40 protein-coding genes and 2 tRNA genes are annotated in these 44,371 nt (G+C 35.1%); 21 read left to right on the top strand and 21 right to left on the bottom strand.

Going from position 1 to position 44,371, the window contains the following annotated elements; translation table 11 throughout:
* Positions 1-405: 405 nt before the first annotated feature.
* The 10 genes from HNS38_RS12680 to HNS38_RS12635 all read right to left on the bottom strand — a co-directional run bounded on the left by HNS38_RS12680 (position 406) and on the right by HNS38_RS12635 (position 11,148).
* On the bottom strand, positions 406-735 hold the full coding sequence (locus tag HNS38_RS12680) for an SUF system Fe-S cluster assembly protein (protein WP_216663713.1): 330 nt from the start codon (positions 733-735) through the stop codon (positions 406-408).
* A 131-nt stretch (positions 736-866) separates the two neighbouring features.
* The gene (locus tag HNS38_RS12675) at positions 867-1,292 is read right to left on the bottom strand and encodes a SufE family protein (protein WP_172346565.1); all 426 of its coding nucleotides are present in this window, start codon (positions 1,290-1,292) and stop codon (positions 867-869) included.
* A 12-nt stretch (positions 1,293-1,304) separates the two neighbouring features.
* A complete protein-coding gene (locus HNS38_RS12670; protein WP_172346564.1) occupies positions 1,305-2,519 on the bottom strand; it encodes a cysteine desulfurase in 1,215 nt (404 codons plus the stop codon).
* Positions 2,520-2,521: 2 nt separating this feature from the next.
* Positions 2,522-3,919 carry a Fe-S cluster assembly protein SufD gene (gene sufD / locus HNS38_RS12665; RefSeq protein WP_172282136.1) on the bottom strand — a complete coding sequence of 466 codons (1,398 nt, stop codon included), beginning with the start codon at positions 3,917-3,919 and terminating at the stop codon, positions 2,522-2,524.
* A gap of 9 nt (positions 3,920-3,928) precedes the next feature.
* Positions 3,929-4,684 carry a Fe-S cluster assembly ATPase SufC gene (gene sufC / locus HNS38_RS12660; RefSeq protein ID WP_172346563.1) on the bottom strand — a complete coding sequence of 252 codons (756 nt, stop codon included), beginning with the start codon at positions 4,682-4,684 and terminating at the stop codon, positions 3,929-3,931.
* A gap of 41 nt (positions 4,685-4,725) precedes the next feature.
* Complete coding sequence (gene sufB, locus HNS38_RS12655) at positions 4,726-6,174, bottom strand: Fe-S cluster assembly protein SufB (protein ID WP_172282132.1); 1,449 nt, start codon at positions 6,172-6,174, stop codon at positions 4,726-4,728.
* A gap of 282 nt (positions 6,175-6,456) precedes the next feature.
* Positions 6,457-7,284, bottom strand: coding sequence for an orotidine-5'-phosphate decarboxylase (pyrF, locus tag HNS38_RS12650; protein WP_172282130.1), 828 nt, complete (start codon positions 7,282-7,284; stop codon positions 6,457-6,459).
* A 9-nt stretch (positions 7,285-7,293) separates the two neighbouring features.
* Positions 7,294-8,370 carry a peptide chain release factor 1 gene (gene prfA, locus HNS38_RS12645; RefSeq protein WP_172282128.1) on the bottom strand — a complete coding sequence of 359 codons (1,077 nt, stop codon included), beginning with the start codon at positions 8,368-8,370 and terminating at the stop codon, positions 7,294-7,296.
* A gap of 280 nt (positions 8,371-8,650) precedes the next feature.
* Complete coding sequence (locus tag HNS38_RS12640; protein WP_172346562.1) at positions 8,651-10,129, bottom strand: hypothetical protein; 1,479 nt, start codon at positions 10,127-10,129, stop codon at positions 8,651-8,653.
* Positions 10,130-10,257: 128 nt separating this feature from the next.
* Positions 10,258-11,148 (bottom strand): aldo/keto reductase family oxidoreductase, encoded by an 891-nt coding sequence (locus tag HNS38_RS12635; RefSeq protein ID WP_172282124.1) that lies wholly within the window; start codon positions 11,146-11,148, stop codon positions 10,258-10,260.
* An 81-nt stretch (positions 11,149-11,229) separates the two neighbouring features.
* Between HNS38_RS12635 and HNS38_RS12630 the strand changes: the two genes are divergently transcribed.
* From HNS38_RS12630 to HNS38_RS12600, 7 genes are all read left to right on the top strand, one after another.
* Positions 11,230-12,306, top strand: a complete 1,077-nt coding sequence (locus HNS38_RS12630) for an o-succinylbenzoate synthase (protein ID WP_172346561.1) — start codon at positions 11,230-11,232, stop codon at positions 12,304-12,306.
* 833 nt (positions 12,307-13,139) lie between these two features.
* Positions 13,140-13,760 (top strand): DUF2975 domain-containing protein, encoded by a 621-nt coding sequence (locus HNS38_RS12625; protein ID WP_172282120.1) that lies wholly within the window; start codon positions 13,140-13,142, stop codon positions 13,758-13,760.
* A gap of 5 nt (positions 13,761-13,765) precedes the next feature.
* The gene (locus HNS38_RS12620; RefSeq protein ID WP_172282118.1) at positions 13,766-13,978 is read left to right on the top strand and encodes a helix-turn-helix transcriptional regulator; all 213 of its coding nucleotides are present in this window, start codon (positions 13,766-13,768) and stop codon (positions 13,976-13,978) included.
* Positions 13,979-14,185: 207 nt separating this feature from the next.
* The gene (locus HNS38_RS12615; protein WP_172282039.1) at positions 14,186-14,395 is read left to right on the top strand and encodes a hypothetical protein; all 210 of its coding nucleotides are present in this window, start codon (positions 14,186-14,188) and stop codon (positions 14,393-14,395) included.
* A 34-nt stretch (positions 14,396-14,429) separates the two neighbouring features.
* Positions 14,430-14,876, top strand: coding sequence for a nuclear transport factor 2 family protein (locus tag HNS38_RS12610; protein WP_172282116.1), 447 nt, complete (start codon positions 14,430-14,432; stop codon positions 14,874-14,876).
* Positions 14,877-15,134: 258 nt separating this feature from the next.
* On the top strand, positions 15,135-15,716 hold the full coding sequence (locus tag HNS38_RS12605) for an START domain-containing protein (protein WP_172282114.1): 582 nt from the start codon (positions 15,135-15,137) through the stop codon (positions 15,714-15,716).
* Between the two features lie 88 nt (positions 15,717-15,804).
* A complete protein-coding gene (locus HNS38_RS12600; RefSeq protein ID WP_172346560.1) occupies positions 15,805-16,812 on the top strand; it encodes an AMP-binding protein in 1,008 nt (335 codons plus the stop codon).
* A 154-nt stretch (positions 16,813-16,966) separates the two neighbouring features.
* Here HNS38_RS12600 and HNS38_RS12595 read toward each other — a convergent pair whose 3' ends face one another.
* Entirely contained in the window at positions 16,967-19,564 is a 2,598-nt protein-coding gene (locus HNS38_RS12595) for a DUF5916 domain-containing protein (RefSeq protein WP_172282108.1), read from the bottom strand.
* Between the two features lie 304 nt (positions 19,565-19,868).
* Here HNS38_RS12595 and HNS38_RS12590 point away from each other — a divergent pair, with 304 nt between their 5' ends.
* A complete protein-coding gene (locus tag HNS38_RS12590; protein ID WP_172282106.1) occupies positions 19,869-21,299 on the top strand; it encodes a Do family serine endopeptidase in 1,431 nt (476 codons plus the stop codon).
* A 75-nt stretch (positions 21,300-21,374) separates the two neighbouring features.
* On the opposite strand, the gene pruA is transcribed toward HNS38_RS12590, so the two are convergent.
* The 4 genes from pruA to HNS38_RS12570 all read right to left on the bottom strand — a co-directional run bounded on the left by pruA (position 21,375) and on the right by HNS38_RS12570 (position 26,368).
* Positions 21,375-23,003 carry an L-glutamate gamma-semialdehyde dehydrogenase gene (gene pruA, locus HNS38_RS12585; protein ID WP_172282104.1) on the bottom strand — a complete coding sequence of 543 codons (1,629 nt, stop codon included), beginning with the start codon at positions 23,001-23,003 and terminating at the stop codon, positions 21,375-21,377.
* Between the two features lie 226 nt (positions 23,004-23,229).
* Positions 23,230-23,601, bottom strand: a complete 372-nt coding sequence (locus HNS38_RS12580; protein ID WP_172282102.1) for a winged helix-turn-helix domain-containing protein — start codon at positions 23,599-23,601, stop codon at positions 23,230-23,232.
* A 112-nt stretch (positions 23,602-23,713) separates the two neighbouring features.
* On the bottom strand, positions 23,714-23,995 hold the full coding sequence (locus HNS38_RS12575) for a pyrimidine/purine nucleoside phosphorylase (protein ID WP_172282100.1): 282 nt from the start codon (positions 23,993-23,995) through the stop codon (positions 23,714-23,716).
* Between the two features lie 216 nt (positions 23,996-24,211).
* Entirely contained in the window at positions 24,212-26,368 is a 2,157-nt protein-coding gene (locus HNS38_RS12570; RefSeq protein ID WP_172282098.1) for an aldehyde ferredoxin oxidoreductase family protein, read from the bottom strand.
* A gap of 417 nt (positions 26,369-26,785) precedes the next feature.
* Between HNS38_RS12570 and thiF the strand changes: the two genes are divergently transcribed.
* The 3 genes from thiF (at position 26,786) to HNS38_RS12555 (ending at position 28,110) form a co-directional block, all read left to right on the top strand.
* Positions 26,786-27,370: a sulfur carrier protein ThiS adenylyltransferase ThiF gene (thiF, locus tag HNS38_RS12565; protein ID WP_172282096.1), complete on the top strand. Its 585-nt coding sequence runs from the start codon at positions 26,786-26,788 to the stop codon at positions 27,368-27,370.
* Positions 27,371-27,574 carry a sulfur carrier protein ThiS gene (thiS, locus tag HNS38_RS12560; protein WP_172282093.1) on the top strand — a complete coding sequence of 68 codons (204 nt, stop codon included), beginning with the start codon at positions 27,371-27,373 and terminating at the stop codon, positions 27,572-27,574.
* A gap of 119 nt (positions 27,575-27,693) precedes the next feature.
* Positions 27,694-28,110 (top strand): OsmC family protein, encoded by a 417-nt coding sequence (locus HNS38_RS12555; protein ID WP_172346559.1) that lies wholly within the window; start codon positions 27,694-27,696, stop codon positions 28,108-28,110.
* A gap of 60 nt (positions 28,111-28,170) precedes the next feature.
* Here the strand turns inward: HNS38_RS12555 and HNS38_RS12550 are convergent, their stop codons facing one another.
* The gene (locus HNS38_RS12550; RefSeq protein WP_172282089.1) at positions 28,171-28,842 is read right to left on the bottom strand and encodes a CoA pyrophosphatase; all 672 of its coding nucleotides are present in this window, start codon (positions 28,840-28,842) and stop codon (positions 28,171-28,173) included.
* A gap of 129 nt (positions 28,843-28,971) precedes the next feature.
* On the opposite strand from HNS38_RS12550, the gene HNS38_RS12545 reads away from it, so the two are divergent.
* The 10 genes from HNS38_RS12545 to HNS38_RS12500 all read left to right on the top strand — a co-directional run bounded on the left by HNS38_RS12545 (position 28,972) and on the right by HNS38_RS12500 (position 41,074).
* Positions 28,972-29,244 (top strand): ATP-dependent Clp protease adaptor ClpS, encoded by a 273-nt coding sequence (locus tag HNS38_RS12545; protein ID WP_172282086.1) that lies wholly within the window; start codon positions 28,972-28,974, stop codon positions 29,242-29,244.
* Between the two features lie 241 nt (positions 29,245-29,485).
* Complete coding sequence (locus HNS38_RS12540) at positions 29,486-33,367, top strand: trifunctional MMPL family transporter/lysophospholipid acyltransferase/class I SAM-dependent methyltransferase (RefSeq protein WP_172346558.1); 3,882 nt, start codon at positions 29,486-29,488, stop codon at positions 33,365-33,367.
* Positions 33,368-33,619: 252 nt separating this feature from the next.
* Complete coding sequence (locus HNS38_RS12535; protein ID WP_172346557.1) at positions 33,620-34,234, top strand: TetR/AcrR family transcriptional regulator; 615 nt, start codon at positions 33,620-33,622, stop codon at positions 34,232-34,234.
* 2 nt (positions 34,235-34,236) lie between these two features.
* Positions 34,237-35,496, top strand: coding sequence for a TolC family protein (locus tag HNS38_RS12530; RefSeq protein ID WP_172282053.1), 1,260 nt, complete (start codon positions 34,237-34,239; stop codon positions 35,494-35,496).
* A gap of 3 nt (positions 35,497-35,499) precedes the next feature.
* Positions 35,500-36,405: an HlyD family secretion protein gene (locus HNS38_RS12525; RefSeq protein ID WP_172282051.1), complete on the top strand. Its 906-nt coding sequence runs from the start codon at positions 35,500-35,502 to the stop codon at positions 36,403-36,405.
* A gap of 103 nt (positions 36,406-36,508) precedes the next feature.
* Positions 36,509-37,438: an ABC transporter ATP-binding protein gene (locus HNS38_RS12520; protein WP_172282049.1), complete on the top strand. Its 930-nt coding sequence runs from the start codon at positions 36,509-36,511 to the stop codon at positions 37,436-37,438.
* On the top strand, positions 37,435-38,166 hold the full coding sequence (locus HNS38_RS12515) for an ABC transporter ATP-binding protein (protein ID WP_172282047.1): 732 nt from the start codon (positions 37,435-37,437) through the stop codon (positions 38,164-38,166). Before HNS38_RS12520 ends, HNS38_RS12515 begins: the two co-directional genes overlap by 4 nt.
* Positions 38,167-38,168: 2 nt before the next feature.
* Positions 38,169-39,266 (top strand): ABC transporter permease, encoded by a 1,098-nt coding sequence (locus HNS38_RS12510; protein ID WP_172282045.1) that lies wholly within the window; start codon positions 38,169-38,171, stop codon positions 39,264-39,266.
* A gap of 245 nt (positions 39,267-39,511) precedes the next feature.
* Positions 39,512-40,624: an ABC transporter permease gene (locus HNS38_RS12505; protein ID WP_172282043.1), complete on the top strand. Its 1,113-nt coding sequence runs from the start codon at positions 39,512-39,514 to the stop codon at positions 40,622-40,624.
* A 219-nt stretch (positions 40,625-40,843) separates the two neighbouring features.
* Positions 40,844-41,074: a hypothetical protein gene (locus HNS38_RS12500; RefSeq protein WP_172346554.1), complete on the top strand. Its 231-nt coding sequence runs from the start codon at positions 40,844-40,846 to the stop codon at positions 41,072-41,074.
* 188 nt (positions 41,075-41,262) lie between these two features.
* Here the strand turns inward: HNS38_RS12500 and HNS38_RS12495 are convergent, their stop codons facing one another.
* The 5 genes from HNS38_RS12495 to HNS38_RS12475 form a co-directional block, all read right to left on the bottom strand.
* The gene (locus tag HNS38_RS12495) at positions 41,263-42,564 is read right to left on the bottom strand and encodes a deoxyribodipyrimidine photo-lyase (RefSeq protein WP_172346556.1); all 1,302 of its coding nucleotides are present in this window, start codon (positions 42,562-42,564) and stop codon (positions 41,263-41,265) included.
* A gap of 144 nt (positions 42,565-42,708) precedes the next feature.
* Complete coding sequence (locus HNS38_RS12490; RefSeq protein WP_172284836.1) at positions 42,709-42,948, bottom strand: putative signal transducing protein; 240 nt, start codon at positions 42,946-42,948, stop codon at positions 42,709-42,711.
* A gap of 74 nt (positions 42,949-43,022) precedes the next feature.
* Positions 43,023-43,982: a biotin/lipoate A/B protein ligase family protein gene (locus HNS38_RS12485; RefSeq protein ID WP_172346555.1), complete on the bottom strand. Its 960-nt coding sequence runs from the start codon at positions 43,980-43,982 to the stop codon at positions 43,023-43,025.
* A 150-nt stretch (positions 43,983-44,132) separates the two neighbouring features.
* Positions 44,133-44,203 (bottom strand) — tRNA-Cys (locus HNS38_RS12480).
* A gap of 10 nt (positions 44,204-44,213) precedes the next feature.
* A tRNA-Glu gene (locus HNS38_RS12475) sits at positions 44,214-44,285 on the bottom strand.
* Positions 44,286-44,371: the final 86 nt, after the last annotated feature.

The following is a 44,371-nucleotide window of genomic DNA, read 5'->3' as shown; positions in this document are numbered from 1 at the left end:
CTATTCTAATTCAGCTTGATAAGGCAGTCTGATTTGGTGCGAAACTTCAGTTATTAAAATAAGAATATTGCAATTATAAGGAATAGGCCAGAAATTAGAAAATACATAATTATTATCATTGCAATAGTGAGAGCGCCTTTAGGTGTTAAAGAAGGATGTTTCGTATTTACATCCTCATTAATTATCATTTTTTGCGAAAAATACTTCGACTTCCAAATGATAAACAAACAAATAGACACATGACTATACTCATTGATGAGCCTGTATATTTCACGAATGCTAAGTCTTATCCCGACAATTAAGCTATTGGTCCTTTAATTCCTTTAGGACTTAAAGTCATATTGAATATCTATCGGCATTGACCTTAGAAAGGTTAAGTCAGAGAATTTTGATTTGTTTTTGGTCTTACAAGAAACCCAAATCTAATTTGGCTTCATCACTCATTAGGTCTTTATCCCATGGTGGTTCAAAGGTGAGTTCTATGGAAGCGTCTTTAACGCCTTCGGTGGCTGCTACCTTCTCTTTAATCTCGTTTGGTAGCGATTCAGCTACTGGGCAATTGGGTGCCGTTAGCGTCATTACAATGTTTACGTGCATGTCTTCTTGTACATCTACCTCGTAGATTAATCCCAAGTCAAATACATTAACAGGGATTTCCGGATCGAAAATCTCTTTTAAGGCGGAAATGACATTCTTTTCCACTTTCATTTTATCTGTGATTTCTGGTGTTGCCATTTCTTGCTTTTCTTGTTTCTTGTCGTTTTTATCTTTTTTCTTGCCAAATCCAAACATAGTAGAAGGTTTAAAGTTTAATGTTCGAAGTTTAAAGTTTAATGTTCAAAATTCGATTTCAAAGTTTCAAAGTCTTATGATTCGTGTTTAGCTTTAAAGGCGAAAGCATAAAGCTTCATCTGTTTCACCATACTGGTTAATCCATTTGCTCTAGTAGGAGAGAGGTGTTCTTTTAATCCTATCTCTGCTAGGAAGTCTAGAGGATCGTTAATGATTTCTTCTGGACTTTGACCCGACATGGCTCTAATTAATAAATTTACAATACCTTTGGTAATCACAGCGTCACTATCGGCTTTAAAATAGATCAAACCATCTTTATAATCGGCAGAAAGCCATACTCTGCTTTGGCAACCAGAAATCAAATGCTGTGGATCGCGATGCGAATCCTCAATGATTTCCAAATCACGACCCAGTTCTATTAGATAATTATATTTATCCATCCAGTCGTCGAACATGGCAAACTCCTCAATAATCTCTATTCCTCTTTCTTTAATAGTCATTGTTCCGTATTTTTATGCAAACATTTCTTGTGTTTTTTCAATAGCCTCCACCAGGCGATTGATGTCTTCTTTAGTATTATAAATAGAGATAGATGCTCGAATGGTTCCAGGAATTCCAATTTTGTCCATAATAGGTTGGGCACAATGGTTTCCAGTTCTAACAGCTACACCCATATGGTCGATAATGGTTCCAGCATCAAAAGGATGTATATTATCCAAAAGAAATGAAATCACAGAAGCTTTTTTATCTGCAGTTCCAATTATCTTTAAACCCTTTATAGCGGATAATTTCTCAGTACCATAAGCCAATAATTCATCCTCTGCCTTTTTAATATTCTCAATGCCCAAAGTTTGCAAAAAATGGATGGAGGATTCTAAGCCTATCATTCCATCTACATTGGGAGTACCGGGTTCAAATTTATATGGCAATTCGTTGAAGGTAGTTTTTTCAAAAGTGACCTTGTCAATCATCTCTCCACCACTTTGCCAGGGTGGCATTTGATCGAGAAGCTCCTCCTTCCCAAAAAAGATGCCGATTCCCATGGGGCCGTACATCTTATGAGCTGAGAAACTATAAAAGTCCACATCCAATTCTTTAAGATTAAGAGGAGTGTGGGCCACTGCTTGCGCCCCATCAATATGAACTTTAGCACCTGCTTGATGGGCTTTCTCAATAATAGTTGCTATTGGATTAATCGTACCTAATGCATTTGAAACATGAGCCACCGAAACCAATTTGGTTTTCTCAGAGAGGAGGCTTTCAAAAACATCCATCTCCAAGTCCCCTTTCTCGTTAACAGGTATTACTTTTAATACGGCCTTTTTTCTTTGGCACAAAAGCTGCCAAGGGACAATATTTGCATGATGCTCTAACTCACTAACAATAATTTCGTCGCCTTCATGAATAAAAGCATCCCCAAAAGAATAAGCCAAAAGATTAATGCTTTCGGTAGTTCCTTTGGTAATAATGACTTCTTTTATGCTATTGGCTCCAATAAATTCCTGTACGGTAATCCTTGATTTTTCAAAAGCATCCGTTGCCAATTGCGATAAATGATGAACTCCACGATGCACATTACTATTGATGGTTTCATAATAATTTGAAATGGCATCAATAACCATCTGCGGCTTTTGTGTGGTGGCTCCATTATCTAAATAAACCAAAGGCTTTTTATGAACCTCACGGCTTAGAATCGGAAATTGTGAACGAATACTATTTATATCCATGATTAGTTGATTTTATCCAAGTCTATTTCGAAACTATATTCTGGACTACTACATTGTAGTACACATTGATCGCAAATGGATAATTCGCCTCTGAGGCGTTTTTTTACCATATCGTCAATACGATTGAGTAAGGTTTCAATTTTAATTGCATTGATGACTTCAGCAGCAAAAGCATACATCAATAAAAGTCTGGCATTATCAATTCCAATACCTCTTTGTCTGATATAGAATAATGAAGTTTCGTCAAGCTGTCCCATAGTGGAACCATGACTGCATTTCACATCATCAGCATAAATTTCGAGGAAGGGTTTCGAGTTGATCTTAGCCTTATCAGAAAGGATAATGTTGTTATTATTCTGGTAAGCATTGGTTTGCTGTGCATCGGGTCTAACGAGTATGTGACCGTTAAATACCGCATGTGCATAATCATCTACTATTCCTTTGAATAATTCTGTACTTACACAATTTGGAAAGGCATGGTCTACAAATACTTGATTGTCCACATGCTGACTTTTATCAGATAAATATAAACCTAATATATTTGATTCGCATCCTTCACCATTCAACTTATTATAAACTTCATTTCTGATGATTCCACCATTCAGCATCATCTTATTGGTAGAAACAAAAGCGTATCTTTCTTGATGAAAATAATCGGAGTTCACGATATAAGAATTATCGTTCAGGTTTTGAATTTTATAATGGTCTAAACGAGCATTCTCACCTACATAATACTCACTTACTGTATTCGTAAAGCTTCTTTTATAGTCATAAGAATCGTCACAGTGGATTAGTGTTAATTCAGCACCATCCTCCAAAATGATTAAATTTCTATTTTGAACAAAAGCATTTTCCTCTCTACCTACTGCATTAATCAATTGTATGGCTTGTTCTATTTTTACATTCTTAGGAACATAAACAAACAATCCATCCAAGAAAAGGGCAGTGTTTAATAGGTCGAAAGCTTTCACTTCGCCTTCTTTATGATATTTCCCGAAATGCTTAGCTACCAATTCTGGATATTTCTCAAAAGCTGCAGCAATGGAACCAACAATGGCACCATTGGACATCTCAAAAATGGGCTCGTCCTTATAAACATATCTTCCTCTATACAAATTTACAGTGAAAGCATCGAGTTCGTGAACATCACATTTAAATATTTCTTCTTCTTTAATAGAAGTATTGAATTCTTTGGTCCATAGAGCATAATCAAAGCTTAAGGCTTCGGTTAAATTAGTATCTCTCCATTTCTCCATTTTATGGTGTGGAAATCCAATCTCCTTAAAGCTCTCTAGAGCTTCTTGTCTGACTTTCTGCATCTCAGGACTAAAAGTCTGGTTCGCTTCTGCCAACCAAGTATCTAGTTTATCTAAAATCACAGGCTTTTTTTGCTGTCTCATAAAATTAGATTATCCGTTAACTTTTTGCTTAATCCACTCGTAGCCTTTTTCTTCCAATTCCATGGCTAGTTCTTTTCCACCACTCATCACGATTTTACCATCGAAAAGAATGTGAACCACATCAGGAACAATATAGTCTAAAAGCCTCTGGTAGTGAGTAATAACTACTGTTGCATTGTCAGGAGTTTTTAGTTTATTCACGCCATTAGCCACAATTCTTAAAGCATCAATATCCAATCCAGAATCTGTTTCATCTAGAATTGCCAATTGAGGCTCTAGCATAGCCATTTGGAAGATTTCGTTTTTCTTTTTTTCTCCACCAGAGAATCCTTCGTTTACCGAACGATTTTTAAGTTTTGAATGAATCTCCACAAGTTTTTGCTTCTCAGCCATCTTCTTTAAAAACTCACCTGCTGCCATGGGTTCTTGACCGTGGTATTTGCGAATTTCATTTAAAGAAGTACGCATAAAGTTGGTGATACTTACTCCAGGGATTTCCACAGGATATTGAAAACCCAAGAAAATACCTTCTTGTGCTCTCACCTCTGGTGCCATATCTGAAATGTCTTTGCCATTAAAAAGAATTTCGCCTTGAGTAACTTCATATCCGTCTTTCCCAGCTACTACATCTGCTAAAGTACTTTTACCAGTTCCGTTCGGACCCATAATGGCATGAACTTCGCCTTTGTTTATTTCGAGGTTAACTCCCTTTAAAATCTCTTTTCCATTTATCTCGACATGGAGGTCTTTTATATTTAGTAACATGATGTTTATGTTTTTAAATTCTATATTTTTTTGAGGAGGGTTTAACCTACACTACCTTCTAAACTAATACTTAATAATTTCTGTGCTTCCACTGCAAATTCCATAGGAAGCTGATTCAATACTTCTTTAGCATAACCATTAACGATAAGTCCAACAGCGCTATCCTGACTAATACCTCTTTGTTGGCAGTAGAACAGCTGGTCTTCCGAAATTTTAGAAGTCGTGGCTTCATGTTCCACCACACTGCTCGAATTCTGTCCTTCGATATATGGAAAGGTATGAGCTCCACATTTATCGCCAAGTAGGAGAGAGTCACATTGAGAGAAGTTTCTGCTGTTTGTAGCGTTTTTAGCCACTTTTACCAATCCTCTATAACTATTATGACTTCTTCCAGCAGAAATACCTTTGGATATAATGGTGCTCTTGGTATTTTTACCCAAGTGAATCATCTTACTCCCAGTATCGGCTTGTTGGTAATTATTAGTCACTGCCACAGAATAAAACTCACCAATAGAGTTGTCACCCTGAAGTACACAACTTGGATATTTCCATGTGATGGCTGAACCAGTTTCTACTTGAGTCCATGAAATCTTAGAATGGTCGCCTTTACAAATTCCTCTTTTGGTAACGAAATTATAAATACCACCTTTACCTTCTTTATTGCCTGGATACCAGTTTTGTACGGTAGAGTACTTTACTTCTGCATCTTTCATGGCGATAATCTCTACCACAGCAGCATGCAATTGGTTTTCGTCTCTTTGTGGAGCAGTACAACCTTCCAAATAACTCACATAAGAACCTTCGTCAGCCACAATAAGGGTACGTTCAAACTGCCCAGTATTCTGAGCATTGATACGGAAATAGGTAGACAATTCCACGGGGCATCTTACACCTTTCGGAATATAGCAGAAGCTACCATCACTAAAAACAGCATCGTTTAAGGTAGAGAAATAATTATCTCCTTGCGGAACTGCTTTTCCAACGTATTTTCTGACCAATTCAGGATGTTTGTGAACCGCCTCACTAAAGGACATAAATACAATTCCCAATTCCCCTAAGGTTTCGGAGAAAGTAGTTTTTACGGAAACACTATCAATAACTGCATCTACAGCTACACCAGAAAGACGTTTTTGTTCTTCTAATGAAATTCCCAATTTATTGAAGGTATCCACCAATTCAGGATCCACTTCATCCATGCTTGCTAATTCCTTTTTCTCCTTAGGAGCAGCATAGAAATAAATTTTTTGCAAATCGATTTCTGGAATTTTGAGGTGAGCCCAGTCTGGGTTTTCCATCGTTAACCATTTCTTATAAGCCTTCAAACGGTATGCTAAAAGCCATTCTGGTTCATCTTTTTTTGCTGAAATATAACGGACAGTATCTTCGCTCAATCCTATGGGAGCAAACTCTGTTTCTATCTCTGTTACAAATCCATATTTATAGTCACTCGACGTTACATCATCAAGTATTTTTTGTTCATCTTTTGCCATAATTATTCTTATTTAGAATAAATTAAAATAGAGCCGCAAAGATACGAAAAATAAGGGATATAAATAGGTGGGGGAAATACTTAAATTCATGTTAAGTTAAATTTTTCTGATGTCAATTTGTTAGAATGATAATCTCTTAATACGAGACTGAATTGCTTTTGAAATTTGAGGCTAAAAGTAAGGGGTATCAATTGTTTCAAAATAAGCAAAATATTGTTGTTAAAAAGAAGAAAGACCATCAATTATTTGATGGTCTTTCTGTAATATCTTAATTGAATTTTCTTATAATTTACGAGCTAAAATCTCTTCCATTTCACGTTGTAATTTCTTGGCTTCTGTTCTAGCTTTATTAGCAAAATCTTTTCCATGGCCAGCATAAATAATTCCTCGAGAGGAGTTAACCAATAAGCCTACATGACTATTAAATCCATGCTCAGCAACTTCATGCAAACTTCCGCCTTGTGCGCCAACCCCAGGCACTAATAGAAAGTGATGCGGAACAATATCCCTAATTTGCTTCAGCATTTCAGCTTTAGTAGCGCCAACCACAAACATCAAATTATCTTCTGTTCCCCATTTTCTCACTGCTTTTAATACACCTTCGAAAAGTCTGTTCTTTTCATAAACGGATTCTGTGAATTGAAAGTCAAAAGCACCCTGATTAGAAGTTAAGGCCAAGACAATGGCCCACTTGTCAGGATAGTTCAAGAAGGGGGAGATGCTGTCTTCGCCCATATAGGGAGCTACAGTTATAGAATCGAAACCCAATTCTACAAAAAAGGCCTCTGCATATTTTTTGCTGGTATTTCCAATGTCGCCTCTTTTTGCATCAGCAATAGTGAATAATTGATCACCAAAAGTATTTAAGTATTTAATGGTCTTTTCTAAGCTGATCCAACCTTTAGATCCCATGGCTTCGTAGAAAGCAATATTGGGCTTGTAGGCCACTGCTAAATCATGAGTAGCATCAATGATTTGTTTATTGAATTCGAAAATAGGATCTGCTGTTTTGAGCAGATGCTCTGGAATTCGGCTCATATCGGTATCCAAACCAATACATAAAAATGATTTCTTCTTGAGTATGAGTTGATATAATTCTTTTCGATTCATGATTAGGGCTTATAAAGAGTTTTCTTGTTCTTTTAGTCTTTCAGCATTTTCAGCCATTTGTAATTTGTCAATGATTTCTTGAATGTCACCATCAACAATATTACTCAAGTTATATAAAGTAAGGCCAATTCTATGGTCCGTTACTCTACCTTGCGGATAATTATATGTTCTAATTTTAGCAGAACGGTCACCAGTACTTACCATGGTTTTTCGTTGAGCAGAAATCTCATCCATATATTTTTGGTGTTCACGCTCATAAATTCTAGAACGAAGCACGGCCATGGCTTTGTCAAGGTTTTTCAGTTTTGATTTCTGATCCTGACAAGTCACCACGATTCCGGTAGGGATGTGAGTTAATCGGATAGCAGAGTATGTGGTATTTACCGATTGGCCACCAGGACCAGAAGAACAATACTCGTCTCTCTTAATATCTTCTTTTTTCAAATCAATATCAAACTCTTCAGCCTCTGGTAAAATAGCAACAGTAGCAGCAGAAGTATGAACGCGACCTTGAGTTTCGGTTTGAGGTATTCGTTGAACTCGATGTACTCCTGATTCATATTTTAAGGTACCATAAACATCTTTCCCACTCACATTGATGATGATTTCCTTGAATCCTCCAACAGTACCTTCCGTAACATCTACAGTCTCGAATTTCCATCCTTTGGTATCACAGTATTTCTGATACATACGGAATAAATCGCCTGCAAATATACTAGCTTCATCTCCACCAGCTCCAGCACGAATTTCAAGAATGGCATTCTTTTCATCGGTTGGATCTTTAGGGATGAGAAGAACTCTAATTTCTTCTTCTAATTCTTCTTTTCTGCTATTGAGTTCAGATAATTCTTCTTTGGCCATGGCCAAAAAATCCTCATCAGACTCCGTTTTTATTATCTCTTTTGAAGACTCTATATTCTCGACTATATTTTTATATTCTTCGTAAGCCACAACAATGGGCTGTAATTCTTTATAATCTTTATTGAGCTGAACAAAACGCTTCATGTCTGATATCACATCAGGGTCGGTCATTTGTTCACCTATTTCATCGTATCTGGTCCTTAAGGCACCTAATTTATCTAACATCTTGGAAAATTTGTGCAAAAGTACAAAAATATCTGCTATCTAATTATATCAGTAGCTTTTGTGTAATTTATTGTGCTGCAGTTTGTTAGTGCGTGTAAGGTCTTGGTGTTGAATATTTAACAGCCATATTCTTGGTCTTTTTGATTTTTGAATAGAATGTTAGATGATAGAAATGCCACAGAACTTTTTGTTTTTAAGTCTCAAGTTTAATGAGATCTCTTAATATATGGATGCTGAACAAGAGTAGTATAGAATCTCCCGAACTGTGAACAAAGAACCGCTAGCCATCTTCCAATAATAATTCTTCATGGTCAATACCCAATTTTTTCATTAAACCTATAATGCCTTCCTTTACTCGTTCGGCAGTTTTGAAATTTCCAGTTTTTAAAAGATGTTGATATCGGTCTAGAGCACTTTTGATCAGTTTTTGAAGTTCATTTTCGACTTGTAAATCATTGATGATTTCTATGGGATATTGTTTTTGAATGTCGCTGGCTTTATTGAGGTAACCTATGGCCATATCAATTCTTTGATGTTCTATGGCCTGCTTAGAGACTTGTATATACGAAAGGTAGATGTCATAAACAGCCTTGGCTTTAAAATGATTAAAAGTGCTGGAAGAACCAAGGTAGTCCGCATTTTTATAAAAATAATTAAAGCGGTCAATTTGAAACAAAGCTTCATTGGCTCTTTTATCGGCCATTAATTCTTTGATGAGTGCTAAGCTGTTTTTTTGAATGCCATATTCAAAATTTTCCCATTCATTTTGAATATTTAATTGAAAAAGCAATTCCTTCATCTCCTTTTTACAAAAATGACTTGTGTTTTTGATTTCAAACTCAAAATATAAATCGCCATATAAATTGGTAGATTCAGATGAAAATCTCAATAAATCTCTTTCCACTTGAATATATGCCTGACTAAGTGATTCCAAATCGGAGTCCGAAAATTCTTGAGGAAGTTTTAATTTCAAATCTTCAAGTTCCCTTTCGAGAATAAACTGTCGGATACTTATTTTCTCTTGTAAATTTTGTGGATCGCTATGGTGAGTGATAATGAGCTCTTGATAGAACTCTAATTGCTTCATCTCTTTTAATACTTGTAGCCAACGGGTTTTTTCAATATACTGCAGTGTTTCATCATTAGCCTCCTCTAGATTTTCTATTTTTGAAACCCACTCACAAGCCATTTGATAATCGTTGACTAAACTCCACCGATGTACAAACTCTTTTTCATTATAAAGGAACTTCCAATGAACTTGTTCTAAGCTCAGTTCCCAATCGTCAGAATACCGCTGATGTTTGAAATGAAAATAGAGGGAAGAACTAATGGTGTCGATATCTGAAATTGGTTTTACATAAATTAATTCGGAACCATTGGAGTAGAAAATTTTAAGACTTGAAAGCAGTGGTAATATTTCCTTTCTAAAATCAAAGTCATATAGTTTAGTATGACCTTGAATAATGGGAGGCCTAAAGCTAATAATGGTCTCAAAGCCTTTGCCTTGGTTTTTTAATACTTTATAGTTGACCTGATAGGTTATACTAGATTTAATATCGGAAATATCTTTAGAATAAGCATAAGAGAGGGCATGGGTAAGTCTGGTCTTTTCTTTATTATGCTCAGGTGCATTAAATTGATAGCTTATTTCTGCTAGTCTTCCATTCTTTAATAACTCTTGGTTATACGAATTCTCACTTATCATCAGAAATATGATGAGAAGGCAAGTGTGGCAGTTTTTATTTAAAGAAAAATTCAAGGTTTTGTATCAGTCAGTTGGCTGCAAAGATATCATTGTGTAGGGTTTGTATTTGATTGTATTTTCTTTTTTATCCACAGGTTATTCTTGATAGACTAAAAGCACAGGTGCCCAAAAAAAAATGGTTGTTATGGTAATTCCTCGCCATAAGCAGCAATATAAATACGATACCATTGTTCCATATTCATTTCTATGCTTTGAGCTTCAACAGCGGTTTTTATTCTTCTCAGCTTTCCTGAACCTACTATAGGAATCACCTGAGCAGGATGCTTCATTAACCACGCATAGGCTATCACATCAATGGAGGCAATTTGCAATTCCATGGCCACTTGTATTAAAGCCTGTCTTACATTAACGCTTTTGGGATTACTAGGGTTGAATAGCATTCCTCCAGCTAGGGGTGACCATGCCATAGGCTGAATTTTTTCTTTCACAAAGAAGTCCATATTCCCATTCTCAAAATGCTCTAAACAATAGGGAGAGATTTCAACTTGATTGCTTACTAAATCCATATCACAATACTTTTGCAACATTTCGAATTGGAGGATGCTAAAATTACTTACTCCAAATTGTCTCACTTTTCCTTGTGCTTTAAGTTCAGAAAAGGCTTTCGCAGCTTCTTCAGGTTGGAAAAAGGGAGCCGGACGATGTAAAAGGAGTAAATCGAGATGTTTAGTATTTAAGTTCTTTAGTGATTGATGAACTGAATCCATGATATAGTCATAGGAATAATCATAGACTTTCAGTTTTCTTTCGGGGAATTTATCAGAATTCAGTTTAATACCGCATTTACTGATGATTTGTATATTCTCTCTTAATTCTGGTTTTAATTTAAGCGCATCACCAAAAAGGGCTTCACAACTATAATTACCATAGATATCAGCATGGTCAAAGCTGGTGATGCCTAATTCTATGCATTGCTCGGTGAGTGTTAAGAGTTCTTGCGGACTGAGTTTCCAGTCGGCTAATCTCCAATGTCCATGAACAATAGGAGAGAGTTTGAGTTGTTCTTTAGTCATACTAATATTTTAGATGGTCAAAATTAAATATTTTGAACGATTTATAAGCAGCAATTTTTGATATTAAATTATCTTTACCACATGAAAGTGAAAATTGAGAAATATCCATTGATATTTAAAAATCCTGCGGGGACATCCAGAGGAGTTTTAAGAACTAAAAATACCTGGTTTGTGAAAGTTTTTGAGGAGGCTAATCCAAATCATTATGGTTTGGGTGAAATCAATATGTTCGAAGGCTTGAGCTCCGATGACTATTCTGGGTTTCATGATATAATCACTGATACTCAGGGTGATACTTCATGTTATTTAAATGATATTCATGGCTCTTTATTGGATTTTCCTTCTATTAGATTTGGATTAGAGATGGCTTTGAAGGATTTTTCTCAATCTCAAGACCGAATTCTTTTTCCTTCAGATTTCACACAAGGAAAAATGGGAATCCCTATTAATGGATTAATATGGATGGGGACTGAGGAGGCCATGAAAAGCCAAATCAGAACCAAATTAGATAGTGGATTCCGGTGTTTGAAGTTGAAAATTGGAGCCATCGATTTTCAGCAGGAGTTGGAGATTTTAAAGTCTATTAGAAAAGAGTTTAACGAGAAAGATTTAGAATTACGAGTTGATGCCAATGGAGCTTTCTCAGCAGACAATGCGCTCAAAAAACTCCATTTGCTATCTCAACTCAAGCTTCACAGTATAGAGCAGCCTATAAAGCAAGGTCAGTTAAAAGAAATGAAGAGTTTATGTGAAAAGACTCCTCTAGCCATTGCCCTCGATGAAGAACTGATTGGTGTAAATCATCTGGCTCAGAAAAAAGAATTAATTGAGTTTATTCAACCTCAATATATTATTCTAAAGCCAGCCTTAATTGGAGGTTTTAAATCCTCGAAAGAATGGATTAATGAAGCAGAACACCATAATATTGGTTGGTGGATTACCTCTGCCTTGGAAAGCAATGTGGGCTTAAATGCCATTGCACAATGGACTTATTCTTTGAAAACTAATAACTATCAAGGTTTAGGAACAGGCCAGTTGTTTACCAATAATATATCTTCTCCTCTTGAGATAGATGGTGAAAGGTTGTTTTATCGTGATAATGAAAATTGGGAAGAGCCTAATTTTTCTTCATTCCGACAGAAAGGTCTTAAGAAATAGTTTTTGGTTCAGCGGCATTGTGAAGTCTAAGGCGTAAATAGTTCAGCATTATCTATGAAGATTTCATAAGTGGTTTTGTTAGGTCAAACTAAAATACATTATAGTAATCTCATTTTGTTTCCTTTAAGATGTCAATATATAAATTTCAATGAATACCCTTTTTCAAAAAAGGGTAACAAAAATAGCCGCTGTATCAAAAAGTTTACTCCATAAATTGCTTTCCGGAAAAACAATAAACTCCTCCTTATAGTGAGATTCTACGAATACTCACTAACGAGCTCAAACAGTATTGTTTTTTTATCCTTCAATCCATTTACTCCGCTAAACAGCTTTTTGATAAGGCAGATGGAAACTTCCTTTGGAAGTTTTTATAAACTTTGCTTGGGTCTATACTTGATTCCTAAATTGATTTGAATCTCTCATCTATATTAATAGTATAATGATATTTGAGAGCTAAAGCTGCGGCGCTGTACAATATTTATAGCCGATGCAAGCGTCCGGTTAAATAATAACACCTTATCTTCTTGCTGCCAGCTAGGTGTAGAGCGGTAGTTTCTGGTTCAGCAGCATTGTGAATTCTAGGGAATGTATGGTTCTGCTATTTCATAAAAGAATTAATATGTGGCTTCCTTATTATACAATATTTTGATTTGCTACATCTTATTTTAATACTTGTTTCACTCCATTAACTCTATCGTTCAAGAGAAAAACCTTGTAATATCACAAATATATAAATATCGAAAATCAAATATAATACATCGAAAAACAATAAATAATACTTGATTATTGATGATAAATGTGTTTTCTTTGCATAGAAATTAAAACTAAGAACTATGAAAGCAAAACCAACAAGTGTGAAAATTATATATTGGATGACCAATATTTTATTTTGGATATATGCCGCAGCTTCTCTATTTGCCATCTTTTTTGCTGGCGGTATTATTTTAGGATTATTAAACAAAACCCAACTTCACGTGGGAATGCCCATAGCAATGGATTTAAATGAGATGGGTCTGATGCATTATAATGGAGAAAGTGTAAATGTGGAATTGGTGGAAATGTATGGAAAGCTACACTTTGTGGATGCCACAAGTAAAGTAACCAGAGTATTTGGGTATTTTATGTTGGTAGCATTAAGTCTTGGCCTATATATTTTCATGACTTTTAAAACCTTCATTACCAATGTTTATCATGGAGATTATTTCGACCGTGGAAATATATTATTGTTAAAACGAATTTCTTATGCATTAATAGCCATGTGGTTATTTGCCATCTTTTATGCAGCCTTTCAGAAATTCTATATGTTAAAGCATATCACTTTTGAAACAGTGAGTGTTTCTGGAGATTATCAAACCTTCAATGGAGTATTGGTGGTGGCACTAATCCTTTGGGTTTTGTCGCATATCTTTCAAAAAGGAGTAGAGTTAGAAAGAGAAAATGAACTAACCATATAAAAATCATGGCCATAATAGTAAATTTAGATGTGATGTTGGCAAAACGAAAGATGAGCCTCACCGAACTTTCACAAAGAGTAGGAATAACCATGGCCAATTTGTCCATATTGAAAACCGCAAAAGCTAAGGCCATTAGATTTTCAACCTTAGATACCATATGTGAAGTATTAGATTGTCAACCCGGTGATATATTAGAATATCAACCAGAAAACCAATAATGATGAGTTTGAGGTGTTTAATTATTTCGTAGTTTAATAGTCTCTATTTCAGGATTATAAAAGCTTATTTCTAATACGCTGAGAACTAATTATTTTAGAGCGTACTTTTTTCGCTCCCCTTGGGGTTGGGGAAAACGAAAAAAAGTTTCATATCATATTGTTTGGTATATATCTTTTAATAAGTACTAACCAGAAAAATAAAAAACCATGAGTAAAGAGAAAGTAGTAAAAGAGTATTTTATAAAAACAGGATTAAAACTAGAATGTGTGATTTGTAAAGAAACATTGTTCTGGACTAGAGAAACACTAATGAACACAAAAGGCATGACCTTTTTTAACTTAGAATGGGCCAATAAAAGTGCAACTAACTTTGTTTGTAATAATTGTGGCTATGTTCATTGGTTTTTAGCAGATTAGTTTTGTATTTTTACCGCAAATAAAACCTAAACCTATGAAAAAGTTATTTATTGCTTTTTGCCTATTTTTAAGTATTGGTATTTTTGCTCAAAGTGTTGAGAAGGAACAAGAAGCTATTAAAGATATTATTCAAACCGCTTATGTAGAAGGCTTACAGAACGAGGGAAACATCAGAAAAATAGACGCCGGCATTCATCCAGAATTTAACCTGCTCGGTATTGATAAAGGCGATGAAATGTGGAAGCTCTCCATTAGTGAGTGGAAAGATAAAACGGTGAAACGATTAGATGCAGGTGAATTACCTCGAAAAGAAAACTTAATTTCAATTAAGTTCCTTGATATTGATGTTACAGGTACTGCTGCTGTTGTGAAAATTGAATTCTATGTAGGTGAAAAACTAACTTATGTCGATTATATTTCACTCTATAAGTTTGAAAGTGGATGGAAGATGGTAAATAAGATTTACTACAAATTTAAATAGTCCAATTACTCAAAACCTATTTTGTATTCACACGTATTAATTAGGAATCTAAAAATCAACAATTTTTAGACTTTCTTTTGTAGAATCAAAACAAAATACTTATTAAATATGACAGGTAAAACTTTAAATCCTTCAGTAGCAGAAATATTATTAAGAAATTGTTTTTGAATGGGAAATAAGAAATACTCTTGCATCCTTGTATTTTTTGTTCTCCTTCAATCTGTTATAAGTCCTCGAGTATTTTCACAAGATGAAAATATGAAAATCGTCAAACAATCGGATGGCATTTCTGTGTATAAAGTTAAAAATGCACATGAAACTCTAAACCGTATTATTGCCAGAACTCAAGTTTCCTCAAATTATATGGATGTCCTTTGTTTAATTAAGGACTTTGGTCATCAGAAAGATTGGATTTATTCTAATCATGATGCATTTGTACTAGACAGCATTGGCCCATATAGGTGGATTTATTATGGCGTATCAGAAACTCCTTGGCCTATATTGGATAGAGATGTGGTAGCTGAAGTGGAATTGATGATAGATGAAACCCAAAAAAGAATTACTGTTCATTCCGTAGCCAAACCAGACCTTATTCCTCCTTCTGACGAATTGGTGCGGATACAAATGATGGATTCAAAGTGGAAAATCACTAAGATAGGTGAAAATAGTACTGTGGTTGTGATGGATATATTAATAGATGTAGGAGGTGCCGTTCCACATTGGTTGGTGAATCTTTTTAGTTCTAATGGTCCCATGGGCACTTTTAAAAATTTAAAGAAAGAGCTTAAGAAGCCAAATAGGCAAGATTGTGATTGTGGATATAAAGAATTATTGAACTAGTATGAATCAAAAAAGCACATATGAAATTAAGTGGTTCGGGGATATTTATTCTAAATCCGAGTTTTTATCATATTTTAAAAAAGAAAAATTGAGGAAGTTAGAGGAGTGGGAACTGGATATCTTAAAATTCGTGGAAGAATGGTTGGATGAGAGAAACGAGTTTTTTTTAGTTTCTAGTTCAGGTTCCACAGGTAAACCCAAAATTATTTCCATCTCTAGAAGTCAAATGATAGAGAGTGCTTTAGCCACAGCGGACTACCTTAACCTTAAAGAAGGACAATCTTCTTTATTAATATTACCAGCTCAGTTTATTGCAGGAAAAATGATGATAGTCAGAGCTTTGGTTTTAGGATTAGATTTCTATTATTTGGAACCAAAGGTTGATATTCTAATGCACATAGATAGAGGATATGATTTCTGTGCAGCTATTCCACTTCAAGTCCAAAAAGTATTAAACTCAAATGTTCCGGAAAAACTTGACTTATTATCTGAAGTGATTATTGGAGGAGCTGCATTAGCAAATAAGGATATAGCTAAATTAAAAGACTTTAAAACTCATTTTCACGCTACTTATGGAATGACTGAAACCATCACTCATATCGCCATGAAACCTCTTAATGATTCTCGTACTTCTCAATCATACCATTGCCTACCCGGAATATCGATAGACCAAGATAGCAGAGGTTGCTTGAGAATATATTCACAGCGACTTCCTCAAGATATTACTGTTACCAACGATAGAGTAGAGCTCATTAATGAAAAGGAATTTATACTATTAGGAAGGGCCGATGCTGTAATAAATTCCGGTGGATTAAAGATTCAAACAGAAGAATTAGAGGAGCTTATCAAAGAAAATCTAGGGCTAGAAATCATGATTGGTTATAAAGAGGATGACGTTCTAGGGCAAAAAGTGGTTTTATTAATTGAAGGACAAGCAGAAAAGTTTGACAAGCAAAAAATACTCGCTCAGCTCCAACTTTTTTTAAGCAAAAATAAGTTACCTAAAGAAATACTATTCATTACTCTGCTTTTTAAAACACCTAACCAAAAAATTAATAGGGCGCAAAATCAAGAGTGGATTTCCAAGAATTGCTAATTGGAGGATGTTCGCAAGAATAAGAGAATAGGATTATTGTATTTAAATCCAGACTCTTTGTGCCATTTTTTAGTGCTCTGATATCTCTTTGTAAATGAGTGTTTTGAAAAAAATAAAAAAAGATATGGAGCAAAAAAATAATTCCATAATAATGCTATATTGGAATTCTATAACTCAATTTAACTAAGAACACATCATGCGGGAAAACCCTAAACATATGATTCATATCTTCATCAAACTCAAAGGGGAGTTGGTCTCGGTCAAAATTGCTATCATCTCTGGATTGGCTCCAAACTAAGTATACCGTACTTCCGGGCATGTATTCCCAGCGCAATACCATATTCGATTGAAAGTATATAAATTTGAAATCACTGTCTTCCAAATATACATCTGCTTCTTGGTTTCCATTCAAATCAATTCCACCATCCTCATCTCTCAATATAGGTTCAAATCTATTGTAAAAATTTGAAGCTTTAGAATCTGTCACTCTTTTATAATTATCGTAAGTCCCATTTGAAACAAAGGGTTGACCATAATATTGAAGGCTTAGATCAGGAGTAAAACTAAAATCTATTCTGAATTCAATCATTAAAGTCTTCTGGTTGATTTCTGCTAAGAAGTACTCGTCTTTCCCTTCAAATTCTTCAGTACTTACATATTGCAACCTGTTCTGGTTGACTCCGTACCAAGGTTCTAAAGATAGTTTTAGCCTATCTGTAGGTCGGTAAGTCATGTCCACAGAAAAGTTATTTCTAGTTCTATGATTATATGCTCCGCTATATTGAGAATAGCGGAAACTAAAACTCAATTTTTTTCTGTTATCTGTACCCAATCTAGTCCAAAAGTTTACACCATTTGGAAGTATGAAAATTGGCCCTCCTCTAAGGTGAGTAGGAGAGTTGGATTGACCACTAAAATTACCTCCTAAGGAATAGGACCAATAATTGGTAAAGCTAAAGCTAGTATTGGTATTAATACCATAATATTTATGCACTCCATCAAAGTTCCATCCATTCCAAAAAGCCATATTTACATTAACTCTTCTGAATATTCCTTTTGGTTGTGGGCTACTATATCCTACCCAAAAACCTTGGTTGATATTATCTGTATTTCTCAAATATCCCATATCGTTAAAATCTAAACCAGGAGAACTCCAGCTTAACCACATATAATAATTCCATCCACTATTGATGTTTGTTCCAAATCCTAAGTTACCAGCGTGTCCACTTAATGATTTTGCTGTGGAATCAAGTCTTTTTTTCTTGGTATCTGGTCTTTGATAATATCTTCTCGAAGAGGTCTGCATGTTCATCATGGCTGTTGAATCCCCACTTACTCTACTGCCGAGTAATCTAGCGGAGAAAGAGTACTTTTTGTCTTTCCAGCTGTGTTTAAAGTTTAATCCACCAGTTTGAGCACTATTGGGAAGCTCTTTTAAATGATTATCTTTTATAAATCTATTGGTTGAAGTAAACATTCCGCCAATGATTGTATTTCCTTTATTGAGTTCTTGTTCCAAGCGTCCAGCGAAATAATTGGTCATGGGTTCCACATTTATCTTTTCGATGCTTCCGCCTTCGTTCATTACTTCAGCAGTTTCGGTGTTGGTTATGCTTTCCAGTATTCCAATGCTCAGACCTTTACTTGTTTTTCCAGTGATCTTTGCTGCACCAAGAATGGTGGTATTGTCTGGTATTTTAACATGGTCATAATCTGGAAAATATTGAGGAGTTCGCCCTATTCTACGACTATAAAATAAACCATTATAGGAATCATCACCATCACCTTCTTCAATGGGATATTGATATATATTTCTTCCTTCAATAAAAAAAGGACGCTTTTCTTCGAAGTAGGATTCAAATGCAGAAAGATTTACTTCAGATGGATCTGCTTCTACCTGACCAAAATCAGGGTTGATGGTAAGGTCCATGGTTAGGTTATTGGTCAAACCAATTTTAGCATCTATACCAGCTCTGGCTTTCCAATCGTCACCATCATAAAAAGGAGAACCTTCTTCTTCTTTATAATGCTCATAACTACCCACCAAATATGGTGTAACGTCAATTTGTCTCTTGGGCTGTAAATTGGTTAACCCATGTAATTCCCCAAATCTACTTACATATCCACTTTGCTCATTGGGTATGGCTTGCCAAACACTTCTTTCATCTTTTCTGTAAAGCCTTCTTTTTACTTCTAAGCCCCATACTTGCACACTATCAGAAGAAAAGCGCAATTGAGTTAAAGGAATTTTGAATTCAGCTATCCAGCCCTCATCATTAGTGGAAGTTTTTAAATACCAAATAGGATCCCAAGTATCATCCCAATTCTCACCATCCTGTGTGATTTTTTCATCTCCTTTAACTCCAGCAGCAGTGGCGCTAAAAGAATAGGCTGTTAAATAATCATGATAGGAATCTATATTGATTTCCACAAAATCACCTTGAAATCCATCTCTGCGAGACATTCTTTTAACGATTTCCTCAGGTACACTATCCAAAGCTTTTATCGCCACATATAGATAATTATCATCGTAAATAATCTTGAATTCGGTAGCTTGGCTTGGTGAAGCTCCATTGGAAGGCATCCACTGAGTAAAGTCGCCAGCCCAATTAGCAGATTGCCAAGCTTCTTCCGTTAAGTATCCGTCAATTTTGGGAGCTTCCCCCGCGAATCTATTAGTTTGATAGGTTCTTTTCTGCCCAAAAACAAAAATGGTTGATAGTAGTAATAGCAGTAATATTGGTTTTCTCATATGAATTGCAATTTTCGCCTATTTTGCAGCATCCTATTATCAATTAATATGCCAATAAATAGGAAGCTTTGTAAATGAAAATGTTACATTTAAAGCTCTATTTTCTATTAAAAATAAGTGTTCACATGGTGACTGTCTTGTACGAAATCGGACATTTTTATTTTATCATGTACCATCTAATTAACGCAGAAATGTTTTTAATGATAGTCTTCTTTGCCTAGTTGGTTTAACAACTTTTAACCTGTCATAAGCTATAAATGCATTATTTTTGTAAGAGTCTGATTTAAATTTAATACATAAGATTATGCAAAAAAATAGCTTTTTATTCGTGACATTAGGAGTGATTATTGGTGTTTTAGCATTTCTAGCATTCGATAAATCAGAGACTCCTAAAGATTTCAAATCAAATATAGTTCTGGAACCTGCAAGTTATGCTGTGCCGAAAAATGTTCCTAATTTTGTAGATGCAGCAGAAAGTACGGTAAATGGGGTGGTTCATATTAAAACAAAAATGCTGAAGAAAAGCAGTGTTTATGACTTTTTCTACGATTTCTTTGGTCATCAGCAACCTCATAGTTATCAACAACCTATGTATATGGCTACAGGAAGTGGAGTCATTATTAGTAAAGATGGATATATTGTAACTAATAATCATGTGGTGGAAGGTGCACATGAAATTGAAGTCATCCTAAATGACAAAAGGTCTTATCAAGCTTCATTAATAGGTACCGATCCGTCTTCAGATTTGGCTGTGATTAAAATTGAAGAAGATGATTTACCCTATCTTCAGTTTGGTAATTCTGAAGAAGTAAAAGTAGGAGAATGGGTTTTGGCAGTGGGAAATCCCTTTAATTTAACCTCAACAGTAACTGCTGGAATTGTTAGTGCCAAAGCCAGAAATATAAATATTTTAGGACGTGGAAATAGTTCTGCTATTGAAAGTTTTATTCAAACCGATGCTGCTGTGAATAAAGGAAATAGCGGTGGTGCTCTTGTAGATACAGAAGGGAAATTAATAGGGATTAATGCTGCTATTGCAAGTAATACCGGTTCTTATACTGGATATGCTTTTGCTATTCCAAGTAATTTGGCACAAAAAGTAGTGGGTGATTTAATTCAGTTTGGAGAACCCCAAAGAGGATATTTAGGAGTGAGTATTGCTGAAATGGATAGTGAATTAGCAGAGGAAGTTGGACTTGACCAAATCAAAGGTGTTTACCTTGCTAGAGTAATGGAGGATGGTGCTGCTGGAAAAGCAGGAATAGAAGATGGAGCCGTAGTCTTGCAGGTGGAAGGACAAGAAGTAAATAGTGCTGCCGAGTTGATGAGTAAGATAGCTCAGCACCGTCCTGGTGAAATTGTTCAATTATCAGTATTTGAGAATGGAAGAAAGAAGGATTATAATTTAACACTTCGTAATGTCTACGGAAATACTAAGATTGTTTCAGAAAGCGATGATTTCTATGTGAAAAGGCTAGGCGCTGCTTTTGATAAGCCCGATACTGATTTAATGAAGGATCTAAATATTAATCATGGAATGCAAATCACAGCCATTCGTTCAGGGATATTAAGCTCAAAGGGAATCAAGAAAGGATTTATTATTAAGCAAATGAATAAACAAGAAATTAATAGCATTTCAGATATAAGAGATGTGATTTCCAATGTAAAAGGAGGATTGCTTATTGAAGGTATCTATCCAAATGGGCAGCAGGTATATTATGGAATAGGATTATAGTATATTTCCAAATAAAATTAAAAAAACCAGAAGACATATGTCTTCTGGTTTTTTTAATGGCATTGAATTTATAACCTACTCTTCTAAGAATGGATATTTATAGCTTTCAGCTGGAACAAAGCATTCTTTAATAGTTCGTGGACTCACCCATCTTAATAGGTTTAGTTTAGAACCTGCTTTATCATTGGTTCCCGATCCTCTAGCTCCTCCAAATGGTTGTTGGTTGACCACAGCACCGGTTGGTTTATCATTGATATAGAAATTACCAGCAGCATGATTAAGTTTCTTCATCACATCCTCAATTACAAATCTATCTTTAGAGAAAATAGATCCTGTAAGCGCATAAATGGATGTATTATCTACCAATTCGATAGTCTCTTCAAACTTGTCTTCTTCATAAATATAAATGGTTAAAATAGGTCCGAAAAGCTCTTCTTCCATGGTAACATAATGTGGATTAGTAGTCAGAATGATGGTGGGTTCTATAAAGTAACCTATCGATTTATCATAATTACCTCCATAGATGATTTCAGCATCATCAGCATTTTTGGCTCCATCAATAAAAGAAGAAAGCTTGTCAAAAGACCCTTCATCGATTACAGCATTTACAAAGTTTGAAAAGTCTTCAACGGGCCCCATTTTCATGGATACCATATCGCATTTAATTTCATGTAAAATATCTTCCCAAAGACTTTGTGGAAGATAGGCACGAGAGGCAGCAGAACACTTTTGGCCTTGATATTCGAATGCACCACGAGTTAAGGCTGTAGCTACTTGCCTAGCATTTGCCGATTTATGAGCTAATACAAAGTTTTTACCACCAGTTTCTCCAACTATTCTAGGATAGGATCTGAAGTTTTGAATATTCTTACCAATTTCTTTCCAAATATTTTGAAATACTGAAGTAGAACCTGTAAAGTGGATTCCAGCAAAATCTCTATGTGAGAAAATGACTTTCCCGGCAACAGGACCTGAAACATATACCAAATTAATGACACCATCAGGTAAGCCAGCTTCCATGAAAATCTCCATGATAATAGTAGCTGAATATATTTGAGTATTTGATGGTTTCCAAACAACTGTATTTCCCATGAGGGCAGGAGCAGAAGGTAAATTACCAGCAATGGCAGTAAAGTTGAAAGGAGTGAGAGCAAAAACGAAACCTTCTAAACCTCTTTGCTCAATTCTGTTCCAGATCGATTCGTCAGATTCAGGTTGTTCATTATAGATTTCGGTCATGTACTGTACATTAAATCTTAAGAAATCTGCTAATTCACAAGCGGCATCAATCTCTGCTTGGTGCACAGATTTAGATTGAGCCAGCATAGTTGCTGCATTAATTCTGGCTCTATATGGACCAGAAATCATACCTGCAGCTTTAAGGAAAATAGAGGCTCTTTGTTTCCATGACATGGAAGCCCAACCTTTTCTTGCTGCTAAAGCGGCATTGATAGCATCCTTAACATGACCTTCGTTTCCACGGCTATAGTGCCCTAAAACTTTTTGATGATCATGAGGAGGACTCATTTTTATTTTATTGTCTGTAAATACTTCTTTTCCATTGATGATCATTGGAATATCAACTTCGTATGATCTAGCGCATTCAAGAGCTTTAAGGATTTTTTCTCTCTCAGGGGAACCACTTTTGTAGGACAAAACGGGCTCGTTTTTAGCTGGAGGAACAAAATATAAACTGTTTTGCATATGACTGAAATATTAATGTTAAATGTTCATTTTATCGATATGCATTGGGTTTGCATAACGATTGCAAAAGTAATATTTCCTCTTAAAATTCGAAGGGAAAGAAAAGTTTTTAATTTGTTAAATATTGGGAATAAAAAATGCCCTGAAAATATCTGCTTTAGGGCGTTTTTTTATGATTTGGAAGTTTTGAAGAGTTTTAATACTTAAGATATGTAATTATTATGAATTATAATATTTTATCCTTAAAGTCTTCATAAGCATCTTCAATGGCATTATCCATTTTCTTATGTAAGGTGTCGTAGGCTTCCAATAGGTTTTTAGCTTTAGGGGTGAGGGTGGAGGCTCCTCCACCAACTCCTCCTCTGTACTTTTCTGTGAGATTGTAGCCCAATAATTCTTCTGAATTTTTTATATCACCCCAAGCTTTTCTATAGCTCACTCCTAAATGCTCTGCTGCAGATTTTAGCGAACCCATTTCATCAATTGCTTTTAAAATAGCATATGTGTTTTCTTCAATAATACCTTCGCCAGATACAGCTGATAACCATAATTTGTATCTTAGGAATACATCATTTCTTGAGCTTCTTGGTGGTTTCATATATTAGTTTTTTTTTGGACCGCATGCTTTTATTTACCAATGGCAAATATAAAACGAAATTTACCGCTGGGAAATATAAATTGTTAAATAAATAGCTAAAAAAATGAACTTCCTAGCTATAAACGCATTTATATGAAGTTTGATCTTCTAAGATGACTTTAAAACTAGAATCTTTTTCTACTCTAAAAGTTTCGTATTCTCCATAAACTTTCCATTCTGTTTCACCATCAATTAAAACTTTCATTTCTCCTGATGTTACGGTCATGTGCTCAACCATAGAAGTACCAAATTCATATTCACCTTTAGCCATTACGCCAATGGTTACTTTGCCTGCTTTATTATCAAAACCTAATGATTTTACCGTTCCGTCGAAATATTCGTTTACATTAAACATTGCGTATTGTTTTTATAATTTATTATTTGATTTGTAATCTCTCTATATCCTACTGAAGGAGCAGCTAAAATAAAACTATTTTTTATGCAGTGCTCTTTGATGTAGTTATTTCTGCTATTAATAATTAGTCAGAATAAAGTTTGATTTGAGAAAAAAAGCATTAAAAAAAGCCCTCATTTTATAGAGGACTTTTTATCTATATTATCATCAGAATCATTAGTTTTGATGAGGAGTTATTGTTTCAAGAATTTCTGGTAAATCCATTCCTAAATCTTTCATGTGAGAGATTTTAGGGACACCATTCTTGGTCCATCCTCTTCTTAAATATACAGCATCTAATAATTTTTCATATTGAGACTCACGGAATTCTCTAAGAATATCACGTTTTTCTTCAGTAGTTTTACCTTCTGGTTCAATATTTAAAATTTCTTTTAGTTGCTTATCGTAACGTTCTGCTCTAGATTCGTATTCCTCAATAGTAACAGGGCCAGCAGCTCTGTATGGTTGAGCATCAAATTCTCTAGTGCCGTAACCTCTTCTTAGGTTAAAGGCTCTTTGGTAATTATAAACTCTTTCAGATTGACGGATGATATCGTGTTTGTCAATATTCTGACCAGTTACAGCATTGAATATAGTTACATAATTGTCAACGTGTTCTGGAACTTTTGCAGGCTCGTCAGAATCTGCATTAGTAATAGGCTCTACATCATTCCACGGAAGTTTACATAATCCCATTAATCCGAACCAAGTTCTAAACATTGGGAAATAATGTAAGGCTTCTGCTTTGTCTTCGAAAGAAGGAATTTGGTTGTTTACTGCGTCCATAAAGATTAACCAAGCTTCATCGTGCTGAGGTCCTTTATTTGTCATGGCAAAACCACCTTGTTGAGCTAGAGATTCTTTAGAGATATACTCAGAATATTCTAATCCTTTATTTTCCATTCCGATATCTTGTAAGAAATCAGCATCACCCCAACCATTCTTAATGAAAAGCTCTTTCATCTTACGAACGCCCATTCCGGCAATAAGACCAAATCCTTCTCCACGAGCCAATTGGTGCATGGCTTCCATAGCAGAATCAGAATTACCGAAGTTAAGTTTTAAGCCACCAGTTCTTTCTTCGTTTAGAATGCCATTCTCATAACACTCCATAGCAAAGGCCATTAAAGTACCCCAAGAAATAGTGCAAATACCATAAGTATCGCAATAGAAGTTCGCTTCAATAATATAATCAGGGTTAAAAATACCACAGTTAGAACCAAGTCCACCAGCATTTTCATATTCAGGACCATCAACTATTACTTTTTGTCCAGCGTAAGGACCTGTTCTTAATTCATAATTATCAATACCTTTAGCACAAGACATATTACAACCTAACCAACATCCATCAGGTACACCTTGAGTAAATCTTCTTTTCCACTCTTCAGAGTCAATGTTTTTGATATCATGATGACTACCATACTTATAATTGTTTGTAGGAAGTAAATCATAATCATTCATGATTTCCATAAGGTGAGCAGTACCTTTAGTTTTCATTTCACATTGGTCATCATCTAAATCGCGCATCTCTTTGTTGAAAGTCCTACCGCGTTCCATGATGGCTTTAAGATCAACCACATTGTTTAGGTTTCCTGTTACACCAGGAACTTTACAAACAAGAGCTTTAATCTTTTTATCTCTAAAAACAGTACCGATACCTCCACGGCCTGCTTGTTTCAATCTTACTACTTTACGTTTAGCATCGAAGAAACTAAAGTTGAGCATTCCTATTAATGAATGATCGGCAGCTTCACCAGCAGATACGACCGCTACATTTTTTCTGTCTTTATCATTGTCAGCATACATTTCTGTAAGCTGCTCAGCCAATACATGACTGTCAATAGCTTCAGCAGGAGCTTCAATAATCTCAATTTTACCAGTTGTTCCATCAATGAAGATAATCACTTCTTTGTCAGATTTTCCTTGAAGTTCTAGTGAATCAAATCCAGAAAATTTTAAAAATGGTCCAAAGTATCCACCTACATTACTATCCATCACTGAATTAGTTTGTGGAGATATACTAACAACTAATGATTTACCAGTACCAGAATACTGTGTAATACCACAAATAGGGCCTCCAGAAATCACGATTTCATTCTCAGGATCATTCCATTTTGTGTCAGGCTTTGTTGCATCCCAAAGGTATTTTAAACCATATCCTTTTCCACCGATGAATTTCTCTTTCATTTCAGCAGGAACGTCCTTTGATTTTATCGTAAGATCAGAAACATTGATATAGAGAGTTTTATCTGTATATCCCTTGTCAACTGGAGTGATGTCGTATTTCCAATCGGCTAATAATTTGTGTTGTTTTTTTATTTCTTCAATATTCATATCCTAAGGATTTATTATATGTATAATTCCATTTTAATTGCGTTGGACAAATTTATAAAAATTAATCTACTAAAATCACCAAAGAGCCTAATAATCAGATATGCAAACTAACGCATATCGATATTTATATTCAGTCTTAATTATGAAGATTAGAAAAATATCTTGGGTTTAATATATGCAAGTATTTAAAAATTCTGAATATGAGATATGTTGGAATATATTTAACTTTGTAAAATAATTATATAGGCTGAAAAAAAAATAAGGAATTCAGGATGTTCAACGGTATTTAGAATCTTATAAATATAAAGTTTTTGGAGTCAGGATGCTTCATTTCAGGCTAAATGATAAGTGAAATTCTTAGTATTTATGATGTAATTTTTTGTTTTTTGTCGTGTTTTAAATTAATGACTGAATTTTATGAAATTTGAAAAGATAAAGGAGATACTTTTAAATAAAACCGTAGGAATTGCCGGATGTGGTGGATTGGGTTCCAATTGTGCTGTAGCATTGGCGAGAGTGGGGGTTGGAAAGCTCATTATTGCTGATTTTGATGTTATTGAAGAGAGTAATTTGAATAGACAGTATTATTTTCATCATCAAATAGGAAAACAGAAAGTTTATAGTTTAAAGGAGAATATCCATCTTATTAATCCAGATGTTCAAATCTCAGCTCATCAGATTAAGCTTGAAGCTCAAGATATTTACGACCTATATAAGAATTGTGATGTTATAGTGGAAGCTTTCGATAATGCTGAAATGAAACAAATAATTATTGAAACCATTTGTGAAAAACTATCTGCGACTCCTTTAGTTATTGGACTAGGAATGGCGGGTTGGGGAGATATTGAATCGATTCATTTGCGTAATTCTGACAATCTGTATATTTGTGGCGATGAAAAAAGTGAAGTCTCGGAGGAATTCCCTCCATTAGCTCCGCGAGTTGGCATAGTTGCGAATATGCAAGCCGACACAGTATTAGAATTACTTTTAAAAGAGAAATAAATGAATATAACACTAAATAATAAGCCAGAATCCTTCGAACAAGATAGTTTAAGTGTTTCGGAAGTGCTGAAAGTCAAGCGTTTTACTTTTAAACTCTTGGTGATTAAAATCAATGGAAAATTGATTAGAAAACCTGAATATGAGTCTAGTTTTGTAAAGGATGGGGATGATTTGCAAATTATACATATGATTAGTGGAGGATAATTGTTCTTTGCGAGAATACGCTAAATATGAATAAGCTGTTAAATTTGTGATGATTTATCTATATGTATTATATTTGCCACTAGAAACTAAATATAAAGTAAACATAAAAACACATTATAATGAGCGCAAAAACAACTGTAAAATGGACTAAAAGAATGTCTTTCGAAGCGGATTTAGATGGACATAAGATCATAATAGATGCCGACCCATCAGTGGGAGGAGAGAATAAAGGCCCTAAGCCAAAACCATTGATGCTAGTTGCACTAGCAGGTTGTACCGGTATGGATGTAGTTTCCATGCTAACAAAAATGAGAGTAGAATTAGAGGACTTTAGCATTGATGTGGAAGCAAATTTAACCACAGAACATCCTAAATATTTTGACGCGTTTACTATCGTTTATACCTTCAAAGGAAAAGACCTACCTATGGCAAAATTGGAAAAAGCAGTTAATCTTTCACAAGAAAGATATTGTGGTGTAAGTGATATGTATCGTAAGTTTGCTTCTATTGATCACAAGATTGTGGTAGTGGAGTAATAGAACATAAAACAAAAAATGAAGAGATAACATTAATAAATGTTGTCTCTTTTTTTGTTTTTAGGAAATAGTTAAGTCAATGTTACCTTCCTCAAAAATCATTTGAAGTTCACTAATCATCATGGCAGTGGCTCCCCAAATTTTGAGTCCATTAATCATATAACATGGGGCTTTTATGCTCATGTTTTTTTTCTCTCTATTACGAATTAGGATTTCCTCGGTGGTGAATTTTTCTTTTTTAAATAAATCCTCCAATGCCACTAGATGTAAAGACTCTACTTCGGTCTTATCAGGAAATAACTCATCCAGCTCGTTTACAAAAGCAACAAAAGGCTGAACCAAAAAGTTGGAAGGAGGAATATAGAGTTCGGAGAGGGGAGCCATATAATTGCTCTCCTCTAAAATGACTCCAGTTTCTTCGCCATATTCTCTGAGGGCTGTTTCTAGTAGGTTTTTGTCGGTTTTTTCTTTTTGACCACCAGGTAAGGATACTTGTCCGCTGTGAACACCAGGATACTCGGGTCTCTTCATGAATAATGTATGAATCTTTCCGTCCTTTGGAAATAATAGAAAAGTAACGGCGCTGCGCTTGGCATCTAAGGGCCAATCTCTATTTTCCAAACCTTCGATTCTGTCGATAGGAGCCACACGTGTATGTGCCTTGGATCCAGGAAGTGGATTTTCAAGTAGCTTCTTTAATTCTAGAGTCCAGCTATCTGCATTTCTATTCATTTGGCAAAAATAGAAAAAGAGGAAACTCATAAGATTATTATTTCGTAAAAAATTTAAAATAGTTTAGACAGAAACATCTTATGCTTATCTTTGCGCCATTATAATATGAGAAATAATAATTGTATTTTTATGAGTCAAGAACAACATCAATTTGATTATGAATCCAGTGAGTTATTAGAAGAGAATAAATCCTTAATTCTTTTTAATGACGATCATAATACCTTCGATTTTGTAATAGAAACATTAATAGATGTTTGTGAACATGATCCTTTGCAAGCTGAGCAATGTGCCTTAATCGTTCATCATAAAGGTAAATGCCAAGTGAAATCGGGTAGCTATAATGAGTTAAAGCCTTCGTTTAGAGAAATGTCAGATCGTGATTTAACTGTGGCTATTGATTAGTTTTTCTGAACAAACGTAGTGTATCTTCTTATTCATACTCTCTTTTTATCTATTAATTTGTTTCTGTGGCTTTTGACCATATTATGGTATATAAGGTCATATAAGTCTTTGTTTTTTCTTATATATTCTTAAATGTCTTTTATGGGTCCCATCCATTCTTAGATGCTACACTTTTTTTAATTTTAAAGGTTTAGAAAGTCTCCTAAGTTTTTATCTTTGCTCTTTCCACTAAAAAGGTAGAATGAATAGATTTTTCTTTGGTTTTCAAAAAGCTTTTCGCCGTCGCCCAGTATTATATGGTTTGATAACTATTTTGTTTTTTCTAGCTCTTGGTTTTGGGGCATTTCAATTGAAATTATCAGAAGATGCACGGGCTATTTTACCCAAGTCAGAAAATGCTGATCAACTGAATGATATCTTAGCGCATATTAACCTCAGCGATAGACTGTTTTTCAATATTTATTTAAGTGATACTTCAGAAATTCAACAAAACGAGCTGATTAAGTTTGCCAAGCAATTATCCGATTCATTAGCCTCCTCAGCGCGTATTAAAGAAATCAGACTGAATATTGAGAATCAGTCTATAGACCAAGTGAGTAGCTATGTATTAAGAAATTTACCTTTTCTTTTAGAGGATTCTGATTATGCTTATTTTGACACTTTGATAACGCAAGGTCGCTTTCAATCCTCATTCAAAAAAAAGTATAAGAGTTTATTGAGCCCTGCTTCCGTATTTCTTAAAAAGTTGGTTATTGAAGATCCAGCAGGTTTGAGTTTAAAAGCGCTAGAGCGTTTAAAAGGTTTTCAAATAGATCAAGAAATTAGTATTGATAAAGGATATCTGTTCACTCAGGACAAAAAGCATTTATTATTCTTTCTTACTCCAATAGCTAGTTCTTCAGAAACAGCACAGAATGCAAAAATGGTTCTAGAAATAGAAAGCTATATTCAAGAGCTTGAAGAGCAGTTTGAGGGGAGGATAATAGCTGAGTATTTTGGTGCACCTGTGGTAGCAGCTGGAAATGCAGAGCAAATTAAAAAAGACATCATTTTAACCGTGAGTATGGCTTTGGTGATGGTGGTTTTGTTGATTGCCTTTTTCTATAAAAGCAAACGACTGTATCTCATTATCTTTTTACCAGCTGCTTTAGCAGTCATTACAAGTATGGCGGTATTGTATTTACTAAAAGGGGAAATATCAGCCATTGCATTAGGTCTGGGTTCTGTATTGGTGGGGATTAGTATCGACTATGTTTTACATATTTTTACTCACTTTCAGAAAACCAATTCCATTAAGAAAGTATTGGAAGATGTAAGTGAACCCATTTTGATAAGTGCAGCTACTACAGCAACAGCATTTCTTGGATTACTAGTAGTCTCCGCTCCAGCATTGCAAGATATGGGTTGGTTTGCAGGGCTTAGTATAATTTTTTCAGCTTTGTTTTCCCTCGTTTTTATTCCTTTAATTTTGAAAGAGAAGAAGAAGGGAGAAGAGAAAAAAGAAGTGAAGCTCAACCTTGTTCAAAGACTCGTCAACTATATTTCTATTTACCCTTTTCACCAGAAGACTTTTTTGATCCTAGCCATCCTCATTTTATCTCCTGTTTTTTACTATTTCTCTAAAGAAGTTAAATTTCAGGGCGATATGAATGAAATCAATTTCATGGAGGCCATGACCAGAAATGCCGAGCGACATCTGAATGAGATCACAAAACTGAGTCAGAGGAATATATATGTGGTGGCCTTAGGAGATGATTTAGAATCCGTTCTTCAGAAAAACGAAGCTTTCGAAAATCGTTTGTCGAATATAGATAAAGACTTGGTGATGAACTTTACTTCGGTTTCATCCATATTACCTTCTAAAAAGCTGCAGAATGAGAAAATAGAAAAATGGAAAGCCTATTGGACATTTGATAAACAGAAGATTCTGCTCAGCCAATTAGAGGATATAGAAAACAACTATGGCTTTAGGGCTGGAAGTTTTGATCGATTTAAGAATTGGTTTCATTCTGATTTTGTCAGTATTTCAGAGTCAGATACCCATTTGATTAAAGAAGCATTTTTAAGTGAGTTTCTTCAGGGGACAGCCGAAATGCCTATGGCCATCACTCAAATAAAAACAAGTTCAGAGAATAAACATAAATTGCATGACGTTTTAGATCAGCAATCTCACGAAGGCATTTATATTATTGATAAAGAATATCTTACTACTCAATTCGTCAAGCAATTACAAGATGATTTTCAGTGGTTGGTCAATTTAACTTTATTACTGGTTTTCTTAATTATCTGGATGAGTTTTGGGAGAATTGAATTAGCAGTCATTACCTATTTACCTTTGGCTTTGAGTTGGATTTGGACTACTGGACTCATGGCTCTTTTAGGGTTAGAATTCAATATCGTAAATATTATTATCAGCACCTTCGTTTTTGGTTTAGGGATAGATTATTGCATTTTTATCACACGTGGTTTAATGCAGGAATATAAATATGGAGAAGAGAAATTAGACTCTTTTAAAACCAGTATTCTATTTTCGACAGTGACTAGTATGGTTGGAATTGGAGTTCTGCTTTTTGCTAAGCATCCTGCGTTACAATCCATGGCTTTTGTGACTATCATCGGTTTGTCGAGTGTATTTATATTGAGTTTCAGTTTGCAGCCTTTGCTATTCTATTGGCTGATCAATGTGAAAAAAGGACAGCGAAGATTGGTTCCGGTTACTGCATTGAATCTATTGGGCTCTATTATTGCTCTTTTGGTTTTTACCATAGGGAGTTTGTTTAATACCATTGCTGGTTTCTTTTTGATCATTCTAACAGGAGGCAAGAGTAAGCGTACAAGGTTGTGGTTTCATAAGCTATTGGTCATTACGAGTAGAATCATGATTTATATCATGTTTAATGTGAAGAAAAATGTGATGGGCTTCGATAAGAAAAAGTTTGAGGAGCCTGCAGTTATTATAAGCAACCATCAAAGCCATATCGATATCATGTTGATGCTCATGTTGCATCCTAAAATGATATTGCTGACCAATGACTGGGTACAAAGGAATTTCTTCTATGGATTCATTGTGAAAATGGCTGATTTTTATCCCATTCTCGACCATCTCCATGCCCATGTAGATTTATTGAAGAAAAAGACAGACGAAGGTTATTCTATCATGATTTTCCCAGAAGGAACTCGCTCTGCTACAGGAAAAATAGGCCGTTTTCATAAAGGAGCTTTTTACCTAGCTGAGCAATTAAATTTGGATGTATTACCTATTATTCTGCACGGGCCTGGGCATTGTATCACCAAAGGAGAACCTTTTCTGAAGAGTGGTAGAATAGATGTGAAAGTGGGAGATAGGATAGCTCTTGATGATAAGCGATTTGGAGAAGGGTATGTGCAGCGTTCTAAGAAATTCAGGTCTTGGTATCAAGATCAATTAGAGGAGATTGCAAATGAAGTAATCACACCAAATTATATGCGCAAACGTGTGGATATGAATTATATCTATAAAGGACCGGTTCTAGAATGGTATGTGAAGATTAAGATGAATTTTGAAAAGAATTACGAGTTCTTTAATGAAGTGATTCCTCAAGAGGCACATATCATCGATTTGGGTTGTGGTAACGGCATGTTGGATTATATGCTCATGATGCTTTCCAATAAGAGGAGTGTGCTGGGAGTAGATTATGATGAAGATAAAATTCAAGTGGCTCAAAATAATAGTGCGAGAAAGCAATTTTTAGATGGACAAGTGGAGTTTGAGTCAGCAGATTTAAACCATTGGAAATTCCAGAATGCTGATGTCTATGTTTTAGCCGATGTGCTTCATTATATTCCTGAAGATGAGCAAGAATATGTGATTAAGGAATCTGTTGCCCATTTAAATCAAGGAGGAATGATTATCATTCGTGATGCAGATACCAGTCTTGAGAAGAAACACAGAGGAACCAAGTTCAGTGAATGGCAATCTACCAAATTCTTTGGCTTTAATAAAACCAAAGACGATAACAAACAATTATACTTTGGTACTGCTAGCGATAGGATTTCCTTACTCGAATCACTTGGTCTACAAGTTGAACTCATCGACCATACCAAAATGAATTCTAATGTGGTGATTATTGGGCGAAAGGTCTAATGCCATTTTCTTAGCCATTCTTTCTACCATATAAAAAATACTTTGCTATTTCCTTAATTATGAGGGATTGCTTCAAATCTTAGGATAAATAGGAAATACTAATATTCATTAGGTTGGTTTTAATATGCATTAAATCAGTCGGATAGAAAAATATTCAATAAAAACTTGACTTCCTAATATCAATTTGCATATATTTGCCAACTAGTTTAACCAAATGGTTAAATCAAATGGTAAAATATAATTTGAATCAAGATGGTGAGCAAAAAAGACATCAATACAGAATGCAAAATAGTGGAGGCTGCAGAAAAAGTTTTCATAGAAAATGGAATGGCAGGAGCAAGAATGCAACAAATTGCCGATGAGGCTGGAATTAATAAAGCCTTACTTCATTATTATTATCGCAGCAAAGAGAAACTGTTTTCCATTGTATTTAGAACTGCAATTAAAGCCCTACTACCTAATCTCATTAAGTCATTTAAAACTGAAGGCGATTTTTTCGATAGGCTTCACGTTTTTGTGGAAAGTTATTTAAATATTATTGAAAAGAATCCTCATCTCCCTGGTTTTGTCATCCATGAACTCAATCATCGTCCTGAGCAATTAATACAAACCATTGCAGATTTGGATATTGATATTCAATTTATACTGGATGATATTGATGCCGAAATTGAAAAAGGGAGGATAATCAATATTTCACCAAAGCATTTAATAGTCAATGTGATTTCTTTATGTATTTTTCCTGTGGTGGCTAGACCTATGGTGACAGGAGTATTGTTTAAGGGAAATAAGGAAGAGTATAAAACTTTCCTTAAGGAAAGGAGAACAAATGTTGCTGATTTTGTCATTAATAGTATAAAAACCAAATAAATATGAAACGAATTTTAAGTCTAATTATAGCTTTCATGGTGGTTTCTAACTTGTCTGCCCAAAAACAGATAAGTTTACAAGAATGTTTTGACTTTGCGGTGATTCATCATCCTGTATATGCTCAGAAAGCTTTGAAAGCTGAAAATTCTCAAATTGAAGTCGAGAATTATAAAAAGGATTTGCTTCCTCAGATCATACTCAATGGAAGAGCGACTTATCAGAATGAGGTCATTAGTCTTCCATTCGATATTCCTAATATGGATGTTCCCGAATTGAGTAAAGACCAATATAAAATGACTTTAGACGTAAATCAAGTTATTTATAGAGGCGGAATTTATCAGAAGCAAAAGAATCTAGAAGAATTGCAACAGATTCTAGAACAATTAGAGGTGGACCAGAATCTATATCACATTAAAAATGAGGTAAAAAACCTCTTCGTTACCGTTGTTCTTTTGGATGAGCAGAATAAAATCATCGACTCCTATGAGAAAAGGCTTAAGGCAAAACAGAAGGAAATGCAAGCCTTAATAGAGGAGGGTGCTATTTTAGAAACTTCTGCTGATAGAATACTAGTCGAACTCATTAAAGCCAAGCAACAGAAGGACGAGATTGCCATTAAAAGAGCAGCTTTAATCGAGAATTTAGAAACCTTGACGGGGCAAGAGCTCAATGGTGTGATAGAGTTAAGCTTGAGTCAGCCTCAAATTGAAGATCAGCAACAAAGTCGATTGGAATTCCAATATATGCTAGAAACTCAAAATAAATTAGAGTATTCTAAAAATTTGATTGATGCTCAAAAACTACCCAAAATTTCAGCATTTGCTCAAGGTGGTTATGGTCGCCCTGGATTCAATTATCTTTCTGATAATTTCTCTGAGTTTTGGATGGTGGGATTAAATTTCCAGTGGAAGATACTCAACTGGAATAAGCATAATAATCAGAAACATATAATGGATTTAAATATTCAAGTGATTGAAAGTCAGAAGCAAGATTTTGAGAGAAATATAGAGATGGCGCTAAATCAGATGAGAGCTGAAATTGAGAAATGGGAAGTGGTTTTACAATCCGATCCAGAAGTGATTCGCTTAAGAACCAATGTGGCAGAAAATGCCAGCCATCAGATGAATCAAGGGGTGATTACTACCTCAGCATATATTGAAGAATTACAAACCTTAAGTCAGGCGGAAATCGACAGGAAGATACATGAAATACAATTGATTAATAGTAAATTAGATTATTTGAACATCCTCGGAAAATTATAAGATATGAAAAAGATAAATTACGAATTTGACAGTGCTTTTATGATGATTTTGATGCTTTCTTTGGCATTACTTTCCTCTTGCCAAAACAATAATAAGAAGTCCGATGCTTATGGCAACTTCGAACTCGATAAAACCTTTGTATCTGCTGAAAGTCAAGGGCGAATATTATGGTTAGATATTGAGGAGGGTAAAACCTTAAAAGCGGAGCAAATTATTGGACAAATCGATAGCATGAATTTGCATTGTCAAAAAGAGCAGTTAAAAGCGCAACAGACTATGATATTGGCCAATCTACCTGATATTGATGCGCAAATAAAAGTGCAAAAACAGCAAAAAGAAAATATTCTAGTCAACAAGAAAAGGCTAGACCAATTGTTCGCTAAAAAAGCAGCAACCCAAAAACAAGTAGACGATGTTCAGGGAAGTCTAGATTTGATAAATGCTCAACTATCAGCTACGGAAGTCAAAAAATCCAATGTGTTTGCACAAGTAAAAGCTATTGATAGTCAGATTGCCACTATTGAATACCAGATTTCTAAATGTATCATCACCTGCCCTGTGGATGGAAAAGTATTGACTCAATTGAGTAGGACTGGAGAAACCACCGCTCCCGGAAAACCCTTATTTACCATTGCTGCACTAAACGATATTCGCTTAAAGGTTTATGTCAGTGGTGATCAGTTACCACATTTAAAGATAGGTCAGAAAGTAGAGGTGCTCATTGATAATGATCAAACTACAAATACTAGTCTCGTTGGTGAAATAACATGGATTGCAGAGCAAGCGGAGTTTACGCCAAAAACCGTTCAAACCAAGAAAGAAAGAGTGAATCTGGTTTATGCCTTGAAGATAAAATGTAAGAACGATGGGAGCTTAAAAGCGGGGATGCCTGCGGAAGTTAATTTCTAGGTACTGGGTACTGGGTGCTGGGTGCTGGGTGCTTCGAACTTCGTGCTTATAACAATTGAAATAATTTAAATAGGCTATTTGAACACAAATAAAATCTAAACTATTGAAACCAATCATAAGCATACAACAAATCAATAAGTCCTATGAGAATATAGCGGCTTTGAAGGATATCAATTTGGAAATTGGAGAAGCTGAGTTATTTGGTTTTATCGGACCAGATGGGGCAGGGAAGAGTACATTATTTCGGATTTTGGCGAGTTTGTTATTGGCAGATTCGGGTCAGATTGAATTGGCAGGCTTAGATGTGGAGAAGGACTATAAAGAGCTCAGAACTATATTAGGATATATGCCAGGTAAATTTTCTTTGTATCAGGATTTAAGTGTGGAAGAGAACCTGAATTTCTTTGCTGGAATTTTCAATACCACCATTAAAGAGAATTATCATTTAATAAAAGATATCTACGAGCAAATTGAGCCATTTAAGAAAAGAAAAGCTGGTGATTTATCCGGAGGAATGAAACAGAAACTAGCCCTTTCTTGTGCACTCATTCATAAACCCACTGTATTATTATTAGATGAGCCCACTACTGGTGTTGATGCGGTTTCGAGGATTGAGTTTTGGGATATGTTAGACAAGCTAAAAGCCCAAGGAATCACTATTTTGGTGAGTACACCCTATATGGATGAGGCTGCTCGCTGCGATAGAATAGCATTGATACAAAAAGGGGAGATTATGCAAATTGATAAGCCGGAAAATGTGGTAGATACCTTTAGGCATCATTTGTATGGTGTGAAAGCAAAAGACATGTACGCACTCGTAAAACTCCTTAGAACTCATCCTGCTTGTCATTCCGCCTATCTTTTTGGGGAATGTATTCACTTGTCCTCCTCTAATAAAATAAATGAAAAGGAATTAATAGCATTCTTGGAGAAGCATCAGATGGAAGAGATAGAAATTTCCACTTTGAAAGCCGAGATTGAGGATAGTTTTATGGATTTAATGAGTGATAGAGAAAAAACAGAAGCATCATGAAAGACACTCAAAAACAAGTCATAGTAAAAGATTTAGTGAAGAAATTTGGCAACTTCGTGGCCAACGATCATCTTTCTTTTGAAGTAAATAGTGGTGAAATATTCGGTTTCTTAGGTGCAAATGGAGCTGGTAAAACCACTGCAATTAAAATCCTTTGTGGACTTTCGGCTCCTACTTCTGGGGAGGTCTCTGTAGCTGGATTCGATATCTATAAGCAGAGAGAGCAGATAAAGAAAAGTATTGGTTATATGAGCCAGAAATTCTCTTTATATGATGATTTGACCATTGCTGAAAACATTCGTTTTTACGGAGGAATCTATGGATTGAGCCGTAAGCAAATAAAATCGAAAACTGCTGATTATATGGATTCCTTGAGTTTGCATGAGTATGCGAGTTCACGAGTGGTGGAACTACCTTTGGGAATAAAGCAAAAGCTTTCTTTTATGGTGGCCATTTTGCACGAACCGCCTATTGTATTTTTAGATGAACCCACAGGAGGAGTAGACCCTCTAACCCGTCGTCAATTTTGGGAAATGATTTATCAGGAAGCCAAAAACGGAAAAACCATCTTTGTAACAACCCACTATATGGATGAAGCTGAATATTGCCATCGAGTTAGTATTATGGTGGATGGAAAGATAGAAGCATTAGATACTCCAGCTGGATTAAAGAAAGAATTTGGTGTGGATAGCGTGGAAAAAGTATTTGTTAAACTAGCCAGAGGATAGCCATGAAAATATTCATTATAAAAGAGTTTTTGCAGATTTTTCGTGATACCAGAACCATGGTTATTCTATTTGGTATTCCCATTGTTCAAATTTTACTTTTCGGTTTTGCCCTAAAAAATGATATCAAAAATGTACAAATCTCTATTTTAGATCAGAGTAAAGACTTGTATACTCAAGAGTTAACTAACAAACTAGTCTCCTCAGGTTATTTTATCCTCAATAGTAATTTAAAAGATGCAGATGAAATAGAAGGCGTTTTTAAAAAGGGGAAAGTAAGGGAAGTCATTGTCTTTGAGCCTCAATTTGGTGAGAACCTGATTAAAGAAGGTAGAGCCACTGTTCAAATTATTACAGATGCATCCGACCCCAATACAGCCAATATGGTGTATAGTTATACCCAAGCCATCATAAGCGATTATGTTGCAGAAATAAATACCCGAAACGAACAGCCTGTCATGATTATTCCAGAAACCGAGATGCGTTATAACCCTGAATTAGAGTCCGTCTTTTTGTTTGTTCCCGGTCTGATAACCATCGTTTTAATGTTGGTTTCTGCTATGATGACTTCTATTTCCATTACAAGAGAAAAGGAATTGGGAACCATGGAGGTATTATTGGTTTCGCCGGTCAAGCCCTGGCAAATCATCTTAGGAAAAGTCTTACCGTATGTTTTCTTATCCTTTATTAGTGCCATCCTCATTCTTTTGATGAGCTATTTTGTATTCCACATGCCTTTCAGTGGTAGTTTGACGCTATTATTATCCTCTTCATTACTATTTATCATACTGGCTTTAGCATTGGGTTTATTTATTTCTACAGTGTCGAAAACTCAACAAGTAGCCATGTTGTTGAGTATGTTTGCTCTATTGCTTCCTACGATTTTGCTGAGTGGTTTTATTTTTCCCATTAAAAATATGCCTTTGGCACTTCAATATTTTAGTCATTTAATGCCGCCGAAATGGTTTGTTATCGTCATTAAAAATATAATGATTAAGGGAAATGGGATAGAAATGATATGGAAAGAATTACTCATTCTACTTGGTATGACCATATTCTTCATAGTCCTAAGTATCAAGAAATTTAAGATCCGACTGGAGTAATATTTAGTTTCATTTCTTTGTAATTATATAGTGTAATTAAATTGATATAGAGATGTTTATAAAGATTAATTAAAGTTTTAATACAAGAATATAAATCATGGGTGTTTTTAAAATTATAAAATCAACCAATAGAACTCGAAGGCACAAAGCTAAAGCCGGTTGATTATTTAAATTCAATTAAAATAGAGCATTTGTGGCCATACAATTTTTAACCTTAGATTTAAATTAATAATGAATATTGACAGATGAAAACAATATTATACTTTATACAAAAAGAATTTCTGCAGATTTTTCGTGATAAAATGATGCTTCCCATCATCTTTGCCATTCCAGTGATTCAGCTATTGGTGCTTTCTTATACTGCGACCTACGAGATCAAGAAAATTGATTTGGGGATTGTAGATTTAGATCGTTCTGTTACTTCTGCTAATTTCATTTCTAAATTTGAGGCCAGTCCTTTTTATGTTCTGAAACTAGTAGAACCAAGCTATCAAGATTTGGATGAGATGATGCAAAAAGGAGACTTGGAACAGATTATTTATATCCCCCAGCATTTTGAGGAGGATTTATTGAATAAAAACAATACCACCGTACAAATCATCACTGATGCGATTAATGGCAGTGCTGCTAGTTTGATGAGTGCTTATAGTGCTCAGATTCTTGGAGGCTTTAATATGGAGTTTTTAATCGAAGAAATGATGATTCCGGTGGCTTATCGTCAAATCAATAATGAGGTGGCTTATTGGTATAATCCTGAACTGGATTATAAAACCTTTATGGTTCCGGGTATTTTGGTTTTATTGGTTACTATTATTGGCCTTTTTCTATCTGCCATGAATATCGTTAAAGAAAAAGAAATTGGAACCATAGAACAGCTGAATGTCACGCCAATTAAAAAGTATCAATTCATCATTGGGAAATTGATGCCCTTCTGGTTTATCGCAATGTTTGATTTAGGATTAGGCTTATTGATTGCAAAATTTGTATTTGCAGTCCCTATGCTAGGTAGTGTTCCATTGGTGATAGGAGTGGCAGGAGTCTATTTAATTCTGGTTTTGGGTATAGGGTTGCTTATCAGTACCTTATCTGATACACAACAACAATCCATGTTTATCTCTTGGTTTTTTGTTATGATATTTATTTTGCTAAGCGGATTGTTCACACCCGTTGAAAACATGCCTATTTGGGCTCAAAAACTAAATATCATTAATCCAATTGCCTACTTTATTGAGTTTATGCGTCTTGTGCTTCTCAAAGGCTCTAGCTTTATGGATGTTTGGAAAAATATTGTCTCAATTTCTGTTTATGCCGTGGTGATGATTGCTTTGGCTACGTTGCGCTATCGTAAACACAGTTAGTATTTGCAGGAAAACATCAATCTCTTCACTTTTTTGATTTGGAATCCAGTCATTTACCAAAGTAAATTCCTGAATTTCAAATCTGCAAAAAACTTCGACCTTGACGTTTTTTGCGAAATACTAGAGATTTCTTACAGTTGCTTTAGGGAAGATAAAGAAGTGAACAAGTAAAAACTAATAGTTAACAGTTTGGCTTGGCTTCAAGAATGTTAATCAATTTTGACAGCTCTAATTGGCGTTTGGTTTTGTGAAATGGAAGAAGGAAGAAGGAAGAAGGAAGAAGGAAGAAGGAAGAAGGAAGAAGGAAGAAGGAAGAATGAAGAAGGAAGAAGGGATCAAAGCCTTGAGGGACGAAAGGATTGGAGCCCTGTGATGATTAAAGGAAGTTCAGATATTCTAGAGATAGTTAAAGGATTTTGTCTCAGAAAACTAGCTTGCCTTAAACCCTAAAGAGAGATTGGTGAATTGGCGAAGGACTATTTTTCAAATATTCTATCCGCGAAAATTCATTCTTATTCGTGTAAATTCGCGTTCCATCTTAAAGCGAGCTAGAGAGCAGCATTAGTACACCTGTCTAGTTGCTTAACCAGATAGATTAGTGGCAGCTAATAATAAACCAAGAGCCAAATCCCTTCCTTTTACAGAATTAATTTATAAGCGGCCAAAGCACGTTCACGAGCAATTTTATGTTCTACCATGGGCTCAGGATAGGAGAAGTCGTCATACTCTGGAATCCATTTTCTTACATATTCTAAGTTTTTATCAAATTTTTTTAATTGTTCTGATGGATTGAAAATCCTGAAGTAGGGTGCAGCATCACAGCCTGTGCCTGCGGCCCATTGCCAGTTTCCATTATTGGAAGAGAGTTCGTAATCTAGTAGTTTCTTGGCAAAATAGCTTTCTCCCCAGCGCCAATCGATGAGGAGATGTTTGCAAAGAAAACCTGCACAAATCATTCTTACTCTGTTATGCATATAGCCGGTTTCATTGAGTTGACGCATACCCGCATCTACCATAGGATATCCCGTTTTTCCTTGGCACCATTTCTCAAATTCTCCTTCATGATTCCTCCAGTTGACCGCATCGTATTTTGCTTTAAAATTATGGCTAACGACCTTAGGAAAATGAAATAATATCTGCATGAAGAATTCTCTCCAGATGATTTCGTTGAGTAGACTAGGGGAGGTTTTTAATAACTGTTTTACCAATTTACGAATACTGATGGTTCCAAATCGGAGGTGTGGTGAAAGGTAGGTAGTGGCATCCATTGCTGGAAAGTCTCTTATATCATGATAATGATCTACATGTTTAAAGTTGATTTCCTTTACTTTTATACCTGAAGCCTCGAAGCCATAGGATTCTAGCGTAGTAATATTGCTGTTTATCTTAGCCAGATTTTCCCAATTATTCTTGTGGACTTTTAAATACTCACCTTCCTCAAGTTTTATAAACCATTTTTTTGAATATGGAGTAAAAACAGTATAAGGCTTCAGGTCTTTTTTTAGTATTTCACCCTCCTCAAAAATAACTTGATCTTTATAGCTGATGAATTCTATTCTATTGTCATTTAGGAGCTTCTCTATCGTAAGATCCCTTTTTCTGGCATATGGTTCATAATCTTTATTGTAAGATACTTGAGCAATATTGTGTTCTTTAATGATGCTTTTCCAGATTTCTATCGGCTTTCCCTGATAAACCATTAACCCACTCCCTTTTTCTTGAAGGCTCAGGTTTATATATTCGAGTGTTTGGAATATGAAATGAACTCGCGAATCGTCTTTTGGAAGCTCTGAGAGTATCTCGCTATCGAAAATGAAAATGGGGAGGACAGGTTTTCCAGAAAGGAGTGCTTTCTGTAACCCAATATTATCATTTAGTCTCAAATCTCTCCTAAACCAAAATATATGGTAGGGCAGTTCTGCTTTTTTTTTGCTGGTCATTTGTGATTTTTGAAGAATAATACAAAAAAACTAAAGAAATATTAAGATGAATCAAAAGGATAATTCCTATTGATATGCTAGCCAAAATAGTTGATTAAAACCTATTTCGCTAGATTTATATTGTTCTAGTAGAAACGGGTATGGCTATTCTTCTCTTGATTTTTCGTAATTAAAAATTAATTTTTCAGCAGCCTGATAATCCTGTAATTCCACAAAAATCTGACAGGAGTCATCAGTTCCTGGGCCACCAAAACCAGCGTGACTTGCTTCACTTAAACTGTTACGAACCAAACAAGGGATATTAGCTTGCGCCAAAGCAGCTTCTAAATATCTTGCATTTAAAGCTGTACCAACAAATACACTTACTAAATCATTTTCTTTCATAGGGCTAGTTTTAAATAATTTGTATAAATATACGAAATTATCCTATTAAATTCAATAAATAAGGTTATGGTTTTTTAAAAAAGAACCTCTAGTATTGAGTTTTTTACATGACCCAAGCCATTATCATACAAATGTTGTTTGATAATTTCCTCTTGGTGCTGCAAGCCTATCATTGAATTTATAGCTTCTTCCCAAATAGAATTAAGAGGAGAGGAACAGGTAATGGATTTTATAAAGCCTTTGGCTATAACAATTTGGAAATCGCTGTCCTTATCTTGAATTTTGTAATTTGACTTAATGGTATATTTGGGGCCATAGCCAAAATTCCATTCCCAAGTTTTGTACTTTTCGTCAGCGAGTCTTTGTATTTCAGAAATTTGGGTTTTATTTAAGTTTGTGACTTTAGCTTCTGGAAATATATTTTGAATGTGTTGAAACAACTTAGATTTGAAATCGCTTATGGTCATTGGAGTTGATAGATAATCAGAAATATTTCCGACTACTGACCGATTAGAATTGACAGCTTTATCAGTTATGTTGTTTTTATTTATTTTAATGCTTTCGTTTAAAACTTTTAGATTAGAATTGAATAGGAGCGTTCCATGGTGCAAGACCTTATTACGATAAACATGGGATGCATTCCCGGAAAACTTCCTATCATTAATTTTCAAATCACTTTTTCCAACCAATTTTGCATCCACTTCAAGACTTTGTAGTAAATCCAATATTGGTTGACTGTATTTGGCAAAATTCACTAAGGAGTCTGCTTTGCCCATATCTATAAAGCTATAATTCAAATTCCCTAAATCGTGATACACAGTGCCACCACCACTAATTCTTCTGATAATTGGGATTTGTTTTTGGTTGAGAAAAGCTATGTTTACCTCCTTCAAAGGGTTTTGATGCTTTCCCATAATAACAGAAGGAGTATTCTGCCAAAGCATAAAGCAAGGTTCCTCAAGGGTTTTTACTAAAAACTCTTCAGTAGCGATATTAAAAAACGGATCTGTTGATTCTCTTTGAATGATGAGCATTTTACAAATTTAGACTTTTGTATGAAAAGTGGGGTGTATTAGAAAAAAATAAAGATTTGGGGTTTGATTTTTTTTTTTTGGTGATCTTGTAAGGATTTTAAGGGACACAAAAAAAGCTTTACAACTATGATGTTGTAAAGCTTTATTAAGAGGTTCCAACCAGATTCGAACTGGTGTGGGCGGTTTTGCAGACCGCTGCCTAGCCGCTCGGCCATGGAACCTGACTGATAGTAGTCCGTAGGGGAATCGAACCCCTGTTACCAGGATGAAAACCTGGCGTCCTAACCCCTAGACGAACGGACCATATTTAAATGAACAAAGCGATATGAATCGCTAGTAGTCCGTAGGGGAATCGAACCCCTGTTACCAGGATGAAAACCTGGCGTCCT

The organism is Lentimicrobium sp. L6, from assembly GCF_013166655.1.
Taxonomy (GTDB): domain Bacteria; phylum Bacteroidota; class Bacteroidia; order Bacteroidales; family UBA12170; genus UBA12170.
This window is presented reverse-complemented; position numbering and strand designations above follow the sequence as displayed.

Bases quoted from the DNA above. Each gene is read 5' to 3' on its own strand.
- HNS38_RS12680 (WP_216663713.1), bottom strand. From the start codon at position 735: ATGGCAACACCAGAAATCACAGATAAAATGAAAGTGGAAAAGAATGTC.
- HNS38_RS12675 (WP_172346565.1), bottom strand. From the start codon at position 1,292: ATGACTATTAAAGAAAGAGGAATAGAGATTATTGAGGAGTTTGCCATG.
- HNS38_RS12670 (WP_172346564.1), bottom strand. From the start codon at position 2,519: ATGGATATAAATAGTATTCGTTCACAATTTCCGATTCTAAGCCGTGAG.
- sufD (WP_172282136.1), bottom strand. From the start codon at position 3,919: ATGAGACAGCAAAAAAAGCCTGTGATTTTAGATAAACTAGATACTTGG.
- sufC (WP_172346563.1), bottom strand. From the start codon at position 4,684: ATGTTACTAAATATAAAAGACCTCCATGTCGAGATAAATGGAAAAGAG.
- sufB (WP_172282132.1), bottom strand. From the start codon at position 6,174: ATGGCAAAAGATGAACAAAAAATACTTGATGATGTAACGTCGAGTGAC.
- pyrF (WP_172282130.1), bottom strand. From the start codon at position 7,284: ATGAATCGAAAAGAATTATATCAACTCATACTCAAGAAGAAATCATTT.
- prfA (WP_172282128.1), bottom strand. From the start codon at position 8,370: ATGTTAGATAAATTAGGTGCCTTAAGGACCAGATACGATGAAATAGGT.
- HNS38_RS12635 (WP_172282124.1), bottom strand. From the start codon at position 11,148: ATGACTAAAGAACAACTCAAACTCTCTCCTATTGTTCATGGACATTGG.
- HNS38_RS12630 (WP_172346561.1), top strand. From the start codon at position 11,230: ATGAAAGTGAAAATTGAGAAATATCCATTGATATTTAAAAATCCTGCG.
- HNS38_RS12625 (WP_172282120.1), top strand. From the start codon at position 13,140: ATGAAAGCAAAACCAACAAGTGTGAAAATTATATATTGGATGACCAAT.
- HNS38_RS12620 (WP_172282118.1), top strand. From the start codon at position 13,766: ATGGCCATAATAGTAAATTTAGATGTGATGTTGGCAAAACGAAAGATG.
- HNS38_RS12615 (WP_172282039.1), top strand. From the start codon at position 14,186: ATGAGTAAAGAGAAAGTAGTAAAAGAGTATTTTATAAAAACAGGATTA.
- HNS38_RS12610 (WP_172282116.1), top strand. From the start codon at position 14,430: ATGAAAAAGTTATTTATTGCTTTTTGCCTATTTTTAAGTATTGGTATT.
- HNS38_RS12605 (WP_172282114.1), top strand. From the start codon at position 15,135: ATGAAAATCGTCAAACAATCGGATGGCATTTCTGTGTATAAAGTTAAA.
- HNS38_RS12595 (WP_172282108.1), bottom strand. From the start codon at position 19,564: ATGAGAAAACCAATATTACTGCTATTACTACTATCAACCATTTTTGTT.
- HNS38_RS12590 (WP_172282106.1), top strand. From the start codon at position 19,869: ATGCAAAAAAATAGCTTTTTATTCGTGACATTAGGAGTGATTATTGGT.
- pruA (WP_172282104.1), bottom strand. From the start codon at position 23,003: ATGCAAAACAGTTTATATTTTGTTCCTCCAGCTAAAAACGAGCCCGTT.
- HNS38_RS12580 (WP_172282102.1), bottom strand. From the start codon at position 23,601: ATGAAACCACCAAGAAGCTCAAGAAATGATGTATTCCTAAGATACAAA.
- HNS38_RS12575 (WP_172282100.1), bottom strand. From the start codon at position 23,995: ATGTTTAATGTAAACGAATATTTCGACGGAACGGTAAAATCATTAGGT.
- HNS38_RS12570 (WP_172282098.1), bottom strand. From the start codon at position 26,368: ATGAATATTGAAGAAATAAAAAAACAACACAAATTATTAGCCGATTGG.
- thiF (WP_172282096.1), top strand. From the start codon at position 26,786: ATGAAATTTGAAAAGATAAAGGAGATACTTTTAAATAAAACCGTAGGA.
- thiS (WP_172282093.1), top strand. From the start codon at position 27,371: ATGAATATAACACTAAATAATAAGCCAGAATCCTTCGAACAAGATAGT.
- HNS38_RS12555 (WP_172346559.1), top strand. From the start codon at position 27,694: ATGAGCGCAAAAACAACTGTAAAATGGACTAAAAGAATGTCTTTCGAA.
- HNS38_RS12550 (WP_172282089.1), bottom strand. From the start codon at position 28,842: ATGAATAGAAATGCAGATAGCTGGACTCTAGAATTAAAGAAGCTACTT.
- HNS38_RS12545 (WP_172282086.1), top strand. From the start codon at position 28,972: ATGAGTCAAGAACAACATCAATTTGATTATGAATCCAGTGAGTTATTA.
- HNS38_RS12540 (WP_172346558.1), top strand. From the start codon at position 29,486: ATGAATAGATTTTTCTTTGGTTTTCAAAAAGCTTTTCGCCGTCGCCCA.
- HNS38_RS12535 (WP_172346557.1), top strand. From the start codon at position 33,620: ATGGTGAGCAAAAAAGACATCAATACAGAATGCAAAATAGTGGAGGCT.
- HNS38_RS12530 (WP_172282053.1), top strand. From the start codon at position 34,237: ATGAAACGAATTTTAAGTCTAATTATAGCTTTCATGGTGGTTTCTAAC.
- HNS38_RS12525 (WP_172282051.1), top strand. From the start codon at position 35,500: ATGAAAAAGATAAATTACGAATTTGACAGTGCTTTTATGATGATTTTG.
- HNS38_RS12515 (WP_172282047.1), top strand. From the start codon at position 37,435: ATGAAAGACACTCAAAAACAAGTCATAGTAAAAGATTTAGTGAAGAAA.
- HNS38_RS12510 (WP_172282045.1), top strand. From the start codon at position 38,169: ATGAAAATATTCATTATAAAAGAGTTTTTGCAGATTTTTCGTGATACC.
- HNS38_RS12505 (WP_172282043.1), top strand. From the start codon at position 39,512: ATGAAAACAATATTATACTTTATACAAAAAGAATTTCTGCAGATTTTT.
- HNS38_RS12495 (WP_172346556.1), bottom strand. From the start codon at position 42,564: ATGACCAGCAAAAAAAAAGCAGAACTGCCCTACCATATATTTTGGTTT.
- HNS38_RS12490 (WP_172284836.1), bottom strand. From the start codon at position 42,948: ATGAAAGAAAATGATTTAGTAAGTGTATTTGTTGGTACAGCTTTAAAT.
- HNS38_RS12485 (WP_172346555.1), bottom strand. From the start codon at position 43,982: ATGCTCATCATTCAAAGAGAATCAACAGATCCGTTTTTTAATATCGCT.